The organism is Streptomyces sp. T028 (assembly GCF_048159505.1).
GTDB lineage: Bacteria > Actinomycetota > Actinomycetes > Streptomycetales > Streptomycetaceae > Streptomyces.
The window spans coordinates 1-54,294 of record NZ_JBLRVZ010000062.1 but is presented as its reverse complement, the minus strand read 5'-3'; the positions used below and the strand labels follow the sequence as shown (position 1 = coordinate 54,294).

Here is a 54,294-nt window from a genome sequence, read left to right as displayed (position 1 = left end):
CGAGGTTCTTTCCGGAGAAGGCCACCGGTTTGAGAGGGCTTCGCCCTATGAGCTCATCCGCGGACTCGTTCCTGCTCATCGGGCACTGCACAGACATGCGCCGGCCCGTGTGCCATGGATTGTCAGCCTGGATGATTCCGTGGCGTGAGGCCGAGCCGACCTCGTTCCGTCAGTTGGTCCATCCGTTCAGTGATACCTGGGCCCCTCCGCTCAGGTAGCGGTCCAGTGCGCTGGCGGTGGTGTTGACGAATTCTTCGGGGGCAGCATCGGCCCGAACCCACCTGACCTGGGCATGTTTGCGGGGCTCGCGGTTCTCCGGTTCGCCGGTCCGTTCGTCCGCGACGAAGACGACGGTCAGGAAGCCGTTGGGAGCTTCGACGCCCCAGACGCCGTGGATGATGTGGGCGACCTTCAGGGACTCCGGCTTCACGGTCAGGCCGGTCTCCTCGTGGTGGCCGCTGCCGGGACCACCGTGGGTGACCGACTGCGCGGCGGTCGCCCTCGACGGGCGTTGAGGACGCCTACCGAGGGCTCGGCCCGATGATCCTGCCGTACGCAGGGGTTACATGCGGCCCACGATGCGCGCGGTGCTGGGCGATGACTGGACGGGCTGACGGCAGTCCGGGGCGGCCGGGGGTGCGGGATGGCCGTCGAGGGCGCGGCAGAGGGCGGCGTGGAGGTGTTCGGCCTCGACGAGGGACAGGCTCAGCTCCGCGTCCGTCGCATCCTCACCCTGTCGGGACAACCGCAGTGGTACGGCCACACGATTGTCCTCACTACGCCACACCGGGCGTCCCGGGGTCCGTTCAACCTTCCAGTTCACGTCGTCCTCCCGATCCGTGCGAGGCGGTACGCGCCCCACAGTTCCCGTCCGGCCTCACAGCCGTCCTGTGCGTTGTGGACGCGCCTGCAACCGGCGTCGCACTTGCGGGTGTGCTCGAACCACAGTTGGTAGGCGCGCAACATGGGGATCTCGTGGCGGCGGGCAGCGGCCCCGACCTGTCCGCCGGCCATCAGCTTGCCTCCGTGAACTGTGCGACGAAGAGGGTGCGTTGACGTACCTCGGGAGGGAGGACGTAGGCGCCTACGAGCGTGCTGGCGATGTCGGCGGGGGTGATGACGGGGAGTTCGGTGGACGGCTGCGGGCGCGAGGCTCTACGGCGACGCGCGCCGGTGAGGATGGCGGCCCACATCTCGGGGGACGGGAGGCGGACGGGCAGGCCCGGGGCGTCTTCCGGAGGCGTACCGGTGTCCACGTCACGGACTGCGCGATGGCCGGGTTCGGGTGGTCCGAAGAGCACAAGCCGCACCCACGCAAGCGCCCGTGATACAAGGTGCATTGTCGATCTCCTACTCAGATCGGTCTGCCCCGGGGCCGTGTCAGCGGTCGCCGGGGTTTTGTTCGGCCTTGTTGCGGATGAGCGCCCAGAGGCGGTCGCCTTCTGCGGTGCGTTCATGTCCGTACGCGTCGGTGTCGGCGATGACTGCGAGAACGGCCTTACGTCCCGTCTCGCTGAGGTCCGGTGACAGGCCCGCCTCCAGGCGGATGCCGTCCGGTTCGCCCTTGCGGTGCACCTCGGAGCCTGTGGCGGCGGCTAGTCGTGCCGCGATTCGTTCGGCCTTCGGATTTGGCGGATGCGGGTCTGACTCCGGCGGCGTCTCCCGGATTTCCTGCGTCGGGATGGCGTTAGCCGTGGCGAAGTCGATGATCGCCTGAAGGTCCAAGCCGCGGAAGTGCTCCTGTCCTGCGGCGAGGCGGCCGTTGATTTCGCAGAACCGGATGAGCTCGTGCTCCCGTTGTCGGAGTCTGTCCAGCGGCCCAGAGATCCAGACTGCCTTTACTTGTGAGCCGTGAAGTTCCGCATCGGATTTGTGCGTGGCGACTCGCTGTTCGGGCATCCGCGACCTGCCGACCTTGATGATTCCGGTGAGGAATCCGACGGCGTAGAGATGACCCGTGTCCGCATTGGCGTCGCCCACGCGCGCTCCTCCTGTTCGGCGCGCCGGATCGTCGCCCGGCGTCAGCGCATGACTCGCTCGTGACCTCTCGGCCACGCAGCGTAGTTCTAATCGATTAGCTTGATCTGATCGATTAGATTTGTCAACGCAGGGGAAGAGCCGCACCACACCAGACCGGAGACCCCTACATGGCCCGACGGGCGTCTTACCTGCGCGTTGCTGATGACCTGCGCAGGCGCATCAAGGCTGGAGAGTGGGGCGTCGGCCAACGCCTGCCGTCCCGGGCGCAGGTTGCCGAGAACTATCAGGTCAGCCCCGCCGTTGTGCAACGCGCGATGGAACGCCTGATCATCGAGGGTCTGCTGGAGGGCCGCGCTGGTTCCGGCACCATGGTGCGCGCCCCGCGTGAACGGCTGCGCATGGTTCGCTCTCGCCACCGCGAGCAGCGTGGCGGCTCTCCCTTCCGCGCCGATATGAAGGAACAGGGGCGCCACGGCACCTGGGAATCCCACAGCCGGGCCCGCGTCCCCGCCCCCGACCGCGTTGCCCAGCGCCTCGCCATCGACCCTGGCGACCCGTGCGTGCGCACCACCTACGAGTTCCTCGCCGACGACCACCCGGTCCAGCTGTCCGAGTCGTGGGAGCCGATGGCCATCACCGGCGGCACCCCGATCGTCCTCCCCGAGATGGGACCTCTCGCCGGCATGGGAGTCGTGGAGCGGATGCGCACCATCGGGGTCGTCATCGACACGGCCGTGGAAGTCCCGCGCCCGGGCCGGGCCACTCAGGAAGAGGCCAACCTGCTGGGCATCAGCGTCGGTGACCTGCTGACCCGCATCGAGCGCACCTACTACGACAGCGACGGGCGTCCCGTGGAGACGGCGGACATCGCCGTGCCGGACGTGCGTTGGGAAATCGCCTACGAGATCCCGATCGGGCAACCCAAGGGCTGAGCACCGCGTGACAAGCCTTGAGGTAGCGACAGAAACTGCCTCGGTGACCAAAGTCCTGTATTTGATCTCCTGTGCCGCCCCGCCCGTTTGGTCCATCTCCACCGGCATACGTAAGGCGCAGGTCATGCGGGTGGCTCCCGCGGCGGCGTAGCCGGGCGGGTGCGTGGTGCCGTGTGTGGGCGGAGGCCCGCGAGTCCGGGGGCGGCTAGGGACGGGCGTCCCGGACTCGCGGGCTGCTGAGGGGTTACTACTTCGTGGCGACGACGTAGACACTGCCCCAGCGGCGCTTGGGATTGGTCATGGTGGGGTCGAACGTCCAGGGGGCGACGGTGGTGAAACCGGCCTCGGTGAAGAGCTGGACGAGCTTCTCGTGGTCGTAGGCCCACAGGTGTGGGGTGTAGATGGGGTCGTCGTCTTGGTCGCGGAAGACGAGGTTGACGAGGTCGAGCCGCGTATTGATGTCGCTGCGGCAGTCGCGCTTGGCGTACCAGCGCTCGATCGTCTCGTCGGTGGCGTCCAGGGGGCCGGGGTACTGGCTCAGGGCGAAGGCGGCGTCGGGAACGCCGGTGATGATCCGGCCGCTCGGTACGAGGACGCGGTGGGCCTCGCGGACGTAGTGCTTGGCAGCGCGCGGGTAGTCGATGTGCTCCAGGAAGTGTTCGGAGAAGATCTCGTCGGTGCTGTCGTCCTGGAGGGGGATGCCCTCGCGGATGTCCCAGAGGAGGTCGGCCGGCGGAACGAGGTCGATGTTGAAGAAGCCGGCGATGCGGTGGGCCCCGGCGCCGATCTGGACCTTGGCGGGCGTGTCGTCGATCCGGCTGTTGGGCCAGGCGCGCTGGCTGGCGTGATGGTAGCGGTGCAGTTCGATCTCCTTGGCGGCGGCCCGGAGGGCGCGGGCGAGGCCGTGGGTGGTGCCGGGGGCGGCGAGGACGGAGGCGATCTGCTCGCCGAGGAGGTCGACGGAGGGCATGCCGGAGGGACTCATCACGGATCTCCTGCGTGTGAGGTTGCTCAGGGTGGGGTGGGCCGCGGATGGGCGGCGGCGATGATCAGGCGATGCTGTGCGCGGGGGCGGTCCACTGGTTGTTGCGCATCAGGGTGTATTTGATGTCCACCAGCCGTGGGGCGATGGTCAGCGAGAGCTCTTCGGCCGGGTGGAGGTGGCCGGCACCGTCTTGTTCGGCGCGCCAGACACGGTAGTCGAGGTTGGGGTAGGCCGGGTTGATGCCGATCTCGCCCTTGGGCATCGTGCCGTTGAACGGGGCGACGATGTCCATGTGGTTCCAGTAGTTCCAGGCTTGCAGCGCCTTGTGCTGGTCGAAGTAGAAGTAGAAGTCGGGGTAGCGGCCGAAGGTGCGCAGTTCCCGGTGGATGAGGTGGCCGAGGAGCGGTCCGAGCTGGGTAGCCAGGGATTCGAACTCCCAGCGCGTGTGGCGCCAGGCTTCGGGGGCTTCGCCGGGCGTGAAGAGACGGGCGGCGACGAGGTAGCTGATCCGCTCGACCAGGTATGCGCTCGCGTGGCTGGTGTCGATGGTCGGATCGACTCGGTGGATGAGTGTGGCCAGCTCCTTCGGACGGGGACGGAACCTCGCCAGGTCGAACTTGCCGGCCATAGCGGGGAAGGAGGCGAACAGCATCTCCTTGTACAGCCAGTTGTTCAGCTCGCCGAGCTCGGCCAGGCGCCGGGTGTGGCGGGAGGTCGAGTGGAGCATCAGGTACTCGGCGACCGCTTCGAAGTACAGGTAGCCGAGGATCGGCAGTCGGGGGATCGTCTCGTCGAGCAGCTTCAGGAACGGCTTGGCATCGACACGGGTGCCCTGGTAAGCGACGGCGGCAGCAGTGGCGAGGAACGCGGCCGAGTTCTTGACCCGGCTGACGACGGTCTCGCGCAGTTGGTGCCGTTCGTTCTTGCTCAGCAGGTATTCGAGGTGGCTGTAGATTTGCAGGTGGATGAGACCCAGCCGCAGGTAGTCCACGCCCGCGAGCCCGCGGTACGCCTGCGGCGGGGTGTCGATCTCGAAGAGCAGCGGCGTGGGGACGCGATCGGTGACGCCGAGCTTGGCCAGGAAGGCCGGCGCTTCCTTGGTCAGGACGTAGGCGCCCAGGTTGTGCATGCGGAAGCCCTGGTCGGTTGCGGTGAGCGGCGCGCAGTAGATGCTCCCGACGAGGCAGCCGCCTGACGGGTAGAGCACTCCCTGTCGGCTGATCTCCTCCAGGGCGTGGGTGACATGCAGCAGGTGCAGCTTCCCGTTTCCGCTTAGGGCCTCGAAGAGGGCGTTCTGCCGCAGCAGGTGGCCGTTCGGGGTCTCCTCGGCGAGCCGTCTGTCCCAGTTCGCGGCCTGGGTGGCGAGCGGGGCGGTGTGGTCAGCGGGGCTGGGGATGAGGGCGGAGTCGAAGAAGGCGTGGGCGTCGGCCCACAGGTGGTAGGCGTCAAGGAAGTCCATGGTCAGAGCAGGCCCCTCTCGGCGAGCGCATAACGCACGGCCTCGGTGCCGCTGGCCCCGGCGAGGTAGGCCTGCTCGGAGGTGAGAACCAGGTCGAAGGCGAGGCCTCGCAGCTGGTCGAAGGCGGGCTCGCGGACGTACCGGGCGTTCGGCCACCACTTCAGCTTCGGCAGGCGGTAGCGGTCCAGGGCATCGGCGGCCTTGACCACGTCGGTGATGTGATCGGCCCGGGCGCGGTCGGACTTGTCGTCCGCAGTGAACGCCTCGTACGGGACGTCGTGCAGTCGGACGGCGGTGGCCGCCTGCACGATCCGCCGTGGACTGGCGGTGAGCCCGAAGTGGGCCCAGACCGTGTCGGCGTTCGCGGCGAGCCAGAGGGCCGCGCGAGCGCCATGCCCGCGATCGTCCTGGTCGTGGCGCCGCTGGCAGTCGTGTACGGCGGCGGCGAGGATCACCGTGGCGGTGTCGGAGTCGTCCAGGCCGTTCGCCTCGGCGAGGACGGCGGCGAGCGCCGCCGTCCTCATAGCGTGCCGAACGCCGTGGAGCGACGTGTACAGGCGGGGGTCCGCCCACCACCGGGTGGGCAGTCCGCAGTGCGCGAGCAGCTCCTTCGACTCCGGACGCAAGACCGGTGCCGGCGTCGGCGGAAGGTCGGGCCTGTTGTCGCTGATCCACGCGATGGTGGCGTGGTCCATGTGCTGGTGGAGCGGGAGTTGCCCTCGGGCAGCCAGGTTGATCAGACTTGTCAACGGGGTCGTGCTCACTCGTGCCCACCCCCTTGGTGGTCTCCGTGGTGATGGTCCCTACCGGATTGGCGCGGCTTGCTGTTCGCGCTCCTTGCTCTCCTTCTTGGCGGCCTCGAAGGCGGCCGTGAAGTCAGCCAGTTCCTGCTCCGTCATCAAGGTCACGCCGAGCGCCGTGGCGACATCGGTGATTTTGGCCTCCGCCTCGGCGCGGGTGGCGTCCGAGGCGCCGTCCTCCAGCAGGATCTCGAACTCGGCGTGGTAGCCCCACGCCTCACTCCACTTGACCGCGATCTCAACGCCGTCGAAGCGGAAGTTGTGACGGAAATTGAACGCTTCGTGCATCGTCGTCTCGAACCCGAGGGCGTTGAACACCTTCACCGCAGAGGGAACGTCGGCGGGGGCGATGGCGAACTCGGTCTCCGCGAAGGCCGCGCCCTGCCCGATCTTGCTCCCCTTGAGGGTGATCTTGGCGGTGCCGGCGGCGGTGTTGTCGGTGACCTTCAGGAGCTGGTCGGGGAGTACGTAGAAGTAGATGTGCTTGTCGTCGGGGCCCAGGTCTTCCCCGTCCGCCTTCAGACGGGTGACGAGCTGGTCGTGGATCTCCTTGGTGAAGCGGGCCCGCATCTCGATCTCGACGGCCACGGGGCTGACTCCTTGTTTCAGGCATGGCGAAGCCAGCCGGACCCTGCCGTGCGGGGGCCTGTCCGGTCGGGCGACGCTATGGGATTGGTGGTCGAGCAGGGGGGNGGGGGGGGGGGGGGGGGGTTGGGGGGGCCCCCCCCCCCCCCCCCGGTGGAGCGGTGGATGTCAGCCGAGGGTGCCGAAGCGCTCCTCGACGACGCCCGAGTGCAGGTAGGTCGGCAGCTGGACGCCTCCCACCGACGTGCGGCCGGTGGCGACCTGCTCCTCCGTCTCGCTGGGGAAGCCCTCAAGCAGACGCAGGCACTGCTGGGACCACTCACGCGACGCGGGCCAGTCACCCAGGTCGCGGTGGCGCACAGCCAGGACGTACGCGGTCTCGGTGGCTGCCCACCGGTCTGTCACCAGCTCACGCTGGTAGATCGACTCCAGTTCGTCGGTGGAGGCTAAGCGGGTCGGGTTGGCCATGGTGCCCTCTCGGATCAGACGGTTGTGCCAGTGGTGATCAACGCCCCGGCGTCCCTGCGGTGACGCCGTGACCCGCTGCTAGTACGTGTAGATCTCGGCCAGCGTCTTGTAGTCCTGCAGCTCGTCCTTGCCGAACCACAGCTCCACCTCCTGCTTCGCTTCCTCCGCGTTGCCGGAGGCATGCACGAGATTTGCGACCGCCTTGCCCGAGGCGATGCTGGCGGCGGAGCTGTAGTGCGAGAAGTCGCCCCGCACCGTGCCGGCCGGAGCCTGGTTGGGGTACGTGCTGCCGACGATCTTGCGAACGGTGGCGATAGCGTCGAAGCCCTCCAGCACCAGAGCGATGACCGGCCCCTGCTGCATGAACGTCGCCGTGACGTTGTAGACCTCCGAACCCAGCCGCTCCTCCAGGTCGAAGTAGTGCCGACGGGTGAACTCCTCGTCCATCCACTTCATCTTGGTGCCGACGATCTTCAGCGCGGCGTCCTCAAATCGAGTGATAATCCTTCCTGCCAGGCCACGAGCCAGCGCATCGGGCTTGAGCAGGACGAGCGTGCGCTCGACAGTGTGTGCCTGAACCTCGGCCATTGACTCCCTTTCGCCTTGCTAGCAACGAACATGACGGACGATCAGCCGTCATCTGCTGAGGTTACCGGCGCTGGCAGGGCGGTTCGGGCGTGCGGGCAATGCCCCGGACGGGTGAACGCTTGCTAAGGGGCGGCCGATTAGCCGACCGAGAGGCCCGATCCGGCCAACTTCTCTGTCTCCGCTATCCGCTGGGGGTACGCACCTAGAATCTCCCTGTGGTCGTCTGGCGCTTTCGCGCCTCTCATGCGCATCCCAGGGACTGAGCCTTCGGCGGGTGATCCCTTGGCCCCTGGTGACTCCGATTCTTCCGGGGCTCTTCTCGCGTGACCATGAAGTGACAGTGCAGTGGGAGTGCACTTTCGGCGCGCGGATTCCTGCACCAGGGCGGCGACGAGGGGGCAGTTTTTTGGACGTGATCGAGCGCTGGAGCGGCCGGTACGCCTGCCTGCTGCAGTCCGCCCTACGGCTCAGCAACGAACAGTTCGCCGCCCACCTGGGCATCGCCGTGAGGACGGTGGCCGCCTGGCACTCCGACGCGTCCGTCGTGCCTCGTAGGGAGATGCAGCAGCTCCTCGACACGGCCCATGAGCAGGCTCCTCCGGCTGCGCGACAGCGCCTCGCGCTCCTGCTGGAGAAGGAACGGGCCCCAGCGGACTCGACGCCCCCAGGCGCGCAGGCGCTGCGGGTGGCCATCGCGGTGGTCGTCCGCGACAGCGATGTCCTCCTGGTGTGCCGGCGGGACGACGACGCTGCCGGAATCACGTGGCAGTTCCCGGCTGGGGTCATCAAGCCGGGAGGCAAGGCGGAGACCACCACCGTGCGGGAGACCTTGGACGAGACAGGTGTCCACTGCGCCGTCCGGCAGCACCTCGGGAACCGGCTTCACCCCGTGACCGGCGTGTTGTGCGAGTACTTCCTATGCGAGTACTTGGCAGGTGAGGCCACCAACAGCGACGCGGCCGAGAACATCGACGTCATGTGGGTGCCCAGAAACGCGGTGCCCCGCTTCATTCCCGTCGATACGATCTTCCCACCTATCCTGGCCGTCCTGGAGGAACAGCTGTGACGCAGCAGAACACGGACGAGCGGCCAGCCATCGCCGCTGCCATCGTCGTGAACGAGGGGTGTGTGCTGATGGTGCGCCGCCGGGTCAGCGAGGGACAGCTCTCCTGGCAGTTCCCGGCCGGAGAGGTTGAGCCCGGCGAGGCCCGCGAGGACGCCGCTGTGAGGGAGACTCAGGAGGAGACCGGGCTGACCGTGGCGGCTGTGAAGCTGCTCGGCGAGCGCGTCCACCCGAAGACGGGTCGGCTGATGTCGTACACCGCTTGCGAGGTGCTGGGCGGTACGGCCCACGTCGCGGACACCGAGGAGCTGGCCGAACTGGCTTGGGTCGCCCATGGCGAGATCCCCGAGTATGTGCCGTACGGACTGTTCGAGCCGGTACAGGAGTACCTGGACGCGGCCCTCATCTCCTGACTGCCCCCAGGGGCGAGAGCACGCTGTGTCGTGAGCCGGTGCCGCTGGCGGGGCACGCCGAGGGCGGGGTACGGCCCGACGCGTTGCGTGCCGCTCATCGCGCCGCCCCGCTCTCCGCGCTCTACCTCCAGTCGACCCTGTACAACCCGACCTCCGTGACGATGACTGAGGGGCGGAAGCGGGAACTCGCACGCGTCGCAACAGACTTGGGGATTCCGGTTGTCGAGGATCGCATCTGGTCCTTCCTCCATCCCGACGCCGTTCCCTTCGCCGCCCATGCCCCTGCCCTCACCCATGTCGTCGACGGGCTGTCCAAGCGGGGCGCGCCGGGGCTGATGGTCGGCTTTCTCGTCGTACCGGAGCAGCGGGTGGAGGCCGTGGCGGCCGTGCGGTCCGGTGGGTGGAGGCGGCCGTGCGGTGGGTGGAGGAAGGCGGCAGCCCGTGAGTGCGGCGAGCGTATCCGCGAGACCATCCGAGGGGGCACCAGATGACGCAGAAGGGAACCATCACGTTCGAGCGCCTGGACGGGCCGGCCGCCAAGCAGGCCGAAGACGCGTTCCGGCTGGTCTATGCCGAGGTGTTCGCCGAGCCGCCCTACAACGAGAGCGAGGGGGACGTCGCTGCAACCTTCCGGCGTTTCCGTTCACAGACCCGCAAAGCCGCCTTCCGCGCTGCCCTGGCCCGTACCGAGGGCGGCGAACCGGTCGGCATCGCCTACGGTTACCCGCTCAGCGCGAACACGGGATGGTGGGATCAGCTCTCCGAGCCGGTGCCGGACGACATGCGGCGGGAGGACGGACACCGCACGTTCGGACTCATGGAACTTGCCGTGCGTGAACCGTGGCGGGGGCAGGGCGTCGCACGGCGACTGCACGAGACGCTGCTCGACGGGCTCGAGGTCGAACGGGTGCTGCTCAACGTCCACCCCGAGAGCAAGGCGGCGTCGGCTGCGTACCGCGCGTGGGGGTATCGCAAGGTGGGCGAGGCGCAACCGTGGGAGGGCGCCGACCTGCATGACGTGATGCTGCTCGCCTTGCGCTGATGCCGCTCTCCCGCGACCGGTCGCGCCTGATCTCTGGACCCGCAGGATCGGGTGGAGGCCGTGGGGGCCGCCGTGCGGTCCGGTGGGTGGAGTGCGGGGCGGTCGCGGTGGAGGCGGCCGTGCGGTGGGTGGAGGAGGGGATCGTGGAGCGGCTCGTCGAGGACAAGCGGGCGGATGCGGCGCGGCGGCAGGCGCTGCTCGCCGAGACGCCGCGCACAGCAGTGCCGTCACGCCGGGCACCGCCTTCGCCGTGGGCCCGCGCCGTACCCCGGACGCGGTCAGGCTCGGGCTCGCGTCGGCTCCGGAGGCGGAGTTGCGGCGGGCGCTGCGGACACTCGCCGCAGTCGCAGCAGCCGGGCCTCCCGCAGGTACCCGGTGAGCCAGGCCGCCGCGGCCACCGTGAGGCCGATCACGAGGAGCAGCCAGGCGGCCGTGCGCAGGGTGGTGGTGAGGGCGTCGTAGACCGCGGCGGCGGCCGGGCGGTGGGTCTGGTCGGGCAGGTCGGAGAGGGTCAGTTGGCGGCCGATGGCGACCGCGAGGCCGAGGAAAGCGCCGCCGAGCGCGGTGCCGAGGGCCGTCGCGGTGATCGCGCGGCGCCGGCAGGCGGCGACGGCGATGCCGGCCGCGGCGAGGACGACGGCCGCCAACGGCAGCCAGAAACCTGCGACGTCGAGCACGTGGTAGCCCTTCCTGAGGGTGGCCAGTTCGTCGGGCGGGAGCAGGGCCACCCGGGTGTGTTCGATCGGGATGCGCTCCGCGAACGGCACATGGTCGAGGGTCATCTGGTGCTTCAGCGGGGTCGTGACGGCCGCCAGGTCCACCGTGACCGGGGCGTCGGCGGGGCCGGCGCGGTCGTCGGTCAGCGCCCTCATCACGGCCGTGTGCGCGGCCTCGTTGCCCGCGTCCCACGCGGTGCGGTAGGCGCGGGTCGCGGTGAACGAGCGCACCGCGTCCCGCATGAACAGCGGGCTCATCCCGGACTCGCGGGCCACCCCGTCGCCCACCGTGTCCGCGACGGCGTCCCGCACGGCGGGATCGGAGGCCAGCGGCGCCATCGCGGTGACATAGCTGCGGGTGTCGGTGAGGCCGTACGCCGCCCAGGCCGCGAGCGTGCCGAACGGCACCAGCAGGCAGGACAGGGCGATCAGGACGGCCGACAGGGCGGTCCGCAGGCTTCGGGACACCCTCCCAGGCAACGGGCCGTACACGGGTGTCGCCAGCGGGCCTGAGCCGTACGGGTGCCCCCTGGGCCATCCGGATGACGCCGTACGGGTGCCCCTGGGGCGGCCGGGATGCGTGGGGTCCGTGGGGCCTCCGGTGGAGGGTTCACCCGAACGGGTGTTTCCTGGTTCTGGGGAGAAGGAGGCCGATCATGCGCACCACTCCGGCCCTGCGGACTCTGGCCGCGGCCCTGCTCACCGGTGGCACCCTCGCCGCGACCGCGGCGGGAACCTCGGCGGCGGCAGCCCCGCCGACCAGCGGCGACGGCGGACCCATCGTGGGCACCGTCGTCTCCCGCACCGACCTGAACGTGCGACAGCAGCCCACCACCCACTCCGCCCTCGTCGCCAGGCTCGAACCCGGCACCCACGACCTGGTGCAGTGCAGGGTCAGGGGACAGAGCGTCGACGGCAACCCCTACTGGTACTGGCTCTACGACACCCAGGGCTGGGCCGCCGCCGCCTTCGTGGACGTCCGCGGCGGACGTGTACCGGACTGCGCCGACCCGTGCCCGCAGTGGAAGAACGGGGACTGGACCAACTGGGACGACCCGTTCACCAACAGCTCGTTCAGCTTCTCGGCCTCCGGCTCGTTCAGCTTCTCGGGCTCCTGGACCTCGTCGGGTGGCTGGGAGTGGATCCCGGCCGACCGGTGAGTGGAGGGATGAGGGAAAGCATGGGCCCCGGCGTACAACGCCGGGGCCCATGTGTGTGCCGGTCGTCCGGCGGGCGGTCAGCGGATGCGGTCATCGGATGCGGTGTCCCGCCGCGTCCTCGTGCGTGTAGTAGTGGAAGAACAGCACGGCGAACGTGACCGTGCCGATCACCGATCCCATCCACACGGAGCTCAGGATGCTCGCGTCGGTGTTCGCGTACAGGAAGCCGAACGCACAGCCCCCGAACACTCCCCACAGCACGGCGTGCAGTTCGCGAATCATGTGCGGGGCCAGGGCCGCCACGCCCATCCACAGGGCCGCGAACACGATGGTGCTCACGAAGCCCAGCAGGAGGTTCCAGCCGGTGATGGGGCCGCCGGAGCGGTTGTTGGCCGCCACCCAGTAGCCGTAGACGAGTCCCATGCCGACGGGGACCGCCCACCGTGCGATCCGGTGGGTCCGTTCGCTGAAGATGTCCGGTGTCCTGGCCGGCCGGGCCGGGGTCCGCACCGCGGGTGCCGCATGAGCCATGAGAGCGCTCCTCTCTCTCCTCGCCCCCGCCTTCCAGGGCACACCTGGGCGCGGGCGGTGGCAAGTCGGATGCGCCGGGTACTTCGGACACATCGGGTGCGTCGAGTGCGTCGAGTGCGTCGCGTATGTGCGGGTACCCGCGTTCCGGGGCCCGGATGCGGGGTGTGCCGCCGCGTGTTTCGCTGACCTCATGGAGCGGGACACCCGCCGCCTGCGGGCCCGGCGCCGGGACGTCCTGCAACGCCACCAGCTGCTGCAGGTCCGGGGCCGCAGCGTCACCTGGCTGGTGCCGCTGGTGGTGCTCGTCGCCATCACCTACGCCGACTTCAACTCCACCGGCGAGTTCCGGATCGTGTCGTGGTGCGTGTTCGTCTCCGCGATCGCCTCCGCGCTGTGCGGGGTGTGGACGACGGCCCTCTTCGCGGCCCTCGCCCTCGTCGTCTTCGCCGTCAGCGACGCCGCCTGGCCCAGTGAGTACCGGGAGGGCCCGGCCGACTTCGTGCTCGTCCTCGTCGGCGGGGTGCTGTCGGTGCTCGCCTCCTCGCTCCGGGTGCGCGGGGAGCGGCGGATGCTGCACATGATGGACATCGCGGAGACGACCCGGCGTACGGTGCTGCGCCCGCTGCCGCCGCTCTTCGGCGGCCTCGACCACGCGTCCGAGTATCTCGCCGCCGACGCCGACGCCCGGGTGGGCGGCGACTTCTACGACATCCAGCCCGGCCCGCACGGCACCCGTGTCCTCCTCGGGGACGTCCAGGGCAAGGGGCTGGGGGCGGTGGAGGCGGCGGCCGCGCTGCTGGGCACGTTCCGTGAGGCGGCGTACCACGAGGCGGACCTGGCGGTGGTCGCCGCACGCCTGGAGATCCGCATGCGGAGGCACCGGATGCACACCGTGGCCCTCGGCCGCGACGACGGCGACCGGTTCGCCACGGCCGTCCTCGTCGGGTTCCCCGCACGGGAACGGGGGGTGGTCGAGGTGGTCGGGTTCGGCCACGAGCCGCCACTGGTGGTGGGCGGGGCGGGGGTACGGCCGCTGCCGTGCGGGGAGGGGCTGCCGCTGGGGCTCGGGGATCTCGTGGGGGTGGGGGCGGAGGCGGGCCCGGCCGTGCTGCGGGTGGCGGTTACCGCCGAGGAGACGTTGTTGCTGGTCACGGACGGGGTGACGGAGGCACGGGACGCGGCCGGGGAGTTCTATCCGCTCGCCGAGGAGGTGGCCGGGGCGGTACGGCGGGACCCGCGCACCGCCCGGCCCGACCGGCTGGTGGCCTTCGTCCGGGAGGGCACGCTTCGGCACTGCGGGGGGCGGCTCGCGGACGACACGACGATTTTCGCGGTACGGCGGGCGGCGCGAGGCGACCAGGACGGGCCCTGAGGCCCTGTAGGGGGACGTTTGTCGGCCTGAGGCAGACCTTTGCAGCAGCAGCGGTTACGGTGCTGAGGTACTGATCGACAGGGGGAGGGACCATGCCCGGAACCGTGCTGCTGCTCGCGGCGTCGCCCGTGGGCAAGGGGTGTCTGGTGGACGCGGCGTCCGTCCTCCCCGTACTCGCGGCCGTGCCGCCGGCCGTGCTGGCCGGTACCGACACCGCCAATGTCGTCGAGCTGGCCGATCCGCTGGAGCCGCAGGCCGTGCTGACCCGGCTGCGGGCCGCCGCGGCGGCGGACGGGCCGCTGACCGTGTTCGTCACAGGGCAGCTGCAGCTCGACCGGCGGCAGCGTCTGCCGCATCTCGCGCTCGCGCGTACGACGCCGTCGACCGTGCGGTACACCGGGTTTCCCTGGCACTGGTTCCGGGAGGAGCTGCGGTTGCGGGCGGCCGGGACGACGACCGTGGTGGTCGATCTGCACGCCGACGCGGAGGCGTGGGGGTGGCTGCGGGGGCATGCGCTGGAGTGCGGGCCCGCGGTCGCGGTGTACGGGAGGGTGGCGCCGGCGCCGGGGCGGCGGACTGTGGGGTCGCCCACGTACATGAAGGCGGTCGCGACGATTTTGCGGAGTGGGGGGCGGCCGGGGGCCGAGCAGTTGCATCAGCTGGCGTTGGGGCGGATCGCGGGGGAGGGGGAGGTGGGGGATCTGGTGTTGTCCGGTGGGGGTGCCGCCGGTGGCGGTGTCGGTGTGGGTTTCGCCCCCGCCGCCCCTTCCCGTCCCGTCCCTGGGGGCTATCGCCCCCAGACCCCCGTGTCGGCCCTGAACGGGCCTCGTCCTCAAACTCCCCCAGAGGAGGGACCCCCGGACGGGCTGGGAGTTGATCCCCACGCCGCCATCTCCACCGCCGTTCAGGCCGGGCGGCATGGGGATGCCGATGTGCTGGCCGCGCGGTGGGAGCAGGCGGCGGTCGTTTCGCGGGGGGTGGGGTCCGAGGAGGCGTTGCACTGGGCCGAGGTGCGGGCCGATCTGGCGATGTTCGCGGGGGACGCCGAGCGGAGCTGCCGTACCTGGATGGCGGTCGCCGCCGCCAGGCTGGCCGCCGGGCAGCCGGTCGACGCGCCCGCCGTCGAGGCGGCCGTGGACCGGGCGCACCACCAGTGGGGCCGGATAGCCGACTCGGCCCGCGCCCGCGACCTGGGCCCCGCCCTCGCGGACCTGCGCACCCGTGTCCCGGGCCGCCGCGAGGGCGCCCTGGACCACGTGCAGCGCCAGTTGCGGCAGCTCCAACTGCAGTCCTGAGCCCGGCGCATGGTGCGGCCGCCGACGGATGATGGGGGGAGATTCCGTCGGCGGCCGCGGCTCACAGGGGGATCGGCGATCAACTCCAGGCGTTGAAGGTGATCCCCGACGGCTTCGCCTTGTTCAGCGTGCCCCGGAAGCGGTCGTTCTTGTCCTGGAGGGGGAAGTTGGCCTGGCCCCAGTCGGAGTTCGCCAGGGCGTTGAAGGCCGTGCGGTACTTGCTCCACAGGGTGTCGTAGGGCGCGAGGGCCGGGCGGTCCCAGCCGCCGTCGCCCCAGGCCTCGGCGCGCTCGCCGAACGCACCAGCCGCTGCCCCTGTCGCACTTGGACCGCGAGTAGGTGTTGGCCTTGGACGCAGCTGTCGGAGTCGTAGTCGAACAGCGGCTGGAACATCTCCTGCTGGCCGGGCGGCGAAAGCCGAGCCATCCGGTCACAGTGCGGCGGCAGCTTGAACACGCGCCCGTGGGCCACGGCCCACCGTCGCCGGGAGTGGCTCGGAGACGTAAAACACTGCGTGGAGACCATGTAGGACCTGGCTTGTCCGGGCGATGGTCGTTGAAGCGCGGACCGTAAGCCGCCGAGCTTGTGGGCGGTACGGACCTCCGTCCGGAAACGGGCGGAATGCTGAGAGTGCTTAGGCTCTGAGCAACGGTTCAGGATCGCCGCGTGGGCGCTGCCGGTCAGGCCGACGGCGGCGGCCCTGCCGAGGCGGGACGCGGCGGCCTTGGCGAGGCGGGACGTACGGACGTGGGACTTGTTCGTGAGTGCCTGGGACATGCGGGGTGTTCTCCAGTTGCTCGGCCGGTGGGGCGATGTCGAGCGTGGCCGCCGCGGAGTTGATCGGCAGCTCCTTTCGTCACCGCAATCAATTACGCGGGCGGGATGAGGGGTTGTTCGCCGGGAGTCCACCGGTACGTCACCCCCGTTCCGCGCGCAGGCCTTCCACCGGATCGCGGCGAACCGTAGGTTGGCGACCCTGATCAGGAACAGGGGGCCCCATGGGACGTCCCGAGCGACCGCTGGACCCCGAGGCCGGTCCGGTGCACCGTCTCGCGCACGAACTGCGCGAGCTGCGCAAGGCCGCCGGTGCCCCCTCGTACCGCACGATGGCGAAGACGGCCGGCTTCTCCGCGACGACGCTGTCCCAGGCGGCCGCCGGGGAGCGGCTGCCCTCGCTCGCGGTGCTCCAGGGGTATGTGCGGGCCTGCGGGGGCGATCCCGGGGAGTGGGAGGCGCGCTGGAAGGACGCGGAGGCCGAGCCGGCCGAGGCCCCGGCCGCCGGGGAGGGGGACGCGACCCCGCCGTACCGGGGGCTGGCCCGTTTCGAACCCGACGACCGTGCGCTGTTCTTCGGGCGGGACGGGCTGGCCGAGGAGGTGCGGGAGCTGGTGTGCGAGCACCGGTTCGCGGTGCTGTTCGGCGCCTCCGGCAGCGGCAAGTCCTCCCTGCTGCGGGCCGGGCTGATCCCCCGGCTGCGGGAGGAGATCGCCGGGCGCCGTACCCCGGCGGTGCTGCGGGTGCTGACGCCGGGGCCGAGGCCCGCCGCGACGTACGGGCAGCTGCTGGCGCCGGCGGAGGGGGAGCCGGAGAGCTGGGTGGTCGTCGACCAGTTCGAGGAGGTGTTCACGCTCTGCCGGGACCCGGCCGAGCGGGCCCGTTTCCTGGAGCTGCTGCTCGCCGCCCGTGCCCCCGCCTCGCGGCTGAAGGTGCTGATCGCCGTCCGCGCCGACTTCTACGCGCGCTGCGCCGAACACCGGGAGCTGGCGGACGCGTTGCGCCGCTGCGCGCTGCCGATCGGTCCGATGACCGCGGACGGGCTGCGGGAGGCGGTGGTACGGCCCGCGCAGGCGGCCGGGCTGCTGGTCGAGCGGGAGCTGACCGCGCGGATCGTCGAGGAGGTCCTGGACGAGCCCGGCGGGCTGCCCATGCTCTCGCACGCCCTGCTGGAGACCTGGCGGCGGCGCAGGGGGCGGCTGCTGACGCTGGCCGCGTACGAGGCGGTCGGCGGGGCGATCGCGGCGAGCGCGGAGGAGGTGTACCGGCGGCTCTCCCCGGAGCAGGCCCGCAGCGCCCGCCGGCTGCTGCTGCGGATGGTCGAGCCGGGGCAGGGCACCCCCGACACCCGGCGCCCGCTGTCCCGGGCCGAACTCGCGGCGTACGCCGACCCGGAGGCGCCCCTCGTCCTGGAACGGCTGGCCGGTGCCCGGCTGCTGACCGCCGACGAGGACGGCGTCCATCTCGCCCACGAGGCCCTGATGACCCGCTGGCCCCGGCTGCACGGCTGGATCGAGGAGGACCGGGAACGGCTCCGGCACCACCGGCGGCTGACGGAGGCGGCCCGTGCCTGGCTGGAGCACGACCGCGATCCCGGCGCGCTGTACCGGGGCGTCGGGCTGGCCCGGGCGGAGGAACTGTTCCCGGACCATGCCACCGATCCCGCGCTGACGGCCGCCGAGCGGTCCTTCCTGGGCGCGGCCTGCGCGGCGCGGGACGCCGAGCAGTCGGCCGCGGTCCGTGCCCGGCGGCGGGGGCGGCTGCTGGTGGGCGCGCTGTCGGCGGTCCTCGCGGTGTGTCTGGTGGTGGTTCTGGCGGCGGTCGAGCAGCACCGGGACAACGCCCGGCAGCGCACACAGAACACCGCCCGTCGGATCGCCGCCGTCGCCGACGGGCTCAGGACGACCGACCCGCGGGCCGCGCTGCTGCTGGGCGCCGCCGCCTGGCGGATCGCCGAGCTGCCGGAGACCCGCCGGACCCTGCTCGGCTCGCTCGCGCAGCCGGAGCCGGACGCGTTCACCGACCCCTCCCCCGGATACGCCAAGCAGCGCTTCCTCGTCGACTCGGGGCGCACCCTGCTCGCGGTGGGGGGCCGCGCCTGGCAGACCTGGGACGTGACCACCCGTCGCCGCACCGGACGCGGCACCCTGCCCGGCGGCGACGCGCTCGCGGCGGGACCGGACGGCCGGATCCTCGCGCTCGCGGGGGAGGACGGCGTACGGCTGTGGGACACCACCGCCGGCCGCTGGGCCACCGCCCGCCCGGCCCCGTACGACTTCGACCTCGGGATCGCGCCGGGGGGCCGCAGCTATCTGCTCGGCCGGGTCTACGAGGACGGGGTGCAGCTGCGGTCGGTCACCGGCGACCGGCTGCTGTTCGAGACCCGGGACGCGGACCGGGCGAACGTGCTGCCGAGCGCCGACGACCGGAAGGTGGTCGTCTGCCCCACGCGGGGCGCGCCCCAGGTGTGGGACACGGCCGCCCGCCGCCCCCTGCCCGGCGCATGGCAGAAGGCCGGGTCGATCTGCGGCGACGACTCGTCGATGGTGGTGTACGGCTACGGCGGGGCGGATCGTTTCGCCGTGGTCACCGAGACGGGTGTCCGGGTCTGGGACATCCCCTCGCGGCGCCTGGTCGCCGAGATCGCCGACCGGGGCGTGGGGCGCGCCTCGCTCAGCGCGGACGGCGCGTTCCTGGCCGTGGCCGGCACCGACGAGATCCGTGTCTGGCGGCTGTCGTCCCCCGGCGCCCCCGTCTTCCGCCACCCCTTCAACAACCAACACCTGTACGACTGCCTCGCCTGGGACCCCGGCCGGCCCGTCCTGCGCTATCTCGAAGGCGGCACCGTCCACACCCTCGACCTCAGGACGGCGACGACGACGCGCTGGCGTGAGCACCCGTTGGACGGCGTCCTGCTGAGCCCCGACGGCACGACCCTCGCCACGGCGCAGCGCTCCGGCAGCCACTACACCTTCACCCTCCGGGACCCCCGCGACGGCCGTCTCCTGCGCACCCTCCCGTCCCCTCCCCCGCCCGTGTCGCACGACCCGAGCCTCCCGGTCGTCCCCCGGGACACCGCACCCCTCATGACGTTCAGCCCCGACGGCGGCTCCTTCGCCTACGGCGTCTCGGTGGCCGGGCGGCAGTCGTCCCCGCAGCGCTTCACCGTCTGGGACACCCGTCGGGACCGGCGGCGCACCACCCTGGACCTGTCGACGTCCGCGTCCGCGACCGCGGTGGTCGCCCTCGCCCTGGACTCCGGCGGCCGCACCCTCTACACCACCCGCACCCCGGACATCGGCACCCTGAGCAACGAGGCCTGGGACACCGCGAGCCGGCGCCGCCGGGACGCCGTCACCGACTCGGCCCTCGCCAGCTACCACCTCGCCGTCCGCCCCGACGGCGGCCTCCTGGCCGGCGACAACCGTGTGCTCCGGCTGCCCGCCGGCCCCGTCCTCGCGCAGGACCTGGTCCAGGGCGAGGAGATCAACGCGCTCGCCTTCAGCCCCGACGGACGGGTCCTCGCGGCGGGCGACAAGACCGGCCGGGTCGCCCTGTGGGACGGCACCCTGCGCCATCGCGCGGCCGTCCTGCGCAACGTCTTCCCCGCCCCCCTTGCCGACAACGCCCCCGAAGCGGTCGGCGCCCTCGCCCTCAGCCCCGACGGCCACACCCTCGCCGTCGGCGGCGACGCGGGCACCCTCCAGCTCTGGGACACGGCCACCCAGCAACCTTTGGGCGGCCCCCTCCCCACCCCCGGCGAACCGATCTCCTCCCTCGCCTTCACCCCCGACGGCACCACCCTCTACACCACGGGCACCCACGTCCCCGTCCAGCACTACGACCTCGACCCGGCACAGGTGACCGCGCGCGTCTGCGCGAGAGCGGGCGACGAGGACCTGACGAGGGAGGAGTGGCGGACGTACGTACCGGAGGTGGCGTACCGGAGGACGTGCGGGTAGGGGCCGGGGTTTTTGTCTACGCTGGTGAGCGGCGACCAAGGAGACGACGGTATGACCGAGCAGACCCTTTACCAGCACTTGCGCGAGATGCGGGAACACCTCACGCCACCGCCCGGGTTCACCTATCCGGAGATCAGCGAGGGGACGTTCGTCATGATGATGAGCCCGCGACCTCGCCACCAGGTCACGGCCAAGGACATCACCCGTCAGCTCGACCCACAGTTGCCCGAAGGGCTCTTCACCTTCGAAGCGACGGACACGGACGACGAGGGTCTCGGAAAGCTCCGCATCCCCGACATCATCGTCACCACGCGCGAGGCGATGCTGACCGACGGCCCGCTGGATCCGCGCGAGATCCTGCTCGCCGTCGAGATCATCTCCCCGTCCAACCCCAACAACGACTACAAGGACAAGTCCGCCGACTACCCCGCCATGGGTATTCCCCACTACCTGATTGTCGACCCTCGCGACGGCACATGGACCTACCAGTGGGAGATCGGCAAGTGCAACGGCCGACCCGCCTACGAGAACCGGCTGCACCAGCCGTACGGCAAGACCGTAGTCATCGCCACAGAACTGGGCGAGTGGACGGTGGAGACCGGTGACCTCCCCCGTTACAGCGCGAGGGATATGAGGCGCCCGTACGGGTCTTAGCGGCCCCCGGCCTGTTCCTGATGCTGCTGGGCCGTCGGTGGGGTGGGGGTCGCTCGGGCCGGGATCACGTTGGCCGCGGTGATCAGGGTGGCGGCGGCCAGGACGGCGGCGGCGAGGGCCCTGGCGTAACGGTGTCCGTGGTGGGGGGATGTGGGTCCGGGCACGGCAACCTCACAACTTCGGCGGACTACGGCTCACGACACTCATGTATTAAGCATGCTTAATTCGCCGTTTAACCTAGAGGCTGCGACACTCCAACGGCAAGAGGGCCAGGGGGAGTTGGGGGTAAACAGGACGTGGGAGAACGGGACGAACCGGAGGTCATCGGGCGGCGCGTGCAGCGGTTGCGCGTCGAACGGGGACTGACGCAGCGGCAGTTGGCGGAGCCGACGTACACGCCCGCCTATGTGTCCACGCTGGAGGCGGGGCGGGTGCGCCCCTCCGACGACGCGCTGCGACACATCGCCGAGCGGCTCGGCGTGGACTTCCAGGAACTGGCGACCGGGCGTTCCGCACGCCTCGTCACCGATCTGCGGCTCCGCCTCACCGAGGCCCAGCGGGCGCTCGCCACCGGCGAGGCACAGGAGGCCGCCGCCCTGTACGCCGTGCTGCTCACCGAGGCCGAGGAGCACGGGTTCGCCGAGGAGCAGGCCGGGGCGCTGCTCGGGCTCGGCGAGTGCGAGATCTCCACCGGCGACCTGGAGAAGGCCCGCCAGTACTTCGAGCGCGCCGAGGAGTGCCTCGGCGACGCGCCGCTGCCGGTCCGGGTCCCCGCCCTGCGCGGACGCGCCCTCGCCCACTACCTCGCGGGCGAACTCCGGTACGCCGTCTATCTGCTGGAGTCCACCCTCGACGAGCTCAACCGGGGCGGACTGCACGACCCCGACGCGCTGCTCCTGCTCTACGCCTCCGTCATCGGCCCGTACATGGACATGGGCGCGCACGCCCGCGCCGCCCAGGCCGCCGAGTTCGCGCTCGCCCTCGCGCCGCAGGTCGCCGACCCGGCGCTGGTCGCCCGTATGCACCGCTCCGTCGCCCGTACCCTCCTCGCCGAGGGCCGGCTCGCCGAGGCCGACGTCTCCCTCGCCAAGGCGGCCGAGCTCTACCGCCAGCTCCAGCTGCGCACCGAACTCGCCAACTGCCACTGGATGCGCGGGTACGTCTACGCGCAGAACGGCGAACTGGAGCGTGCGGAGGAGGAGTTGAAGCTGGCGCAGGACATGCTCGCCGCCCAGCGTGCGACCCTCTACGGCAGCCAGGTCGCCGTGGAGCTGGCCGACGTGCTGCACCGCAGGGGCCGCTCGGAGGAGGCCGCCGCCCTCCTCCACGACGTCCTCGGCGACCTCTCCTCCGAACGCGGCGCCGTCCACTCCGCCGCCGCGCACCGCCTGCTCGGCATCATCGCCGAGGACGCCCGCGACACCGAGGCGGCCGAGGAGCACTACGTCCGCGCCCTGAGCCTCCTGGAACGCGCGGGCGCGGCCGGTGACCTCGCCGACCTCTGCCGTCTGCTGGGGGATCTGCTGCGGCGCACGGGACGGGTGGAGGCCGCCCTGGACGCCTATCGCACCGGCCTGGGCCACCGCACGGCCCCGGGCACGACCACCCTGGGCCCGGCCCCGGCCCAACCGCCGCTGTAACCGACCGCGCTCGCGAACCTGACGAGTTCCTCACAGGTGTCGGCCAGGGTCGAAGCATGATCCGACCCATCCGCCGCAACGCGCCGCGACCGGCGGCGCTGTGCGTCCTCGTAGCGGCCCTGGCCGTGTCCCTCATGCTCACCGGCTGCGGGGGCGGCGGCGCGCAGGCCTCGCCCGGACGCACGTCGGCCGTGCCGTCCGCACAGGGCGGGGCGCCGTCGTCCCTGCCCGAGGTCTCTCTGAAGGAGGCCCGGCAGAAGTCGCAGGAAGCGGCGCAGGAACTGGCGCGGGAACTGGCGCAGGAAGTGGCGCAGGAAGTGGCGCAGAAACTGCCGCAGCAGCTTCCGGGGCTCGGGCCCGAGACCCTGGCCGAGGTGCCGGCCGGGACCCGGCAGGTTGTCGTGGTGACCGGCCGCGACAAGGACTCGTCGCTGTCCACCGTGGTGCTGTACGAGCGCACCGAGGCGGGCTGGAAGGCCGGGGCGAGCTGGTCCGCGCACAACGCGCGCGATGGCTGGAGCGACCACCACATGGCCGGTGACCTGCGCTCACCCATCGGCGTCTTCGGCCTCACGGACGCCGGCGGGCTGCTCGCCGACCCCGGGTCCCGGCTGCCCTACGACCGCTCCGGCGCGTTCACCGTGTCCGGCACGGGCTTCGAGGGAGAGTCGCTGGCGGGCTCGTTCGACTACGTGGTCGCCATCAACTACAACCGTACGCCGGGCACTTCGCCCCTGGACTGGACCCGGCCGCTCGGCACGGGCCGCGGCGGCGGCATATGGATCCACGTCGACCACGGCGGGCCCACGCACGGCTGCGTCAGCCTGCGCAAGGACCGTATGAGGGAGCTGCTGCGCGCACTGGACCCCGCCCTGCACCCCGTCGTCGTCATGGGCGACGCCGACTCGCTGAGCCGCTGAGCCCACGGCACGGAGATGTCAGGAAACCGTGAGCATGTGGGAAGCCTCTCAAGCCTCTCCAACCGGCCGCCTTCGAACGCAACCCTCCGCTTAGCATCAGCCGCGTGTGCGCATACGTACTGGTGGCCGAGGACGACGAGAAGCAGGCGGAGCTGATACGCCGTTCCCTCCTGAAGGAGGGGCATACCGCCACCGTCGTCCACGACGGTTCGGCCGCGCTGGAGTCGGCCCGCCGGCACCGGCCCGACCTGGTCGTCCTGGATCTGATGCTGCCGGTCATCGACGGGTACGGGGTGTGCCTCGAACTGCGCCGCGACGACGACATCCCCGTGCTCATGCTCACCGCCCGCTCCACCGAGGACGACGTACTGCTCGGCCTGGAGCTCGGCGCGGACGACTACATGACCAAGCCCTACAGCCCGCGCGAGCTGATGGCCCGTATCCGCACGGTCCTGCGGCGCAGCGAGCGCGCAGCAGGCCGGAGCGAGGACCGTGTCGTACGGGCCGGGGGGATCGCCGTGGACCTCCTACGGCACGAGGTGCGCTGCGACGGCGCGCTCGTCGAGGTGACCCCGGCCGAGTACGAGATCCTCCTCGCCATGGCCTCCGAGCCCGAACGGGTCTTCTCCCGGCGGCAGTTGCTGCAGTGCACCCGGGGCTTCGACCGGGCCTCCACCGAGCGGGCGATCGACGTGCACATCATGAACCTGCGCAAGAAGACCGAGCGGGACCCGCGCAGACCGGTCCGGCTGCTGACCGTCTTCGGTGTGGGCTACAAGCTCAGCGGCGACCGCGCGTGAGCCGCGTGAGCCGCGTGAGCCGCGGCATCCCGCTGCACAAGCGTCTCCTCGTACGGCTGATGATCACCTCGGTCCTCATCGCCCTGTGCTCCGTCGCGGCGACCGCCTGGCTGGCCGTGCAGACCACCACCCGCGCCCTGCGCGAGGAACAGGGACAGGTCCTCGCCGACGACATGGACATCCTGCAGCGGCTCAGCGGGTACGCCGCCGCCCATGCCGACTGGGGCCGGGTCGACGCCACGGTGCGCGCCCTGTCCGCGAAGACGGGCCGGCGTATCGCACTGACCACCGTGGACGGTTCGGTCATCGCCGACTCCGCCGCGCACGGCACCTCGCTGCCACCCCGGGCGGCGGCGACCGTCGACCCCCTGCACACCGACACCTTCACGGACCCCGGTGAGCAGAACAGCGGCGTCGATCCGCGGGCCGTCGGGCCGTTCCGGCTGACGGCCGGCGAGCGCACCGAGTCGCACCGCCTGGCCGAGAAGCAGCAGGAGTGCCTGTCCCGCGGCGGCCTGCGGACCACGCTCGTGGAGACGCCCACCGGGCGTTCGCGGCTCGTCGACGAGGAAGGAGAGACCGTCCTCGGTGTCGACCAGGAGCAGTGCGCCGGCGAAAGCATCTACGCGCCGATGATCACGGAGCAGAAAGCCGTGGACGCGCTGACCCGGGCGGCCCGGTCGTGTCTGACGCGACAGCAGGTGAAGCTCGACTCGCCCCTCTTCGTCAGGACCAACCCCTGGGACCGGACCCTGCGGCCCCGGGCCGTCTACGAGCGGTACAACGACCGGCAGGACACCGCCACCGGCCGTGCGGCGCAGGGCTGTGTGGACAGCGCGTTCCGCGCTCAGCTCGACCCGTACGTCGCCCCCGCGGCCGAGCTGTTCCTCGGCACGGGGGACACCGTCGCACCCCGCTTCGACATGTCACCGGCCAACAAGGCCAAGGTCGTCGGCGCCGCCGGTCTGGTCCTCGCCCTCACCGTGGCGGTGACCGCGGTGGTCGCCACCCGGCTCGTCCGGCCGCTGCGCGCGCTGACCCAGGCGGCCCGGCAGTCGCCCGAGCTGCACCTGCGCGTCCCCGTCACCACGCGGGACGAAACCGGCATCCTGGCCGAGGCGTTCAACGACCTCGCCGACCGCCGGGAACGTCTGGAGACCCAGCGCAAGGCGCTGATCAGCGACATCGCCCACGAACTGCGCACCCCGCTCACCAACATCCGCGGCTGGCTGGAGGTCACCCGGGACGGCACGGTCGACCCGGACCCGGACCTGCTCGACTCCCTGCACGAAGAGGCGCTGCTGCTCCAGCGCGTCATCGACGACCTCCAGGATCTCGCGGCCGCCGACGCGGGCACCCTCCGTCTGCACCCCGAATACGTGCTCGCCGACGAACTGCTCGCCCAGGTCGCCGCCGCCCACCGCGTCGGGGCGGACACGGCCGGCGTCACCCTGCTGACGAAGGCCGACGACGCCCTCTGGCTGCAGGCCGACCCCGTCCGGATGCGGCAGGCGCTCGGCAACCTGGTCTCCAACGCGATCCGCCACACGCCGGCCGGCGGCACGGTCACCCTCACCGCGCGCGGCGAGCCGGCCCAGGACGCCCGGGACGGCCGGGATGCCCGGGACGGTTGGGCCGAGCGAGCCGTCTTCGAGGTGGCCGACACCGGCAGCGGCATCCCTTCCGAGGATCTGCCCCACGTCTTCGACCGGTTCTGGCGCGCGGAGAAGTCCCGCAGCCGCCGCACCGGGGGCAGCGGGCTGGGCCTCGCCATCGTCCGCCAACTCGTCGCCGCCCACGGCGGAACGGCCGAGGCGGCCAGCGAACCCGGCGTGGGCTCGGTGTTCTCGCTGAACCTTCCCACGCGGCACACGGGGACGGACTGAACCGCCCGGCCGGAATCACAGGTTCCACCGGGGTGGGTCCCGGGCCGTGCACAGGGTGCGTCGCTAGCGTCCCGCGGGTGTTGAGTCAACGGGCGGTCGGCGACGGGCTGCGAGTCGTCGTGCGGGCGCTCGTGTACGCCGTGCTCGGTGGGGCCGCGCTCGTCGCCATCGGGACCGTCGTGTCCGTGCTCGGGCCCCTGCTCGCGCTCGATCTGTACACCCCGCCCGTGGCCGCCTGGTGGACCGTGTTCACCGCCGTCGCCGTGCAAGGGGTGCCGTTCCTGCTGCTCGGTACGGTCGTCTCCGCGGCGATCGGCGCCTTCGTGCCCGAGCGGGTCCTGAGACGGCTTCTCCCCGCCAACCCCGCCCTCGCCGTCCCCGTCGCCGGTGTCGCCGGTGCCGTGCTGCCGGGCTGCGAGTGTGCGTCCGTGCCCGTGGCGGGGAGCCTGATGCGGCGCGGGGTCGCCCCGGCCGCCGCCCTCGCCTTCCTGCTCTCCGCCCCCGCGATCAACCCCGTCGTGCTCGTCGCCACCTCCATCGCCTTCCCGGGGCGACCGGAGATGGTCCTCGCCCGGCTCCTCGCCTCCCTCGCCACCGCCGTCGTCATGGGCTGGCTGTGGGCGCGGTTCGGGAGGGAGGAGTGGCTGCGGTTGCCGAAGCGGGAAACCCCCGACGCCACCGGCCCGCGTGCCTTCCTCATCGGACTCCAGCACGACTTCCTGCACGCCGGCGGCTTTCTCGTGCTGGGTGCCGGGGCCGCCGCGACCTTCAACATCGCCGTCCCCCGGTCCGTCCTCGACGTCTTCACCGGGTCCGTCTGGATCGCCGTACCGCTGCTGGCCCTCCTGGCCGTCGTGCTGTGCGTGTGCAGCGAGGCCGACGCATTCGTCGCCGCCTCGCTCAGCGCGTTCCCGGCGACCGCCCGGCTGGCGTTCATGGTGGTCGGGCCGATGGTCGACCTGAAGCTCCTCGCCCTCCAGGCGGGCACCTTCGGCCGCTCCTTCGCCGTCCGGTTCGCCTCCGTCACCTGGCTGGTGGCCGTGGCGGCCAGTGTGCTGGTGGGGTGGTGGCTGCTGTGAGGCGTCACGGACCGACGGTCCTCCTCCTGCTCACGGGAGCGGCCGTCCTGCGCATCACCCTCTTCAGCGACCTCTACCTGCGGTACGTCCAGGCGGGCCTGCGCCCCTACCTGATCGTCTCGGGGGTGGCGCTGGTGCTGCTGGGCGTTGTGACGCACCTGGCTGCGGGCAGTCGTGCCGCTGGGGCGATGGAGGTCCCCCCGCTCGAGCGAAGCCGAGAGTGGGGGAGGGTGGGCGCAGCGGCACCCCGCAACCGCGAGCAGGAGCAGGAGCAGGAGCAGGAGCAGGAGCACGAGCACGGGCACGGGCACAGTCACGGCCCCCGCACCGCCTGGCTCCTCACCCTCCCCGCCCTCGCGCTCCTCCTCTTCCCGCCCCCCGCCCTCGGCTCCTACAGCGCCGGCCGCGAGGCCGCCCAGCGGGCCGCGCAGGGCGTCGGGACCTTCCCGGCGCTCCCCGAGGGCGACCCCCTGACCCTCACCGTCGCCGAGTTCGGTTCCCGCGCGATCTACGACAGCGGCCGCTCCCTGAAGGGCCGTACCGTCCGGCTCACCGGCTTCGTCACCCGAGGCGACGACGGCGCCTGGTACGTCACCCGGCTCGTCGTCTCCTGCTGTGCCGCCGACGCCACCACCGGCAAGGTCGAGATCCGGGGCGCGGACGACGACGCCCCGCCCACCGACACCTGGGTCACCGTCACCGGCACCTGGCGCCCCAAGGGCACACTGGGCTCCGACGCGGCCTGGCCACCGGTGCTCGATGCGGCGGAGGTGACCCGGGTGAAGCAGCCCGCGGACCCGTACGAGAAGCCGTAGAAGCTTCGGGAAGTGCCGGTTCCGCCGGTCGGCGGAGGGTACCCGACGAGCGCGGGGAGCCGGCCGACCGGCCCCACGCGCGGAGGTGGTCGCCGTGTCCGACCGTGAGCGCGAGCGGATCGCGGCGGTGCTCGCCGACGCGGTGCGCGATGCCGAACCGGCCGACGTGCCCGAGCGGCTGTGCGCCGCGGCGGTGCGGCTGCTGCCGGTGAGCGGGGCGAGCGTGGCGCTGTGGGGCGAGGGGCTGCCCGTACCGCTGAGCGCGAGCAGCGCACGGGCCGCGCAGCTGATGGAGATGCAGGCCACCCTGGGCGACGGGCCCTGCCTGCGGGCCGCCGAGACCGGTGCGCCCGTGTACGCCTGCGATCTGACGACCGGCCGGGACGCCGTCCGCTGGCCCGTGTTCGCCCAGCAGGCCGCGGCGGCCGGGGTGCGCGCGGTGTACGCGCTGCCGCTCGGCGACCGTATGGCCTGCGTGGGCACCCTCGACCTGTACCGGGACGTCCCCGGTGAGCTGGCCGGGGACGAGGTGCGTACGGCACGGCTCGTGGCGGACGTGCTGACGGCGGCCCTGATGTCGCTGCCGCTCGGGGAGGACGAGGGGCTGCGCCCGCCCGGTGAGGAGCCCTGGCTGAGCGCCCTCGCCACCGACCACGACGTCGTCCACCAGGCCGTCGGGATGGTCATGGCCCAGCTCGGCGTCGGCGCCGACGAGGCGCTGGCCCGGCTGCGGGCGCACGCCTTCGCACACGACCGCACGGTCCTTGACGAGGGCCGGGACGTGGTCGGCCGACGCACCCGTTTCGACGACCGCGACTGACACGACCGCGACTGAGACGACCGCGACCGAGACGACCGCGACCGAGAGGCCCAGGCGATGCGCTCGGCTGCCGTCAGACCTGCACCTTCCCCTGCTTCCGCACATCCGCCAGCCGCCGCACCCCCAGCTGCACCGCCGCCTGCGTCGCCTCGTTCGGTACGTCGCCCAGGCCGCCGTTGGTCAGGGCGAACCCGTCCTCGCCCGCCCGTACGGCCGCCACGTCCAGCGCGAGGACGGTCGGCTCCCCGCCGGCGTTGTCCTCGGCGGTCCCCCACAGCGTGAACGTCACCCGCAGCCCCTGCCTCGCGTCCCCCACCTCCGGCAGCGGCAGGTCGGTCACCTGCACGTCCTCCACCGTGTCCTCGCCGGCCGTGGCCGTGAACCGGGCGCACTTCTGCGGCAGCGACCTCAGCCAGGCCAGCGTCCGGTCCACGTCCGCCGGGCCCCGACCGGTGAGCTGGTAGCGCAGCTGGGCGGCGGCGTCGGGGTCGTCGAGCCCGACGACCGCGCGGGCGGGGGCGCCGAACAGCTCGTCGGTGTAGAGCGCGTCGAGCAGCTTCTGGCACTCGGCGACGGACGTGCTCGCCTTCAGCAGCCCGTCCCGCCAGGTGGCCGCGCCCCCGGTCGGGAGCCAGGGCGCGCCGAGGTCCTCGGGGGTGATGAGCGCGTCCTGCGCCTGGCTGTCGCTGAGGACGCGCGGGGCGGCCGGCGCGGCGGACTTGCTCGCCGACGTCTGGGCGGTCGGGTCGGCGGGGGCTGCCGTCGGCGGATGCTCCAGGCCGAGGGCGGCGCACCCGGTGACGGTCGTCAGCAGCAGGGCGGAGGCGAGGAGAACGCGACGGGCCATCGGGGGTGCCTCCTGACGTGGGGATACGTGCCTCCTCTCACGGCAACACCGCCCGCGCGGACCGACCAGCGCGGCGGGCCGTACGGGTTACGGGCGTTGCTGCGCCCGGTGGAACGAGGGAACTGTGGGACCGAACGTGCCCGCATGCGGAAGGAGTCGTCGGATGACCGAGCAGTGGCCCATCCCCGTGATCCCCATCCCCGTGATCATGGACTGTGACACGGGGGTCGACGACGCCCTCGCGCTGCTGTTCGCCGTACGGCATCCGGGGCTGGACCTGCGGGCGGTGACCTGTGTCGCCGGGAACACGGACGTCGACGGCGTGGTCCGCAACACCCTCACCGTGCTGGACGTGGCGGGCGCCGGGGAGGTACCGGTCGCGCGGGGCGCGGAGCGGCCGTTGATCGAGCCCGCCCGTCCGGCGACCACGCACGGCAAGGACGGCATGGGCGACATCGCCCGTCTGCCCGCCCCTTCCCGCACCCCCGTCGACGTGGACGCGGTGACGCTGCTGCGCCGCGAGATCCTCGCCTCGCCCCGCCCGGTCACGCTGATCCCCACCGCGCCCCTGACCAACATCGCGCTGCTCCTGCGCACCCACCCCGAGGTGACCCGCAACATCGGTCGGATCGTGTTCATGGGCGGCGCGGTGGCCGCCGGGAACGCAACGCCCGTCGCGGAGTTCAACGTGTGGCACGACCCGGAGGCAGCGGCGATCCTGCTGACGGCCGGGGTGCCGATCACGATGTACGGGCTCGACGTGTTCCAGCGGGTGGTGGTGCCGGGGGAGGACGTACGGCGGCTGCGCGCGAGCACGGAACCGGGCACGCGGCTGGCGGGCGAACTGCTGGCCCACCGGCCGCCCGCGCCCGAGGCCGACGCCGACGAGTCCGCCGGGGGCCTCGGCGACGCGGGCGCGGTCTGCGCGGTCGTCGACCCGGCGGGCCTCACCACCCGCCCGCTCCCCGTGGAGGTCTCCCTGGCCCCCGGCCCGACCCGCGGCCAGACGATCGTCGACCGCCGCCCGCGCCCCGGCGTGTCCGAGGCACACCACGGCATCCACGAACACGCCCTGGTGGACGTGGGGTTGGACGTGGACCCGGAACGGTACGCGCGGCTGTACCTGGGGACGGTGGAGCGGGCCTAGACCCGGGCCAACGCGGTGAGGGCCGGGATCAGGTCGGCCAGTTCCTCCAGCAGGAGGTCCATGTTCCGCACGTCGGGCATCGGGTACACGAAGCACACCCCGGCCGTGTACAGCGAGACCGCCGGTCCATCGAGCTTCACCAGGCGTCCGGGCAGATCGGATGCGTAGAACCGCTCGACCGTCCCCGCCTGGTCCTCGCTCATCGGCAGGTAGGGAAGCCCCTCGCAGCGCAGGTTGAGCTCAGCCGCACTCCAGCCGCGCTCCAGTCGGAGGGAGGGGCCGTCGCAGGGCACGTCGAAGCAGACGACCAGCCAGTGCCGCATGTCCCGGCGCCCGACCGGCTCCCAGAGTCTGGCGACGGTGAGCCGGTGGTCGTCGAACGGGCCGGTCACGGCGAAGCCGGGCAGGGTGCGCAGCAGCCAGGGGAAGTGGCCCGCGTACCCGGCCCATCTCCCTTCGTCCTTGCCGACCTTGACCGGGCTCCAGCCGGGACGTGCGGCGAGGACGCGCATCGCCCGGTCCGCCTTGTTCGCCCGGCGCGCGGTGCGGACCGCGAGGGTTCCTCCGACGACGAACGGCGCCAGGATGACGACCGACCACATGATCCAGGGAAACATCGAGGCGGACGCCCTTTCGCTCCGGCCGGAAGGCAGTACGTGGACACGCATCCTCGCCCGGGCGATGGCGTCGGCACATCGGTGAATCCACGGAGAAACCTACGGAGACGCACGTCCGCCCCGGCGCCTTGAGGGTGCCGGGGCGGACGTACCGGAGAAGCCGGAGAAGCGAGTGTCAGGCGCGGGTCGCCTTGCGGCGGCGGGTGGCCACGACGATCGCGGCGCCGCCGGCCAGGAGCGCGGCGGCTCCGCCCGCGAGGAGCGGGGTGTTGCTGCTGGCGCCGGTCGTGGCGAGGTCGCCGTCACCGCCGGTGCCGCCGCCCGTGACGGGCGTGCTGCTCGACTCGGAGGCGGACGGGGTCGGCGTGGCCGACTCGGTCGACGTGGACTCCGAGGCGGAGGGCGAGGGGGACGCGCTCTCGGACGAGGAGTCCGAGGGGGTGGAGGCGGAGCCCGACGGCGACGGCGAGGAGTCGCCGCCCCCGGCCGGGGCCGACGGGGAGGCCGGGGGCTGCTCGGTGACCGTGCAGTCCTTCGTGCCGCCGTTCCAGGCCGCGATCAGCTTGTCCTTGATGACGGGGCGGTCCGGCCCCTTGGGCAGCTCGCCGTGGACGAAACCGTCGTTCGCGTCGAGCTTGCCGTCGAACTTCACCGCGCCCCGGTAGAGGTCGATCTGCGCGTAGCAGCCCGCGTCGGGGACGGCGATGTCGAGGGTGTCGGTCTGGCCCGGCTTCACCGTGACGGTGTCGAAGTCGACGAAGACCTGCTCACCGGAGGTGGCGAAGGTGGCGCCGTGGGCGAGGTAGGAGGCCAGGGAGGCGGTGCAGGTGCTCGCGTCGCCGGCCGTGCGGACGGAGACGTGGACCTTGCCGTCCTGGGACGGCTTGAGGTTCTGGTCGTCGACCCGCACCGAGTCGAAGAAGTTCTTGCCGTCGAGCGAGAACTGGCAGCGGTCGGTCCCCGTCTCGGTGCCCGCGCCGGTGCCGGGCTGGTAGTGCCCGCCGGACTTCCAGCCGTCGCCGCCGGGCCCGGAGTTGGCGAAGGCGCCGGAGGCGGCCGCGACGGAGGCGGCGCAGAGGGTGAGCGAAGCGGCGCCCGTTCCCAGCAGGCGGCGCACGGTGACACGTCTCGCTATGGACATGTGTATCCATTTCTTGGCGAATGCCAGGGCAAGGCCAGGGCTGATTGGTCAGATCAGAAGAAACACGGGCCCCGCTGGTCACAGGCGCCACAGTGTTCGCCCATCGTCGTTCGCCTGACAGATCGCTGTCAACCTGGGATAAACCCACGAGCGTTCAAGTTTCCATCACGACTTCATCACAAGCGGAACGGTCCTCCGGTGGAGGGGTGCGCCCGGCGGCAGCGTCACCGGGCCGGGCCCGCTGCCGCCGGACACGACAATCCGGCCGGTCTGCCGGTCTAGTTGCCCGTTCCCGTGCCGCCGGCCGTCGCGTTGCCGTTTCCGTTGGCATTGCCGTTGGCGTTGCCGTTTCCGGCCGCCTGGCCCGCGATGCCGTCGATGTCCACCGGCGTGGACGTGGCGTTCGGCGGCGCGGTCAGCACGACCTGCGGCTGACCGGCGACCGGGGCCGGCGGGGTCAGGTCCGACTTGGGCAGCTTGGGCGGGGTGGTCTGCTGGAAGATCGTCGAGTCGAAGTCGACCAGACCGGTCTGCTCCATCACCGTGATGTGGTCGAGAACGGTGTCGTTGGCCTGATCGGCCAGGGCGCGCACCAGGGAGTTCTTCGTCGTCGACCGGATCTTCGCCACGGTGTTGAAGATGGAACCGTGCGTCTGGCGCAGGATGTTGGCGAAGTCGGTGTCGAACTGCGTGCCGGTCTCGCCCTTCAGCTGGGTCACGAAGCCCTCCTGCTGGGGGCTCGCCACGTTGGGCAGCGTGATGTTCAGCATCGGCGCGATCTTGCGGCAGGTGGTGTCGAGGGCGGCGTGGCCGTCGACGAGGTGCTCGCTCGCGGTGAGGACGGCCTTGCTCGTCCCCTTCTGCAGACCGATCTGGCCCAGCGGGTACTCCCACAGACCGGCGGCCCGCACCTTCACCACGAAGTCGCGGTCGCCCTCGGTCAGCGGACCCCACTGGGTGTTCGAGATGACTCTGTCGGTGGACGTCGACACCGTGTCCAACCCCAGCATGGAGGGATAGGCGAGGGCGCCCAGAGTCAGTGTCAGGGCTCCGCCCACGAAGAGAGTTCCCATCGCGTTCCGCGAGAGTCGCACCGTTCCTCCTGCCCGGTCGGGGATCCGCCGACGGTGGGTCTCCGGCGGGGTCGGACGCACAGGAGTACGCAGGAAGTGCCGCCGCGACTCTATGAGGTTCGTAAAATCTTTGCGGACGTATGAGTTCCCATCAGAAACTGATGTCTGAACAGGGCGTCTGCGAGGGGGAGTCCATGCGAGCGAACGTCGTCGGGATCACGTACCACCCCGTGAAGGGGTGCGCGGGGGTCGCTCTCACGGAGGCGACGGTGACCCCGGAGGGGCTCCTCGACGACCGTGCCTGGGCGGTCGTCGACGACCGGGGCGACCTCCGCTGGCAGGGCGCGGACCCCAAGCTCGCCGTGATCGCCCCGGAACTGACGGACGGCGCGCTGACGCTGAGGGCGCCGGAAGCCGAGCCGCTGACGGTCAGGGACCCCGGCCCCGAGGCCGACGCCTGGCTCACGGACGTACTGGGCCGACCGAGCCGCCTCGTCCGCGCCTCCGCAGGGAACGCCTCCCGGCTCCACGTCGTCTCCCGAGCCAGTCTCGACGCGCTGAACCGGCGCATCGCCGCCCGCGGCGCCCGCCCGCTCCCCATGAACCGGTTCCGCCCCAACCTCGTCGTCGACGGCTGGACCGCCCCCCACACCGAGGACGACACCCCCCGCCTCGCCGTCGCCGACACCGAACTGGCCTTCACCGAGCTCACGGTCCGCTGCGCCGTGACGATGGTCGACCAGACCACCGGCCGCCGGGCGGGCCCCGAACCCCTGCGCACCCTCGCCGACTACCGCAGAACGGACGGCGGGGTCGTCTTCGGTGCGTACTTCGCGGTACGGAGACCGGGGCGGGTGGCGGTGGGGGACGAGGTGAGGGCGGGCAGGTGAGTACGGCACTCTCCGCCACCCGTACGGCCCTCCCCACCCCTCCTCCCCGCCGTTCGCCGGTTCGAATGGAGGTATGAGCCCCGACGAGTGCGACGAGTGCGACGAGTGCGAGACGGAGAGCGGCGCGCCCGCGCCCTTCTCCCGGCACGTCCACACCGGGCGTCTGCACCGGGCCGCCGATCAGGCGGCCGCCGCCCGGCTCACCGGGCTGCTCGTCACCCCCGGCCCCGATCTGACCTGGCTGTGCGGCCACTGGCGAGGCGCCGCCCCGGACCGGCTCACCCTGCTCGTCCTCACCCCGGAGGCCGAGCCGCGCCTCCTGGTCCCCGCCCGTGACCTCGCGGACGCCTCGGCGGGCCCCGCCGCCGGTGCCGTACGGCTCACCGCCTGGGCGGACGACCAGGACCCGTACGCCGCGGCGGCCGGCCTCCTCCTCCCGCACGGCCACTACGGCATCACCGACGCCACCTGGTCCGTCCACCTCCTGGGCCTGGAGGAGGCGCTCCCTCTCACCACCTACCGGCCCCTGTCCACCGCCCTCCCCCTGTTCCGGGCGGTCAAGGACGAGGAGGAGACGGCCCGCCTCGCCACCGCGGCTGCCGCCGTGGACGCCGCCTACGAGGCGGCCCTGGCCCTACGGTTCACCGGTCGCCGCGAGTCCGAACTGGCCGCCGACCTCGCGGGCCTCCTGCGCGCCCACGGCCACGACCGGGTCGACCGGGCCCGGGTGGCCTGCGGCACCCATGGCGCGGACCCCCGCCACCGGCCCGGCGAGCACAGGATCGAACCGGGCGACACGGTCGTCCTGGACCTCGGGGGCCGCAGGGACGGCTACGCCTCCGTCCTCACCCGCACGGTCCACGTGGGCCCGCCGCCGGACAAGGTGCGCAGGCTGCACGAGATCGTCCGTACGGCCCAGGAGGCGGCCCTGGCGGTGATGCTCCCCGGGGTGCCGTGCGGGGAGGTGGACCGGGCGGCCCGTGCGGTCCTCACGAACGCCGGACACGGCGCGGACGCCCTCCCCGTCACCGGCCACGGCCTCGGCGTCACCCCGTACGAGCCGCCGTATCTCGCCCCGGGCGCCACCCGGCTCCTCGCGCCCGGTATGTGCGTCCAGGTGGGTGCGGGCGTCCTGCTGCCCGGCCGCCTCGGGGTGCGGCTCGGGGACACGGTGGTGTGCACGACGGACGGCGTTCGCCGACTCGGCGGCACCGACCCCGCCCTCGGGGTGGTCACCTGAAACCTGGACGGTGGGTGGTTCACGCCATCCAGAAGAACACCGCCGTCATCCGCTTCTCCTCCAGCGTCGTACCGCAGTAACCGGTCGCGCTGTGCACGAGGCTGGCGTGGTAGAGCAGCAGCCGGTTGTGGCGGTGCGGGACCCGTACGTCCTCCTCGAAGGCGTCGGGGGCGACGAACCGCGTGCCGAGGGCCTCGACGAGGTTGGTGTGCGGGGCCTGGACGATGTTGCCGCCGAGCCGCCCGCCCGGCAGGGACTGCCGGTAGAAGCTGGTCCCGCAGTCCTTGGGCACGGCGGGGTTCAGGTACAGGACGGCCGCGTACCGGCACAGCGCGCGCGAGTCCGAGTGCGGGCGGGGGCTGCTCTCCCCCTCGCCGACGACCTGGACGCAGTTGTGGTTGAGGGTGCCGCCGCCGGGCGCCTCCTGCACCCACAGGCGTCGGGCCCCGGTGGCCTTGCGTACCAGCCGTTCCACGCGGGCGAGTTCACCGGGCTCCAGGCCGGGCATGGTGCGCAGTCCCGGCCAGCTCTCCGAGGTGTACGGGTGTCCCTTGACCCAGTCGTCCCTGGCCAGGCACCGCTCGCGGATCGCGGCGATCTCCGCCTCCGGGAAGACGTCGTCCAGCACCCAGTAGTCACGGCCCTTGGTGGGCTTGCGGTAGGGCAGGACGGGGAGGGCCGCGGCCGGCCTTGGCTGTGGCATGGACATGCGGCGAATCTAGGCCGGGGGTCCGTCAGCTCTCGCCCGCGATTTCCCCCGGAGTGCGGAGAGAAGTGGTCAACGGGTCGTCAATCCCGGTCAAGAAACCGTCTGTTGGCAAAGCAAGTTGAAAGTGGCGGCTCACTGCCCCTCGGGGATCGTGATGATCTTCCCGTTCTCGTCGAGGGTGTGGGTGTTCCAGTACTTGTCCCACTTGTCGTCGACGTACTCGGGGACCTTGCCCTCCGGGTAGCGGGCGTATCCCTTCGGGGGCTCCTGGCCGTCCTCCACGCACGCGCCGCCGCTGCCGTTGACGGCGAGGACCGGGTACTCGCCCCCGCTGCACTGCGCGTCCTGCATCGAGAACGAGCACGCGGACAGCAGCATGGTGGCGGTGGCGCCGGCCAGTGCCAGGCCCAGCAGGGACTTGGACGGCCTACGGCGGACTCGGCTGCTCTTCTGCACGGCTGATCCCTCTCGACTCGCGCCGACCTCTCGTCGGCGTGTGTCATCAGCCTGCGGGAAGCGGAACGAAGTCTCCTGAGTACGGGTACTCAACAGGCGAGGGGCGCGCTACTCGATGCTCGGCACGGATGACTCAGCACGTACGACTCGGCACGGACACCTCAGAAGCCCTCCCCCAGTACCCGTTCCACCAGCCGGAGTTGGGCATCGGTCAGCCCGGGATCGGTGAACTCCACCGGCGGCTGGTCGTCGACGGTCAGCGTGTACTGGTAGGCGTCGGGCACACCGGGCCCGGACGGGGGCGGCCCGTCCGCCTCGGCGAGGACCTCGTGCGCGAGCTCTTCCAGCGCGGCCCCGTCGGGCCGGACGGAGGTGTCGGCCTCGGCGTGGCGGGGCACGCCGAGCAGTCCCCCACTCCTGATCAGCCGGATACGCATGTCAGTACCGCACCGCCCGCTCCACCTCAGTCTTCACCGTGCCGGACAGGTCACGGTTGCTGCGGGCCGTCGCGGTGCCGGTCCTGCCGGCGGCCACGTCGGAGACGGTGACGACGACCGTGTCGAGGAGGTTGCCGCTGGTGTCGGTGTAGTCGACCTGGACGGCGAAGGACTTCGTGGAGTCGGCGGTGTTGGTGACGGTGACGTCGACCGTGGAGCGGCCGCCGTCCGTGCCCGGGGTGCCGAGCCTGACGTCGGACTTCACGTCGACGCCGTTCTTGATCTCGTCCAGTTGCCGGCCCGCCTCGGCCGTCGCCGACTCGAACGCGGACGCCGCCTGCGAGGCGAGGGAGGACGCGGCCGCCGAGGCCTCGCCGCCCAGCGACTCCGCCGCGGAGGCGGCGATGCTGGCGGCCTTGCTCGCGGCGGACGACACCGACGAGGGGGTGTCGTCGTCCGAGCAGCCGGTCAGGCCGACGGCGCAGCAGACCGCCACCGCCGTCAGCAGCACGCCCTTGGTGCGCGGCATCTCGCCTCCTGGTGTCTCCCGAGGGACTCCTTCCAGTGAAGGGGGCGCCGGGCCACCGCGCATGCCGGGTCACCCGGACGGATGGCGCAGGCTCACCGGGCCCGCCGGCACGGTCACCGTTTCGCCTTCTTGTACCGGCGCATCAGCTCAATGATCCGGGCCTGCTCGGCCCCCGCGTTCAGCGCGGTCAGCAGGTCGTCCGGGCACAGCTCGTAGAAGTCGCCCCAGTAGCCCCGGCGCCGGTTGTCCCAGATGCGATAGCCCCCGGGCACGCCCCGGGCGACATAACGCCGTCTGCTCAATCCCTCCCCCTTCGCCCCATAGGTATGACGTGGCGGGCTGCGAGAGCCGCCAGCGGCTCTCCGGTGAGCCGGCAGATCCGCCACTCGTCGAGGAACTCCACCCCGAGCGACGTGTAGAAGTCGACCGTCGGCTCGTTCCAGGCCAGCACCCACCACTCGAACCGCTCCCAGCCCTCGCGGACGCAGGTCGCCGCGAGGGCGCCGAGCAGGGCGATGCCGTGACCGGCACCCCGCGCGTGCGGCCGGACGTAGAGATCCTCCAGGTGCATGGCCCGGGTGCCGGTCCAGGTCGAGAACCGGGGGAACCACAGGGCGAACCCCACGGTCTCGGCCGTGCCGTCGTCCTGCGCGATCAGCACCTGCGCGGCGGGCCGCTCCCCGAACAGGGCCTCCCGCAACTGCTCCTCGGTGGCGCGGGCCTCGTGCTCGGCCTTCTCGTAGGCGGCGAGTTCGCGGATCAGCGCGCGGATCTCGGGGACGTCGTCGACGGTGGCGGCTCGGATCATGGGCGGAGCATGGGTCAGGGGCGCGGCTCCTGTCCACGCCGTTTCACCTGCCGAGCCGTACGTCCTTGCCGCGAAGCCAGGGCAGCGGCGCTACCGCCGAGCCGATGTACGGCGTCATGCGCACCTCGAAGTGCAGATGGGGGCCGGTGACGTTGCCGGTGGCGCCGGAGAGGCCGAGGCGGGTGCCGGGGAAGACGCGGTCGCCGCGGCGGACGTCGATGCGGGAGAGGTGCGCGTACTGGGTGAAGTGGCCGCCGGGGTGACGGACGACGACCTGGTTGCCGAAGCCGTCACCGCAGGTCGTGGCCTCGACCGTGCCCGGTCCGACGGCGTACACGGGCGTGCCGGTGGGGACGGCGAAGTCCTGCCCGGTGTGGCGGCGGGCCCAGCGCTCGCCCTTGGCCGCGTAACCGGCGGAGAGCCAGTAGCCGCGGGTGGGAGCGGTCCAGGGGCCGCCGGTGCGGTGATGGGGGTCGCGGCCGCGCCGGCCGACGGGGCAGTGGCCGGCACGGCCGGAGGGATCGACCACGACCGGATCGCTGCCGATGCCGATGCCGATGCCGCTGCGGCTTCCGCCGGCGCTGGTGCTGCCGTTGCGGCCGTCGCTGCCGTCGTCGTCGCCGCTTCCGGCGCCCGAGGGGGCGGCGGTGAGCAGGACCAGGAGGACGGACAGCCCGGCGGTCGCCGTAGCGAGGGAGGGTACTCGTCGCATTGTGTGATCATCGGACCGGCAGCGGGGAGGGCCCGGCCACGCCGCCGGACACACGCCGGATTTCAGTCGAACGGCTGCGTCGTCAGCCTCCGGTACACCTGAGAGGACCTCGGATTCTCCGGGCACCGCCACACCCCGTGCGGGCAGTAGTCGCTGATGGTCTGGTACAGCGGCCGCTGCCGGGCGAACCAGGTGAGCATGCCGCGTACGTACGCCGGGTTGTCGCCGTTGCGGAACAGCCCCCACTCCGGGTACGAGAACGGCTTGCGGTGCGCCCGCGCGAACCGTACGTGCTCGGCGAGGCCGTACGGCTCATGGACCTGTTCGTCGAAGGACATACCGCTCGGCTGGTCGTAGGCGTCCATGCCGATCACGTCGACGTACCGGTCGCCCGGATAGCAGGCGGGCCACGGGATCGCGTCCCGCCCCCGGTTCGGCGCGAACTCGAACCGGAACCGCTGCCCCCGCACCGACCGCATGGTCTCCACGATCCGCACCCAGTACGCCTTCCAGGCCTCGGGATCGGGCCCGCACCGGTGCGTGTAGGTGATCCCGTTCATCTCCCAGCCCACCACCAGCACGGTGTCCGGGATGCCGAGCGACACCAGCCGCCGGGCCAGCGTCCGGAAGTGTGCGTCGTACGCGCCGTCCGCCCCGTTGCGCAGCAGCCTGCGCACCGTACGGTCGGACAGATGCGCCTCCGCCCGGTCCAGCATCGGCACGTTCAGCACGAACAGCCGGTCGGCGCGGGCCCGGCGCCACTGCGCCCAGTGGGGGAGATCGCCGGGATCCCCCTCGATATGGCCCCACTTGTCCCCCGCCAGATAGGCGTGCCCGACCCGGGGCGTGGCCGGCCCGAGCCAGCCGTCCAGCTCGGAGATCCGCCGCACCCCCTCCGAGCCGTAGCCGACGTAGGCCCCGAAGGGCGAGGATGGCGGCCCGCCGGCCGTCTTCCCGTCGGGCACCCCCGCCGACCACTCCCCGTCGGGGACGCACGCGGGCCCGGCGACGAGGACGAGGACGACCAGAAGGACCGTCAGGAAGGGGCGAACAGGTCGAACGGATCGAAGGGATCGAAGGGATCGAAGGGATCGAAGGGGGCGGATTGCCGACTGGAGCACCGGTTCATGATGACCGCAAGCCCCCCACCCGCAACCCGGACTCGCCCTCGAACCACCCGTACCGGGGACGCGGCTCCCGCACCAGGAAGACATCCACGGCGTCCTCCTTCTCGAGTTCGAACCCGTGCCGCTCGTACAGCCGCCGGGCCGCGCTGCCCTGCAGCACGTTCAGCCGCACGCGTCGCCCGTCGCGGTCGGCGGCCTCCAGCAGCCCGCCCAGCAGGGCGGTCCCGATGCCCCGCCCCTGCACCCGCGGGTCCAGATAGAAGTGCTCCAGCCAGTCCGCGTCCTCCCCGGTCCCCGCGGGCCGCAGCGCGACACACCCCACCACCACGCCGTCCTCCTCGACGACCAGGGTGTTCCCGGGCATCCACCCGTCCCGCAGCCGCTGCCGCACCCGGTGCTCGTCGTACCGCCCGAGCCGCTCCAGATCCCCCCGCAGCGCCACCGCCCGCACCTCGGCGACGGCCTCGACGTCCGCCTCGGTCGCCTGCCGCGTACTCCACTCAGCCATGCGGCGATGCTACGAGGCCGCGCACGGCCACCGACCGGGCGGTCGGCGGCGACGGACCACTGAACGGCCGGTACGCGCACCCGGTGCCCCCCGTCTGCGTTGAGGGGCGGTACGGGCTCTGAGTGACCCCGGCCGAGCTTTTCCTCGTCAACAGGCAACCCCCGCACGCCTTTTGCCTCTCTCACAGGATGCTCACAGTCCTCGGCAGGACGGGTGCGAGGGGTGTGCCCGCGAGTGCGACGGCCGGGATGTGGGCTGGCCTGTCCGATGCCACTGACCATGGCACTCGCAGACGAGGAACCGATGACCAGACCGCAACACCGCAAGGGTTTCAAGCGCGGAGCGTTCGCCGCGGGGGCCGCGCTCACCGTCGTAGCCGTCGCCGGGGCCGCCCCCGGCGCCGGTGCGGCGCCGCAGAGCACCGCAGGGAAGCCGAAGCTGAAGCTGGTCGCCGCGTCGAACGCGGTGACCCTCGACCGCTACCAGTGGGACGAGGGCTTCCAGCTCGACTTCGACCTCGGCACCTATCTGACCGTCGACAACGCGCCGCTGGAGTTCAAGACCACGCGCAAGTCGTACAAGGACCCGGTCGTCGTGCAGCAGATCCTGCGCAACGGCTCGAAGGTGACGACGAAGAAGCTGCCCGCCGGGCTCGTCAAGGACTTCAAGGGGCTGCCGGGCTTCCTGGAGATCTCCGTGAAGAACAGCGCCGGGGTGGAGGTGAAGAAGATCAAGAGCACCTTCTGCCCGAACAACGCCTCCGGACGGCTGCGCCCCGACGCGCCCGCCACCTCGCACTACCCGGAGAGCTGCCCCACCAACCCGTTCACGCTCGGCTCGGTGTCGGGTGTGGAGAAGGGCTGGGCCGCCAACACGACCACCCAGGACTACGACAACCCGGTGGACCTGGCGCCCGGTGAGTACACGGCCAAGGTGTCGATCGCGAAGAAGTACCGGGACCTGTTCGGCATCCCCAACACCCAGCCGACCATCAAAGTGACCGTCCGGCAGTTCAACGAGGGCGGCGAGGGTGGCGGGGCCGGAGCCGGGCTGACCCGCGGCTCCATGTCCCACGACATGGCCGGCATGGACCACAGCGGCATGGCCGGGATGGACATGGGAGGTGCCGGGCACCACTACGGGCCGCGCGGCGCCGACGCGCCCGTGCCCTCCGCCCTCTCCCACGCCCTCGAGGACCGCGGTCTCGCCCGCCACCTCGGTGACGGCTCCGGCCACACCGACGGCTCGCGCATCGCGTCCGCCCTGAAGGCCAACAGCAAGCGGCCCACCGGCCGTGCGGCCGTCCCGGCCAACGCGCCCAAGCCCGACCTGCGGTCGCTGCCCGCCTGGGACATCGCGATCACCGACGGCGAGGACGGCGACGCCGCAGGCCGCGACTACCTCGCCTTCAGCGCCAACGTCTGGAACGCCGGCCCCGCCCCGCTCGTCGTGGACGGCTTCCGCAAGCCGGGCTCCGACCTGATGGACTCGTACCAGTACTTCTACGACGCCAAGGGCAAGCAGATCGGCTACACCCCCGCCGGCACCATGGAGTGGGACCCGCGGATCGGCCACGAGCACTGGCACTTCACCGACTTCGCCAGCTACCACCTGCTCTCCGCCGACAAGACCGACATCGTCAAGAGCGGCAAGGAGGCGTTCTGCCTGGCCAACACCGACGCGGTCGACTACACGGTGAAGAACGCCAACTGGCACCCGTACAACACCGACCTGTCCACCGCCTGCGGCGAGAAGAGCTCCATCTCCGTGCGCGAGGTCCTCGACGTCGGCTCCGGTGACACCTACACCCAGTACCGTCCGGGCCAGTCCTTCGACGTCACCGACCTGCCCAACGGGACGTACTACATCCAGGTGGTCGCCAACCCGGCCAAGCGCCTGAAGGAGACCAACGTCAACAACAACATCTCGTACCGCAAGGTCGTCCTGGGCGGCACGCCCGGCAACCGTACGGTCAAGGTCCCGCCGTACGACCTGATCAACGTGGGGTAATCCAGGTAATCCATGGGGGACAGCCCTGGATGTGACCCAGGTCACATCCAGGGCTGTCACACTCCTCCGGGCCGTTCCGTCAGAGAGGTGTAACCAGCAGAGAGCAAGCCCACGAGGAGACCACCATGGACGCGCGCCTCAACCTCTTCGCCAACCCGGTCGCCGGCAAGTTCACCCGGTACATCAACTCGGCCGGCAAGGTGATCGCCGACTCCACCCTGCCGGCGGCGACCCAGGAACTGGTGAAGATCCGCGCCAGCCAGATCAACGGCTGCGGCTTCTGCACCGACATGCACACCAAGGACGCCGCCCACGCCGGTGAGACCGCCCAGCGTCTGCATCTCGTCGCGGCCTGGCGGGAGGCCAAGGTCTTCACCGAGGCCGAGCGCGCCGCCCTGGAGCTGACCGAGCAGGGCACCCGTATCGCCGACGCGGCGGGCGGCGTCACGGACGCGGCCTGGGAGAGCGCCGCCAAGCACTACGACGAGGACCAGCTCGCCGCCCTCGTCTCCCTCATCGCCCTCATCAACGCCTACAACCGCCTCAACGTCGTCGTCCAGCAGCCGGCGGGCGACTACCGGCCGGGCATGTTCGGCTGAGAGCGAGGTGGGGCGGGTCGGGTGGGTGGGGTGGGTGGGGCGACCGGGATCGTCACCGGTCGCCCCACCCCGCTTCCCACGGTGGTGATCTGACGATCCGTCTGATCCGCGCCGGGGGGCAACCGTTGTGCGGCTGTGTGAGTCTCCTGAGACGTCTGTGCTCGCCGGACGTATTCCTACCTGCGTGTAGTGTTCCGGCGTTCGGCGGTGACCACGCCGGCGACCCGAGCACGGTGGACGGTGAGGAACGGCCGATGCGGAGGGACGGGTGCCGGTGAGCGGAACGAGAGGGCGTGGACGTGCTCCGATGCAGTCGGCCTGGCGGGGGAGCAGAGGGGGCCGTGGCGGGGGCCGTACGAGGCTGACCCGGCGCGGGCGGGTCGTCGCCTGGGGCGGCGGGGTGACCGCGATGGTCGTCCTCGCGGTCGGCGGCGTCGGCGCCTGGATCTACCAGGACCTCAACAACAACATCAAGCAGGCCGACGTCGACGACAAGCTGGGCGGGAACCGGCCCGAGAACCTCAGCCCGGGCTCGAAGAACATCCTGCTCGTGGGGTCCGACAGCCGTGACGGCGCCAACGCCAAGTACGGCAAGGACCTGACCACCATGCAGTCGGACACGCTGATGGTGCTGCACATCCCCGCGAACCGCGAATGGGCCTCGGTCGTCTCCTTCCCGCGCGACTCATGGGTGGAGATACCTTCCTGCGAGAAGGGCGACGGCGGTACGTCCTCCCCGCACCACTTCAAGATCAACGAAGCGTTCGCGATCGGCGGCAGCGGCGGCGAGGTCGCCGGGGCCGCCGCGTGCAGCATCAAGGCCATCGAGGCCAACACGGGCCTGCGCATCGACCACTTCATGTCGATCGACTTCTCCGGCTTCAAGGGCATGGTCGACGCGCTGGAGGGCATCGAGGTCTGTCCCGAGGCGGCCATCCACGACGAGAAGGCCCACCTGGACCTGGAGGCGGGCTGCCAGACGATCAAGGGCGAGAAGGCCCTCGGCTACGTCCGCACCCGCTACAGCGTGGGCGACGGCTCCGACATCGGACGCATCGGCCGCCAGCAGGAGTTCATGGACGCCATGGCGAAGAAGGCCAAGTCCAAGCTCACGGACGCCGACGCGATGTACGGCTTCCTGCAGTCCGTCACCAAGTCCCTCACCGCCGACCCCGATCTGGCCGGCATCGAGCCGCTGTACGGGCTCGCGAACGAACTCAAGGGCATCGACAGCGACCGCCTGGCCTTCGTCACCGTGCCCAACTACGGGCGGGTGGCCGACCAGCCCACCGACAAGGCCAACGTCGTCTGGCAGTACCCGCAGGCCGCCGACCTGTTCACCTCCCTGGCCAACGACAAGGAGGTCACCAAGGCGCAGGTGGAGGCCGCGAAGAAGGACGTGGTGTACGCGTCCTCGGTGAGGTTCCAGGTCCTCAACGGCACCGGGATCGGCGGCCGGGCGGCGGCCGTCGCCGAGCGGCTCACCGAGGCCGGCTACAGCCTCGCCGGCACCGGCAACGCGCCTTCGTCGGTTACGAAGACCACCGTCACCTACCCGGCGGGACTGGAGCGCCAGGCCGCCGCGCTCGCCTCCCGGATCCCGAACGCCCGTGCGGTGCAGGACGCCTCGGCGACGGCGGGCGTGGTCACGGTCGTCGTAGGACCGGAGCTGAAGGTGGAGGACGTCGCCTGATCGTCGCTTGATCATCGGTGGTCGTCACCGCCTCTGGGATCGGGTAAAGTTGATCTCGAGCCGGTCACCGGGAAACAAGAACGGTGAACGACCTCTGCGTTGGTGGTCCAAGGAAAGACGCCCCGCTTCCTGCGGGGAAATGCAGGTGCAAGGCCTGCCCAGCGCTCCGATGACGAGTCCCATCCCGTGTCAGGCGGGGTGGGACTCGCTCGTTCTCCCGTCCTTCAGGGGCAGTTCGGTGACCACCTCGAAGCCGCCGCCGGGCCTGTACCCCGTCCGTACGCGTCCGCCCGCCGAACGGGCCCGCTCCCGCATCCCGATGAGCCCGTAGCCGTGGACGTAGCCGTGGCCGACCGCGGCCGGCCGTTTCCCTCCGCCGTCGGTGACCGTGACGGCCAGCCGGTCGCCGGCGTAGACAAGCCGTACGTCCGCCGTGCCGACGTCGGCATGCTTGGTGACGTTCGTCAGGGCCTCCTGCACGATCCGGTACGCCGTGAGGTCCGCGCCGGTGGTGAGCGGGCGGGGTTCGCCCTCGGTGCTGACGGTGACTTCCAGGCCCGCGCCACGGAAGGAGGCGGCGAGTTCGGGAAGGTGGGCGATCCCCGGGGTGGGCTCCACGGGCTCGTCCCGGTCGTCCTCGTCCCGGTCGTCCTCGTCCCGGTCGTTTTCGTCCCGGTCGTTTTCGTCGGTCCGCCGCAACAGACCGACCGTCGACTTCAGTTCACGCAGCGCCGCGGCCGTTGTGCCGGCCAACTCGGCGGTGAGCCGGGCGGCGTCGTCCGGCCGGGCGGGCAACTGCCGGGCGACGGCGCCCGCTTGGAGGTTGGCCAGGACGAGATGGTGGGCGACGACGTCGTGCAGGTCGCGGGCGATCCGCATCCGCTCCTCGGCGACCCGTCGCCGAGCCTCCTCCTCCCGCGTCCGCTCGGCGTGCTCGGCACGGGCCTGTACGGCGTCCAGATAGGCGGCGCGCAGCCGGTTCGCCGTGCCGAGCGAGGTCGGCAGCAGCAGCCAGGCAGCGGGCCCGACCAGCTTGAGGACCAGGGGTTCGCCGGGTGGTCCGGCCAGCAGTCCGGTGCCGACCAGCAGCGCGACGGAGACGAGGGTGAAGGTGTTCGCCGTCCGGCGGTCGGTGGCGGCGGCCAGCGAGTACAGGGCGAGCATCAGGGGCGCCAGCAGCAGCACGGTGAGGAGATACCCGAGCGTGGACGCGGCCACCGCGCAGCCGAGGGTGACGAGGACGCTGCGGCGCGGACGCGTACGGCGCGGCACCAGAGCGGCGCAGGCGACGGCGGCGAGGACGACGCCGGGCCACCAGGGGACGGCGGGCTCCTGGCCGGGAAAGGTGATCAGGCTGCCCGGGAAGGAGCAGGCGAAGAGGGCGACGGCGAGCAGGGCGTCGGTGGGGCGGGGGCGGAGTTCGACGGGTCTGGGGGGTGGGGAGCTCATGGAGTGGGGTCCTGTCGGGCGTCCTTGGTTGCTTGAGTTAGGCAAGCATATTAGATCTTGCTTGAGTCAGGCAAGCATCTGTACTGTAGGGAAATGCCGATACCCCCCTCCCCACCCCCGCCCCCATCCCCGGTCTTCCCGGTCTCCCCGGCCTCCCCGGCCTCCACGGACGTCATCGCGATCGAGCAGTCCCTGACCCGCATCACCTACCTGGCGGGCCGCGCCCGCCAGCATGAGCGGTTGATGTCCCTGGCCGGATTCCCCCTCGACCGGGCCGCCGTCGCGATCCTGCGCCACCTCGCCGAGGACGAGATGCTCCGCCCCGGCGTCCTGGCCGTCCGCCTCTCCGTGGAGGCCTCCCACGTCACCCGCCAGCTCAGGCAACTGGAGAAGGCCGGCTACGTCACCCGCGTCCCCGACCCGGAGGACCGCCGCGCCCAGCTGATCCGCCTCACCGACACCGGCCGCACCGCCGTCCACCGCATCCGCGCGGCGGGCCTGCGCGGCATGGAGGCGGCCCTCGCCGACTGGAAACCGGAGGACCTCCACCGCCTGGCCTCGCTCTTCCAACGTCTGGTGAGCGACTTCGTGATCCATGCGGAGGCGGCGGTGGAGGGGGCCTGAGAGGTTCACGTCCGGTCGCCGAGGGGAGCAAGCCGGTACTGGGCCGAATCGGGGGGGTGATGGCCGTGGGACCGCACGAGTGGCCCGAGGGCCGCGTGGCCGACCAGGAGGCCGCGCGAAAGCGCTACGAGCACGATATGCGGGCCACCCGGGGAGCGATCCGCGAGCTGTTCAGAGCCGAGCCGTCCGACGCCCACCTCGGCCTCGGGATCGTCCTCTTCGTGAGCGTGCTGGTGGGCGTGCTCGCCGCCCCGACGACCGGCGCCCTGGTGTCCGGCCCCTTCGCCGCGCTGTTCCTGCTGACCCTGGTGGTGATGTGGCTGCGCGGCATCCGGGGCTGGGAGGCGGCACGCCGGGCGTACCTGTTCACGTTCGGGTGGGCGCAGTGGATCTAGCCGCCGAGGAAGGAGGCCAGGCCGTCCAGGAGTCTGTCCACCTCGGTGGGGGTGTTGTACGGGGCCAGGCCGACGCGTAGGGCGGGGTCCTGGAGTTTCAGGGCGGTGAAGGGCTCGTACGCGTAGAAGGAGCCGGCGGGGGCCAGGACGTCGCGGGTGGCCAGGTGCCGCTGGGCCTCGCGGGCGTCGCGGCCTTCGAGGGTCATCAGGAGGGTCGGGGTGCGGTCGGCCGCGACCGAGTGCACGGTGACGGCGTCCCCCAGGGCCCGCAGACCCTCCTCCAGCCGGGTGCGCAGCACCTGCTCGTGCTCGTGCAGGGCGCCCAGCGAACGGGCCAGCCGCTCCCGGCGCGTGGTTCCCGTCCCCGGGTCGAGCGTGGCGAGGAAGTCCACGGCGGCGGTGGCGCCCGCCAGGATCTCGTAGGGCAGGGTGCCGAACTCGAAGCGCTCCGGCACGGTGTCGGGGGACGGCAGGAGCTTGTCCGGGCGGAGCGACTCGAGGAACTCGGGCGCTCCCGCGAGCACCCCGCAGTGCGGTCCGAGGAACTTGTACGGCGAGCAGACGAACAGGTCGGCGCCGAGGGCGGGTACGTCCACCAGGTGGTGAGCGGCGTAGTGCACGCCGTCGACGTAGACCAGCGCACCGGCCTCGTGCGCGAGATCGGCGATGCGGCGGACGGGCGGCTTGGTGCCCAGTACGTTCGAGGCCGCCGTGACCGCGACCAGCCGGGTTCGGGGCGACAGCGCCCGCTCGTACGAGGCGAGGTCCAGCTCCGCTGTCCCGGCGTCGATCTCGATCCAGCGGACGGTCACTCCGGCGCGCTCGGCGGCCTGTACCCAGGGGCGGACGTTGCAGTCGTGGTCGAGCCGGCTGAGGACGATCTCGTCGCCGGCCCGCCAGTCCTTGGCCAGGTGGCGGGAGAAGTCGTAGGTGAGCTGGGTGGCGCTGCGTCCGTGGACGACGCCGTTCGCGGGTAGGGCGAGCAGATCGGCGTAGGCGGCGCGGAACTCCGCGACGGCGCGCTCGGCGTTGAGCTCGGACGGGCTGACGGTCCCCCGGTTGGAGAGCGGGCCGGTCAGTGTCGCGGCGATGGCGTCGGCGACGGGGCGGGGGGTCTGGGTGCCGCCCGGGCCGTCGAAGAAGGCGAGGCCCCCGTCGAGGGAGGGGAAGTGGGCCCGGAGGGCGGTCAGGTCGATGGCCATGGCCTCGGCTTTCGGGAGACGGCGGGCTTTCGGCGGGCTTTCTGGCACTCTGGCACCCGGTCGCGAGACACGTAAAGCGATGGATCACGAAGGTAGAGTTCACGGTTCATGAAGCGCCAGCCGGATCTGAAGCTCCTGTCCACCTTCCTGGCCGTGGTGGACCGCGGCTCCATGGCGGAGGCGGCGGCAGCCCTCGGTTACGTACCCTCCGCCGTGTCCCAGCACATCGCCGCGCTGGAGCGGGACATGGGCGTCGAGCTGATCGTCCGCCGCCCGGGCAGCAGGCTGATCCTGACGGCGGCGGGGCGTTCCCTCGCGCGGGCGGCGGAGACGCTCTTCGAGGCGACGGCGCGCTTCCAGGACGCCGCCGACGGCATCGCGAACCGGGACATCGCCGAACTGCGCGTCGGCGCCTACCCCAGCGCGATGAGCCATCTGCTTCCCGACGTGCTGGCCGCGCTACGGCCCCGTGTCCGGGGCGCCCGCATCCGTCTCGTCATCGTGGAGACGCACGAGGGGCTGCCGAGGGTCACCTCGGGGGACCTGGATGTCCTCATCGCCTACCGCTATCTGCCCGAGGACCCACCGGCCCCTTCCGACGACTGGACCGTCACGCCCCTGGGGCATGAGCCGCTGCTCCTCGTCGCGGGCCCGCGCCCGGACGGCCGCCGGTGGGAACTGGCGGACTGCCTCGGCATGGAATGGACCTCGGGCCACGCCCGCAGCCCCGACCGGCGGCTGCTGCGGCGCTGGGCCGGAGAGCTGGGGATCTCCCCCGAGGTGACCCTGGAGACCGAGGACCTGCACAGCATGCTGGCGATGATCGGAGCGGGACTGGCGGTGGGCCTGATCCCGGCCACGCTTCTGCGCGGCGCGAGCGACCGCCCCCGGGACGAACGGGTCGAACAGGTCGCACTGCCGCCCGAGGCCGCCCCCCTCCACCGCGAGATCCTCGCCGTGAGCAGACCGGGCGCCCGCCCTCCGGTCGTCGACGAACTGATCACCCGGCTGACCGACGCGCTGGCCACGGCGCGCGTCCCGTCGTAGGGGGTGGGAGCCCGCCGCGAGCAGTTCCGGGTACGGCTCCGTCGAATCCGGCAGCGACGACTTCGCCGAAGAGCCGCGCCCTGCCTCACAGCCTCACCGAAAGATTCCCCACGGTGGCAGTTATGGTCAGCTGGTCAGCTCGCTACCGATCGCGTGCAGGTACGCGGCCATGGTCGAGGTGTCCAGGCGGGCGAGGCCCCTCTCGATCTGGCTGATCCGCCCCTGGGTGACCCCCATGGCCTTGGCGACCTGCACCTGGGTGAAGCCTTGCGCCTTACGGAGAGCAGCCAGTTCATGGCCCCGCTCGGCGTCTACCATCTCCGCCTTGATGGCGTCGATGCGCTCACGCTTCTCGGGGGTGACGTCGGCCGTCAGGTCGGCCATCGTGCCGAGTTTCATCTGCCTCGTCCCTCCTTCAGGGGCGGTGGCCTGTGGCCAGGAGGTGGGAGCTCGACGCGAGCAGTTCCGGGTAGGGCTCTGCCATGCGGGCCGCTGTCAGAACCGAGTCGAACAACCCGGATTCGTGGAACGACATGCCGGTGTTGCGTTCTGCCGCCGCGAGCAGGGCCCAGGCCGGGCCCTCGATGCCGAGAATCTCCGCGTCGTCGAATCCGGCAGTGGCGACTTCCTCGCGGAGTTGCTCGCCGCTGTGGAAGTAGGCGGCGGTGAAGGCCTTCTTCCCGTCGTGGATCTGGGAGGCGAGGATCCCGCCGATGCTCCTCCGTATCGGTTCCTTGTGGAGATGCGCGAACGCGGTGTGCTCGAACAGGCTGGCGTACCGGTTGATGCCCGCTGCCGCGAGGAGACCGTGCGGCCGGAGCACACGACGGGCCTCGGCGAGTGCGCGGTCGCGGTCGGAACGCTCAGTGAGGTGGTACAGGGGCCCCAGCATGAGCACGACATCGTACGAGCCGTCCTCTGCCGTGAGATGACGGGCGTCGCCGAGTTCGGTCGTGGCACCGGTCTGCTCGGCCTGCTCGATGTGCCGGGGTACGGGGTCGACGAGATGCACGGTGTAGCCGTCCTCGACGAGCCAGCGAGCGTGGGTGCCGGGCCCACCGCCCACGTCGAGGATTCTGGCCGGTGCCGGGGGGAGCCGGCGGCGCAGCAGCTCCTGTGTGCGCACCATCTCCAGCCGTCCCTCGGCCGTGCTGCTCAGCCGGTCCGCCTCGTTGATGGTCTCGCTGTAGAACCTCAAGATCTCGGGGGCTACCACGGGGCTCGTCATGCGGGCATTCTGGTGCCTTACCGGTGGACCAGTCCAGTGATCGGAACTAAGCACATGCCACTGCTGAAGTACGAGCAGATTGCCGAGGATCTGCGCATCCGCATCGCCAACGGTGAGTTCGGCCCCGGCGATCTGCTGCCCTCGGGCCGTGACCTGGCCGAGCAGTGGAGTGTGTCGCGGGCCACGGTCGTCAAGGCCTACGACGTGCTCCGCAATGACGGTGTGGTGGTGGCTCGGCAGGGTGCTGGATTCACCGTTGTGGAATTCCCTGTTGCCCGGCCTGCGGGTGGGCGGCGCGCCGGCACGGCCCGTGTTGCGGGAGGTGCGCCCTTCCGGAGACTCGGGACGCCCGACTGGGCTGTGCCGCCGGAGCGTGTGGTCGGCGTACTCGGCTTGGAGCCGGGCGAGACCGCACTGCGCCGGATGCGCATGGTGCTTCTGGAAGATGGTTCGCCGGGAACCCTTGTGACCGCCTGGTTCCCGGCCGAAGTCGCGAATCTGGCCCCGAGGCTCTCGCTGCCGGGCCCCATCCCGGAAGGCACCACGCATCATGTGCGGCGCGAGACGGGCCGGTCGCCGGTCGAGGGCGTCGACATCACGACGGTACGCCTGGCCGACGAGGAGGAGTCGCGACTGCTTGAGGTCGAGCGCCCCGAGGCCGTCGCTGTCGTGCTGCACGTGGCCTACGACGGGGAGCGGCGTTCTTTGGTCTGCGAGGAAGGTGTTACGCCGTCTCGTGTCTTCGAGCAGAGCGACAGTTACCCGATGGGGTAGTAACTCCCCGAGGCACTTGACTGGACCGGTCCACCGGTCCAGTCTCTTTTTGTGCCCGCACCCGGCTGCCGCACAAGCGGCTGCCGCTGCCTGGCTGCTGAAAGAGAAACCCCGGCGACCGCGCGAACGGCCCCGGGGACGGCCAACGCTTCTAGGGAGCGTCGACATGAAGAACGCTACAACCCCCACCCCGGAAAGCCCGCGCGCCGGTGGTGGGATGACGATCCGCGTCTACACCGTGGACCGCTACGGCAGGGTCACTCACGATCGAGGTATGCGTGTCGTGGCCCGTGAGGCGGCGCCGTTGCCTCCGGTGCAGGACATCGCGTTCGCCCGGTGCGGATGTCCGAGGTGCTGTCCGGCGGTGGCACGGTGAGCGACACCCCAACTTCTCAGCTCGAAGCCGCCCTTGGGGCACATCGCTCCACGATGCGTGTCGCGGCCACCTGGTTCCTCGCTCAGACGACATTGCCGCGCCATCAGACCGTGAAGCTCTTCGGTGACGACTTCAGCGCTCACCTGGGTCAACTGATCCCACAGATCGAGCGGTTGGCGGAGCAGCGTGCCAAGGGTGATGCGCAGGCGATGGTCGCTCTGGCTGGCGTTGGTGAGGCCCGGCGGCGGCTCGGTCTCGCCGAGCGGCCGGGGCTCAGCGGTGAGGTCGAGCGTGTGAAGCGGCTCGCGCGGTCCGTCGTCGCCCTCCGCGATCACTATGACGCGCTCACCGGCGTCCGGATGTGCGTCGCCTGCGACCAGGTGATCGACGAGGGCGACGAGACTCTGCCGTACGGGCGGGCCGGGGCGGTCGGTGATGGCGGACGTGTCCATGGCCGCTGCGTCAATACCTCACGGCACCAGCCCTGTTGACGACCGCCTTGCCCCGGCGCGACGGGCCCCACGGCGACCGCAGGGTCAGGGTCGCATCCACCGACGAACCGCAGAGGTTATGGCTGCCCGCTGCTGCGGGACCGCGCCCTGCCGGAAGGACGAAAACTCGGGCAACTATAAACATTGCTTGAGTTACGCAAGGAGATCTCCTGCGGGTTCGCTCCGTCTGTCGCACCTCCTTCTTGCGAGGATGCCTCGGTGTTCACGCCGGGGTGGGGGTACCTCCCGCTTGCGGGGGGAGAACCGCATCCCGGTGCTGCGGCGCGGAGCGCCGCCGCTCCTGGTCCGTGGGCGCGGAGCGCCCGCATGGCTGCCGGCGGAGCGGGGGGAATGCGAACACGTGTGCCGGTGATCGCTGGTTGGGGTGGTGATCGCGGGATCGGGGTACGGGCGTGCGGCTGTCGCACATACGGTCCATCACGAGGCGTCAACGGGCCGCGGACTCTCGGGCCGAGGGCCGCGGAGGGGGTGAAGGCATGGCGGGAGTGGAGGCGGTCACAGAGGAAGCCGGGCATGCCCGGTGGACGTTCCGCCTACGTGTGTCGTCCACCGCACGCGCCGCGCTGGAGGCGGAGTGGGGCCGGTGCCGGTGGGTGTGGAACGAGTCGGTGGCCAAGTCCCGGCAGGTCCACGCCCGCAACCAGACCCGGCCCGAGGGCGCTGACAAGGAAACCTGCGGGCCGGCCCAGCTCGACAGGATGCTGACCGGGGCCCGCGCCCGTACTCCGTGGCTGCGTGAGGGCAGCTCGGTGCCGCAGCAGCAGATCATCCGCGACTTCGGCAAGTCCAGGGCGAAGGCGCACAAGGACATCCGCGAGCGCCTCCCGCAGCGGCAACGGGCCGGGATGCCCGGGTGGAAGAAGAAGCGCGAAGCGCTGCCGAGCCTGAACTACACCAAGCGCGGGTTCCGTCTGAAGGATGGCCGTCTGCACCTGGCCGGGGCATCGTCCTGACCCCGGTGTGGTCACGGGAGCTGCCCGCCGAACCCTCCTCGGTACGCGTGTACCAGGACACGCTGGGGCACTGGTACGCGAGCTTCGTCGTCCCTGCCGAGGTGCAGCCGCTGCCTCGGACCGGCCGGGTGATCGGCATCGACTGGGGCGTGAAGGAGACCGCGACCACCACCTCCGACGCCCACGACCTCCCGCATGCGCAGCACGGGAAGAAGGCCCGGACCAGGCTGTCGCGGTACGACCGCATGATGGCCCGCCGGAAACCGAAGAAGGGGCAGGCCGGATCGAGGGGCTACCGGGAGGCGAGGAAGCGGCGGGCGAAGACCTACGCGAAGATCGCCCGGCAGCGTCAGGACACCGGCCGTAAATGGGCCAAGCGCGTGGTCCGTGACCACGACGCCCTGGCGGTGGAGGACTTCCGCCCGAAGTTCCTCGCGAAGTCGACCATGGCC

The 54,294-nt window shown here is 71.4% G+C and carries 58 protein-coding genes and 4 pseudogenes (1 of these 62 only partly in view); 31 read left to right on the top strand and 31 right to left on the bottom strand.

Annotated elements, in window-relative coordinates:
* Window positions 1-148, top strand: partial view of a hypothetical protein gene (locus ACLZN2_RS44895; RefSeq protein ID WP_416985649.1) — the final stretch only. Its footprint begins 1,523 nt before the window's first position; 148 of the gene's 1,671 nt are visible here — the last part of the coding sequence; the start codon falls outside the window, past its left edge; its stop codon occupies window positions 146-148.
* A gap of 21 nt (window positions 149-169) precedes the next feature.
* Here ACLZN2_RS44895 and ACLZN2_RS44890 read toward each other — a convergent pair.
* The 5 genes and pseudogenes from ACLZN2_RS44890 to ACLZN2_RS44870 form a co-directional block, all read right to left on the bottom strand.
* Window positions 170-451 (bottom strand): annotated as a pseudogene (locus ACLZN2_RS44890) (NUDIX domain-containing protein); the annotation flags it as partial.
* A 111-nt stretch (window positions 452-562) separates the two neighbouring features.
* The gene (locus ACLZN2_RS44885; protein WP_416985648.1) at window positions 563-763 is read right to left on the bottom strand and encodes a hypothetical protein; all 201 of its coding nucleotides are present in this window, start codon (window positions 761-763) and stop codon (window positions 563-565) included.
* 56 nt (window positions 764-819) lie between these two features.
* Window positions 820-1,014, bottom strand: a complete 195-nt coding sequence (locus tag ACLZN2_RS44880; RefSeq protein ID WP_416985646.1) for a hypothetical protein — start codon at window positions 1,012-1,014, stop codon at window positions 820-822.
* Entirely contained in the window at window positions 1,014-1,256 is a 243-nt protein-coding gene (locus ACLZN2_RS44875) for a hypothetical protein (RefSeq protein ID WP_416985645.1), read from the bottom strand. The genes ACLZN2_RS44880 and ACLZN2_RS44875 overlap by 1 nt, the downstream gene beginning before the upstream one ends.
* A gap of 124 nt (window positions 1,257-1,380) precedes the next feature.
* Window positions 1,381-1,980: a hypothetical protein gene (locus ACLZN2_RS44870; RefSeq protein ID WP_416985643.1), complete on the bottom strand. Its 600-nt coding sequence runs from the start codon at window positions 1,978-1,980 to the stop codon at window positions 1,381-1,383.
* A gap of 167 nt (window positions 1,981-2,147) precedes the next feature.
* Here ACLZN2_RS44870 and ACLZN2_RS44865 point away from each other — a divergent pair, with 167 nt between their 5' ends.
* Complete coding sequence (locus ACLZN2_RS44865; protein ID WP_416985642.1) at window positions 2,148-2,912, top strand: GntR family transcriptional regulator; 765 nt, start codon at window positions 2,148-2,150, stop codon at window positions 2,910-2,912.
* 247 nt (window positions 2,913-3,159) lie between these two features.
* Here ACLZN2_RS44865 and ACLZN2_RS44860 read toward each other — a convergent pair whose 3' ends face one another.
* From ACLZN2_RS44860 to ACLZN2_RS44835, 6 genes are all read right to left on the bottom strand, one after another.
* A complete protein-coding gene (locus ACLZN2_RS44860) occupies window positions 3,160-3,897 on the bottom strand; it encodes a class I SAM-dependent methyltransferase (RefSeq protein ID WP_416985641.1) in 738 nt (245 codons plus the stop codon).
* Between the two features lie 64 nt (window positions 3,898-3,961).
* Complete coding sequence (locus tag ACLZN2_RS44855; protein WP_416985640.1) at window positions 3,962-5,356, bottom strand: hypothetical protein; 1,395 nt, start codon at window positions 5,354-5,356, stop codon at window positions 3,962-3,964.
* A 2-nt stretch (window positions 5,357-5,358) separates the two neighbouring features.
* Window positions 5,359-6,120, bottom strand: coding sequence for a hypothetical protein (locus ACLZN2_RS44850; RefSeq protein ID WP_416985639.1), 762 nt, complete (start codon window positions 6,118-6,120; stop codon window positions 5,359-5,361).
* 39 nt (window positions 6,121-6,159) lie between these two features.
* Window positions 6,160-6,744, bottom strand: a complete 585-nt coding sequence (locus ACLZN2_RS44845) for a hypothetical protein (protein WP_416985638.1) — start codon at window positions 6,742-6,744, stop codon at window positions 6,160-6,162.
* Between the two features lie 165 nt (window positions 6,745-6,909).
* On the bottom strand, window positions 6,910-7,209 hold the full coding sequence (locus ACLZN2_RS44840; protein WP_416985636.1) for a hypothetical protein: 300 nt from the start codon (window positions 7,207-7,209) through the stop codon (window positions 6,910-6,912).
* 78 nt (window positions 7,210-7,287) lie between these two features.
* Window positions 7,288-7,797 carry a nucleoside-diphosphate kinase gene (locus ACLZN2_RS44835; protein WP_416985634.1) on the bottom strand — a complete coding sequence of 170 codons (510 nt, stop codon included), beginning with the start codon at window positions 7,795-7,797 and terminating at the stop codon, window positions 7,288-7,290.
* A 406-nt stretch (window positions 7,798-8,203) separates the two neighbouring features.
* Between ACLZN2_RS44835 and ACLZN2_RS44830 the strand changes: the two genes are divergently transcribed.
* The 5 genes and pseudogenes from ACLZN2_RS44830 to ACLZN2_RS44810 all read left to right on the top strand — a co-directional run.
* Window positions 8,204-8,863 carry an NUDIX hydrolase gene (locus tag ACLZN2_RS44830; RefSeq protein WP_416985633.1) on the top strand — a complete coding sequence of 220 codons (660 nt, stop codon included), beginning with the start codon at window positions 8,204-8,206 and terminating at the stop codon, window positions 8,861-8,863.
* Entirely contained in the window at window positions 8,860-9,273 is a 414-nt protein-coding gene (locus tag ACLZN2_RS44825; RefSeq protein WP_416985632.1) for an NUDIX hydrolase, read from the top strand. Before ACLZN2_RS44830 ends, ACLZN2_RS44825 begins: the two co-directional genes overlap by 4 nt.
* Before the next feature lie 38 nt (window positions 9,274-9,311).
* Window positions 9,312-9,677: pseudogene (locus ACLZN2_RS44820) on the top strand (aminotransferase class I/II-fold pyridoxal phosphate-dependent enzyme); the annotation flags it as partial.
* A gap of 83 nt (window positions 9,678-9,760) precedes the next feature.
* Window positions 9,761-10,315: a GNAT family N-acetyltransferase gene (locus ACLZN2_RS44815; protein WP_416985630.1), complete on the top strand. Its 555-nt coding sequence runs from the start codon at window positions 9,761-9,763 to the stop codon at window positions 10,313-10,315.
* A 39-nt stretch (window positions 10,316-10,354) separates the two neighbouring features.
* Window positions 10,355-10,694, top strand: a pseudogene (locus ACLZN2_RS44810) (PLP-dependent aminotransferase family protein); the annotation flags it as partial.
* Here ACLZN2_RS44810 and ACLZN2_RS44805 read toward each other — a convergent pair.
* Entirely contained in the window at window positions 10,594-11,499 is a 906-nt protein-coding gene (locus ACLZN2_RS44805) for a hypothetical protein (RefSeq protein ID WP_416985628.1), read from the bottom strand. The pseudogene ACLZN2_RS44810 and the gene ACLZN2_RS44805 overlap by 101 nt on opposite strands.
* 188 nt (window positions 11,500-11,687) lie before the next feature.
* Between ACLZN2_RS44805 and ACLZN2_RS44800 the strand changes: the two genes are divergently transcribed.
* Window positions 11,688-12,191: an SH3 domain-containing protein gene (locus ACLZN2_RS44800; protein WP_416985626.1), complete on the top strand. Its 504-nt coding sequence runs from the start codon at window positions 11,688-11,690 to the stop codon at window positions 12,189-12,191.
* A gap of 90 nt (window positions 12,192-12,281) precedes the next feature.
* Here the strand turns inward: ACLZN2_RS44800 and ACLZN2_RS44795 are convergent, their stop codons facing one another.
* Window positions 12,282-12,722, bottom strand: coding sequence for a hypothetical protein (locus ACLZN2_RS44795; protein ID WP_416985624.1), 441 nt, complete (start codon window positions 12,720-12,722; stop codon window positions 12,282-12,284).
* A gap of 190 nt (window positions 12,723-12,912) precedes the next feature.
* Between ACLZN2_RS44795 and ACLZN2_RS44790 the strand changes: the two genes are divergently transcribed.
* The 4 genes from ACLZN2_RS44790 (at window position 12,913) to ACLZN2_RS44775 (ending at window position 20,779) form a co-directional block, all read left to right on the top strand.
* Entirely contained in the window at window positions 12,913-14,094 is a 1,182-nt protein-coding gene (locus tag ACLZN2_RS44790; RefSeq protein ID WP_416985622.1) for a PP2C family protein-serine/threonine phosphatase, read from the top strand.
* A 92-nt stretch (window positions 14,095-14,186) separates the two neighbouring features.
* Entirely contained in the window at window positions 14,187-15,389 is a 1,203-nt protein-coding gene (locus ACLZN2_RS44785; RefSeq protein WP_416985620.1) for a hypothetical protein, read from the top strand.
* Window positions 15,390-16,387: 998 nt separating this feature from the next.
* Window positions 16,388-20,125: a hypothetical protein gene (locus ACLZN2_RS44780; protein ID WP_416985619.1), complete on the top strand. Its 3,738-nt coding sequence runs from the start codon at window positions 16,388-16,390 to the stop codon at window positions 20,123-20,125.
* 51 nt (window positions 20,126-20,176) lie between these two features.
* Window positions 20,177-20,779, top strand: coding sequence for a Uma2 family endonuclease (locus tag ACLZN2_RS44775; RefSeq protein ID WP_416985618.1), 603 nt, complete (start codon window positions 20,177-20,179; stop codon window positions 20,777-20,779).
* On the opposite strand, the gene ACLZN2_RS44770 is transcribed toward ACLZN2_RS44775, so the two are convergent.
* Window positions 20,776-20,943 (bottom strand): hypothetical protein, encoded by a 168-nt coding sequence (locus ACLZN2_RS44770; protein ID WP_416985617.1) that lies wholly within the window; start codon window positions 20,941-20,943, stop codon window positions 20,776-20,778. The two genes, ACLZN2_RS44775 and ACLZN2_RS44770, sit on opposite strands and share 4 nt — an antisense overlap.
* A gap of 132 nt (window positions 20,944-21,075) precedes the next feature.
* Between ACLZN2_RS44770 and ACLZN2_RS44765 the strand changes: the two genes are divergently transcribed.
* From ACLZN2_RS44765 to ACLZN2_RS44735, 7 genes are all read left to right on the top strand, one after another.
* Window positions 21,076-22,419 carry a helix-turn-helix domain-containing protein gene (locus tag ACLZN2_RS44765; protein ID WP_416985615.1) on the top strand — a complete coding sequence of 448 codons (1,344 nt, stop codon included), beginning with the start codon at window positions 21,076-21,078 and terminating at the stop codon, window positions 22,417-22,419.
* 56 nt (window positions 22,420-22,475) lie between these two features.
* The gene (locus tag ACLZN2_RS44760) at window positions 22,476-23,339 is read left to right on the top strand and encodes a L,D-transpeptidase family protein (RefSeq protein ID WP_416985614.1); all 864 of its coding nucleotides are present in this window, start codon (window positions 22,476-22,478) and stop codon (window positions 23,337-23,339) included.
* Between the two features lie 104 nt (window positions 23,340-23,443).
* Window positions 23,444-24,139: a response regulator gene (locus ACLZN2_RS44755; RefSeq protein WP_416985612.1), complete on the top strand. Its 696-nt coding sequence runs from the start codon at window positions 23,444-23,446 to the stop codon at window positions 24,137-24,139.
* Between the two features lie 14 nt (window positions 24,140-24,153).
* Window positions 24,154-26,025 carry a sensor histidine kinase gene (locus ACLZN2_RS44750; RefSeq protein WP_416985655.1) on the top strand — a complete coding sequence of 624 codons (1,872 nt, stop codon included), beginning with the start codon at window positions 24,154-24,156 and terminating at the stop codon, window positions 26,023-26,025.
* 77 nt (window positions 26,026-26,102) lie between these two features.
* The gene (locus ACLZN2_RS44745) at window positions 26,103-27,104 is read left to right on the top strand and encodes a permease (protein ID WP_416985611.1); all 1,002 of its coding nucleotides are present in this window, start codon (window positions 26,103-26,105) and stop codon (window positions 27,102-27,104) included.
* Window positions 27,101-27,919, top strand: a complete 819-nt coding sequence (locus ACLZN2_RS44740; protein ID WP_416985610.1) for a TIGR03943 family putative permease subunit — start codon at window positions 27,101-27,103, stop codon at window positions 27,917-27,919. Before ACLZN2_RS44745 ends, ACLZN2_RS44740 begins: the two co-directional genes overlap by 4 nt.
* A 94-nt stretch (window positions 27,920-28,013) precedes the next feature.
* On the top strand, window positions 28,014-28,739 hold the full coding sequence (locus ACLZN2_RS44735; RefSeq protein WP_416985608.1) for a GAF and ANTAR domain-containing protein: 726 nt from the start codon (window positions 28,014-28,016) through the stop codon (window positions 28,737-28,739).
* A gap of 73 nt (window positions 28,740-28,812) precedes the next feature.
* On the opposite strand, the gene ACLZN2_RS44730 is transcribed toward ACLZN2_RS44735, so the two are convergent.
* Window positions 28,813-29,586: a hypothetical protein gene (locus tag ACLZN2_RS44730; RefSeq protein WP_416985607.1), complete on the bottom strand. Its 774-nt coding sequence runs from the start codon at window positions 29,584-29,586 to the stop codon at window positions 28,813-28,815.
* Window positions 29,587-29,749: 163 nt separating this feature from the next.
* Here ACLZN2_RS44730 and ACLZN2_RS44725 point away from each other — a divergent pair, with 163 nt between their 5' ends.
* Window positions 29,750-30,733, top strand: a complete 984-nt coding sequence (locus ACLZN2_RS44725) for a nucleoside hydrolase (RefSeq protein ID WP_416985606.1) — start codon at window positions 29,750-29,752, stop codon at window positions 30,731-30,733.
* Here ACLZN2_RS44725 and ACLZN2_RS44720 read toward each other — a convergent pair.
* The 3 genes from ACLZN2_RS44720 to ACLZN2_RS44710 form a co-directional block, all read right to left on the bottom strand.
* On the bottom strand, window positions 30,730-31,350 hold the full coding sequence (locus tag ACLZN2_RS44720; RefSeq protein ID WP_416985605.1) for a hypothetical protein: 621 nt from the start codon (window positions 31,348-31,350) through the stop codon (window positions 30,730-30,732). The genes ACLZN2_RS44725 and ACLZN2_RS44720 overlap by 4 nt on opposite strands.
* A gap of 175 nt (window positions 31,351-31,525) precedes the next feature.
* On the bottom strand, window positions 31,526-32,491 hold the full coding sequence (locus ACLZN2_RS44715) for an LAETG motif-containing sortase-dependent surface protein (RefSeq protein ID WP_416985604.1): 966 nt from the start codon (window positions 32,489-32,491) through the stop codon (window positions 31,526-31,528).
* 278 nt (window positions 32,492-32,769) lie between these two features.
* The gene (locus ACLZN2_RS44710; RefSeq protein ID WP_416985653.1) at window positions 32,770-33,564 is read right to left on the bottom strand and encodes a DUF4142 domain-containing protein; all 795 of its coding nucleotides are present in this window, start codon (window positions 33,562-33,564) and stop codon (window positions 32,770-32,772) included.
* Window positions 33,565-33,758: 194 nt separating this feature from the next.
* On the opposite strand from ACLZN2_RS44710, the gene ACLZN2_RS44705 reads away from it, so the two are divergent.
* Together ACLZN2_RS44705 and ACLZN2_RS44700 are read left to right on the top strand one after the other, a co-directional pair.
* Window positions 33,759-34,454 carry an MOSC domain-containing protein gene (locus tag ACLZN2_RS44705; RefSeq protein ID WP_416985602.1) on the top strand — a complete coding sequence of 232 codons (696 nt, stop codon included), beginning with the start codon at window positions 33,759-33,761 and terminating at the stop codon, window positions 34,452-34,454.
* A gap of 73 nt (window positions 34,455-34,527) precedes the next feature.
* On the top strand, window positions 34,528-35,694 hold the full coding sequence (locus ACLZN2_RS44700) for a M24 family metallopeptidase (protein ID WP_416985600.1): 1,167 nt from the start codon (window positions 34,528-34,530) through the stop codon (window positions 35,692-35,694).
* Window positions 35,695-35,713: 19 nt separating this feature from the next.
* On the opposite strand, the gene ACLZN2_RS44695 is transcribed toward ACLZN2_RS44700, so the two are convergent.
* The 9 genes from ACLZN2_RS44695 to ACLZN2_RS44655 form a co-directional block, all read right to left on the bottom strand.
* Window positions 35,714-36,403 carry a DUF6445 family protein gene (locus tag ACLZN2_RS44695; RefSeq protein ID WP_416985598.1) on the bottom strand — a complete coding sequence of 230 codons (690 nt, stop codon included), beginning with the start codon at window positions 36,401-36,403 and terminating at the stop codon, window positions 35,714-35,716.
* A gap of 132 nt (window positions 36,404-36,535) precedes the next feature.
* Complete coding sequence (locus ACLZN2_RS44690) at window positions 36,536-36,859, bottom strand: SCO0607 family lipoprotein (RefSeq protein WP_416985597.1); 324 nt, start codon at window positions 36,857-36,859, stop codon at window positions 36,536-36,538.
* A gap of 161 nt (window positions 36,860-37,020) precedes the next feature.
* Complete coding sequence (locus ACLZN2_RS44685; protein ID WP_416985596.1) at window positions 37,021-37,296, bottom strand: protealysin inhibitor emfourin; 276 nt, start codon at window positions 37,294-37,296, stop codon at window positions 37,021-37,023.
* A 1-nt stretch (window position 37,297) separates the two neighbouring features.
* Window positions 37,298-37,825 (bottom strand): hypothetical protein, encoded by a 528-nt coding sequence (locus ACLZN2_RS44680; RefSeq protein ID WP_416985595.1) that lies wholly within the window; start codon window positions 37,823-37,825, stop codon window positions 37,298-37,300.
* Between the two features lie 113 nt (window positions 37,826-37,938).
* On the bottom strand, window positions 37,939-38,127 hold the full coding sequence (locus ACLZN2_RS44675; protein WP_416985593.1) for a hypothetical protein: 189 nt from the start codon (window positions 38,125-38,127) through the stop codon (window positions 37,939-37,941).
* The gene (locus tag ACLZN2_RS44670; RefSeq protein ID WP_416985591.1) at window positions 38,124-38,633 is read right to left on the bottom strand and encodes a GNAT family N-acetyltransferase; all 510 of its coding nucleotides are present in this window, start codon (window positions 38,631-38,633) and stop codon (window positions 38,124-38,126) included. The genes ACLZN2_RS44675 and ACLZN2_RS44670 overlap by 4 nt, the downstream gene beginning before the upstream one ends.
* 43 nt (window positions 38,634-38,676) lie before the next feature.
* The gene (locus ACLZN2_RS44665) at window positions 38,677-39,345 is read right to left on the bottom strand and encodes a M23 family metallopeptidase (protein WP_416985589.1); all 669 of its coding nucleotides are present in this window, start codon (window positions 39,343-39,345) and stop codon (window positions 38,677-38,679) included.
* A 62-nt stretch (window positions 39,346-39,407) separates the two neighbouring features.
* Window positions 39,408-40,385, bottom strand: a complete 978-nt coding sequence (locus tag ACLZN2_RS44660; RefSeq protein ID WP_416985651.1) for a glycoside hydrolase family 26 protein — start codon at window positions 40,383-40,385, stop codon at window positions 39,408-39,410.
* Window positions 40,386-40,470: 85 nt separating this feature from the next.
* Window positions 40,471-40,980 (bottom strand): GNAT family N-acetyltransferase, encoded by a 510-nt coding sequence (locus ACLZN2_RS44655; protein WP_416985588.1) that lies wholly within the window; start codon window positions 40,978-40,980, stop codon window positions 40,471-40,473.
* Between the two features lie 303 nt (window positions 40,981-41,283).
* Between ACLZN2_RS44655 and ACLZN2_RS44650 the strand changes: the two genes are divergently transcribed.
* The 3 genes from ACLZN2_RS44650 to ACLZN2_RS44640 all read left to right on the top strand — a co-directional run bounded on the left by ACLZN2_RS44650 (window position 41,284) and on the right by ACLZN2_RS44640 (window position 45,282).
* Entirely contained in the window at window positions 41,284-42,990 is a 1,707-nt protein-coding gene (locus ACLZN2_RS44650) for a lysyl oxidase family protein (protein WP_416985586.1), read from the top strand.
* A 125-nt stretch (window positions 42,991-43,115) separates the two neighbouring features.
* The gene (locus ACLZN2_RS44645) at window positions 43,116-43,589 is read left to right on the top strand and encodes a carboxymuconolactone decarboxylase family protein (protein ID WP_416985584.1); all 474 of its coding nucleotides are present in this window, start codon (window positions 43,116-43,118) and stop codon (window positions 43,587-43,589) included.
* A 307-nt stretch (window positions 43,590-43,896) separates the two neighbouring features.
* Window positions 43,897-45,282, top strand: coding sequence for an LCP family protein (locus ACLZN2_RS44640; protein ID WP_416985582.1), 1,386 nt, complete (start codon window positions 43,897-43,899; stop codon window positions 45,280-45,282).
* A gap of 189 nt (window positions 45,283-45,471) precedes the next feature.
* Here the strand turns inward: ACLZN2_RS44640 and ACLZN2_RS44635 are convergent, their stop codons facing one another.
* Window positions 45,472-46,731: a sensor histidine kinase gene (locus ACLZN2_RS44635; RefSeq protein WP_416985580.1), complete on the bottom strand. Its 1,260-nt coding sequence runs from the start codon at window positions 46,729-46,731 to the stop codon at window positions 45,472-45,474.
* A gap of 93 nt (window positions 46,732-46,824) precedes the next feature.
* Here ACLZN2_RS44635 and ACLZN2_RS44630 point away from each other — a divergent pair, with 93 nt between their 5' ends.
* Both ACLZN2_RS44630 and ACLZN2_RS44625 read left to right on the top strand, forming a co-directional pair.
* Window positions 46,825-47,355, top strand: a complete 531-nt coding sequence (locus ACLZN2_RS44630) for a MarR family winged helix-turn-helix transcriptional regulator (protein WP_416985579.1) — start codon at window positions 46,825-46,827, stop codon at window positions 47,353-47,355.
* Window positions 47,356-47,420: 65 nt separating this feature from the next.
* Window positions 47,421-47,750: a hypothetical protein gene (locus ACLZN2_RS44625; protein ID WP_416985577.1), complete on the top strand. Its 330-nt coding sequence runs from the start codon at window positions 47,421-47,423 to the stop codon at window positions 47,748-47,750.
* Here the strand turns inward: ACLZN2_RS44625 and ACLZN2_RS44620 are convergent.
* Window positions 47,747-48,952 (bottom strand): cysteine desulfurase-like protein, encoded by a 1,206-nt coding sequence (locus ACLZN2_RS44620; RefSeq protein WP_416985575.1) that lies wholly within the window; start codon window positions 48,950-48,952, stop codon window positions 47,747-47,749. The two genes, ACLZN2_RS44625 and ACLZN2_RS44620, sit on opposite strands and share 4 nt — an antisense overlap.
* A 108-nt stretch (window positions 48,953-49,060) precedes the next feature.
* On the opposite strand from ACLZN2_RS44620, the gene ACLZN2_RS44615 reads away from it, so the two are divergent.
* On the top strand, window positions 49,061-49,999 hold the full coding sequence (locus tag ACLZN2_RS44615; protein ID WP_416985574.1) for a LysR family transcriptional regulator: 939 nt from the start codon (window positions 49,061-49,063) through the stop codon (window positions 49,997-49,999).
* Window positions 50,000-50,125: 126 nt separating this feature from the next.
* On the opposite strand, the gene ACLZN2_RS44610 is transcribed toward ACLZN2_RS44615, so the two are convergent.
* Together ACLZN2_RS44610 and ACLZN2_RS44605 are read right to left on the bottom strand one after the other, a co-directional pair.
* Window positions 50,126-50,398: a helix-turn-helix domain-containing protein gene (locus ACLZN2_RS44610; protein WP_416985572.1), complete on the bottom strand. Its 273-nt coding sequence runs from the start codon at window positions 50,396-50,398 to the stop codon at window positions 50,126-50,128.
* Between the two features lie 16 nt (window positions 50,399-50,414).
* Window positions 50,415-51,227, bottom strand: a complete 813-nt coding sequence (locus ACLZN2_RS44605) for a class I SAM-dependent methyltransferase (RefSeq protein WP_416985570.1) — start codon at window positions 51,225-51,227, stop codon at window positions 50,415-50,417.
* A gap of 54 nt (window positions 51,228-51,281) precedes the next feature.
* Between ACLZN2_RS44605 and ACLZN2_RS44600 the strand changes: the two genes are divergently transcribed.
* From ACLZN2_RS44600 to ACLZN2_RS44590, 3 genes and pseudogenes are all read left to right on the top strand, one after another.
* Window positions 51,282-52,001 carry a GntR family transcriptional regulator gene (locus tag ACLZN2_RS44600; RefSeq protein ID WP_416985569.1) on the top strand — a complete coding sequence of 240 codons (720 nt, stop codon included), beginning with the start codon at window positions 51,282-51,284 and terminating at the stop codon, window positions 51,999-52,001.
* A 342-nt stretch (window positions 52,002-52,343) separates the two neighbouring features.
* The gene (locus ACLZN2_RS44595; protein WP_416985567.1) at window positions 52,344-52,868 is read left to right on the top strand and encodes a DUF6415 family natural product biosynthesis protein; all 525 of its coding nucleotides are present in this window, start codon (window positions 52,344-52,346) and stop codon (window positions 52,866-52,868) included.
* A gap of 497 nt (window positions 52,869-53,365) precedes the next feature.
* Window positions 53,366-54,294 (top strand): annotated as a pseudogene (locus ACLZN2_RS44590) (RNA-guided endonuclease InsQ/TnpB family protein); the annotation flags it as partial.

Bases quoted from the DNA above. Each gene is read 5' to 3' on its own strand.
- ACLZN2_RS44880 (WP_416985646.1), bottom strand. From the start codon at position 1,014: ATGGCCGGCGGACAGGTCGGGGCCGCTGCCCGCCGCCACGAGATCCCC.
- ACLZN2_RS44865 (WP_416985642.1), top strand. From the start codon at position 2,148: ATGGCCCGACGGGCGTCTTACCTGCGCGTTGCTGATGACCTGCGCAGG.
- ACLZN2_RS44860 (WP_416985641.1), bottom strand. From the start codon at position 3,897: ATGAGTCCCTCCGGCATGCCCTCCGTCGACCTCCTCGGCGAGCAGATC.
- ACLZN2_RS44855 (WP_416985640.1), bottom strand. From the start codon at position 5,356: ATGGACTTCCTTGACGCCTACCACCTGTGGGCCGACGCCCACGCCTTC.
- ACLZN2_RS44840 (WP_416985636.1), bottom strand. From the start codon at position 7,209: ATGGCCAACCCGACCCGCTTAGCCTCCACCGACGAACTGGAGTCGATC.
- ACLZN2_RS44835 (WP_416985634.1), bottom strand. From the start codon at position 7,797: ATGGCCGAGGTTCAGGCACACACTGTCGAGCGCACGCTCGTCCTGCTC.
- ACLZN2_RS44815 (WP_416985630.1), top strand. From the start codon at position 9,761: ATGACGCAGAAGGGAACCATCACGTTCGAGCGCCTGGACGGGCCGGCC.
- ACLZN2_RS44800 (WP_416985626.1), top strand. From the start codon at position 11,688: ATGCGCACCACTCCGGCCCTGCGGACTCTGGCCGCGGCCCTGCTCACC.
- ACLZN2_RS44795 (WP_416985624.1), bottom strand. From the start codon at position 12,722: ATGGCTCATGCGGCACCCGCGGTGCGGACCCCGGCCCGGCCGGCCAGG.
- ACLZN2_RS44790 (WP_416985622.1), top strand. From the start codon at position 12,913: ATGGAGCGGGACACCCGCCGCCTGCGGGCCCGGCGCCGGGACGTCCTG.
- ACLZN2_RS44785 (WP_416985620.1), top strand. From the start codon at position 14,187: ATGCCCGGAACCGTGCTGCTGCTCGCGGCGTCGCCCGTGGGCAAGGGG.
- ACLZN2_RS44780 (WP_416985619.1), top strand. From the start codon at position 16,388: ATGGGACGTCCCGAGCGACCGCTGGACCCCGAGGCCGGTCCGGTGCAC.
- ACLZN2_RS44775 (WP_416985618.1), top strand. From the start codon at position 20,177: ATGACCGAGCAGACCCTTTACCAGCACTTGCGCGAGATGCGGGAACAC.
- ACLZN2_RS44760 (WP_416985614.1), top strand. From the start codon at position 22,476: ATGATCCGACCCATCCGCCGCAACGCGCCGCGACCGGCGGCGCTGTGC.
- ACLZN2_RS44730 (WP_416985607.1), bottom strand. From the start codon at position 29,586: ATGGCCCGTCGCGTTCTCCTCGCCTCCGCCCTGCTGCTGACGACCGTC.
- ACLZN2_RS44725 (WP_416985606.1), top strand. From the start codon at position 29,750: ATGACCGAGCAGTGGCCCATCCCCGTGATCCCCATCCCCGTGATCATG.
- ACLZN2_RS44720 (WP_416985605.1), bottom strand. From the start codon at position 31,350: ATGTTTCCCTGGATCATGTGGTCGGTCGTCATCCTGGCGCCGTTCGTC.
- ACLZN2_RS44715 (WP_416985604.1), bottom strand. From the start codon at position 32,491: ATGTCCATAGCGAGACGTGTCACCGTGCGCCGCCTGCTGGGAACGGGC.
- ACLZN2_RS44710 (WP_416985653.1), bottom strand. From the start codon at position 33,564: ATGGGAACTCTCTTCGTGGGCGGAGCCCTGACACTGACTCTGGGCGCC.
- ACLZN2_RS44705 (WP_416985602.1), top strand. From the start codon at position 33,759: ATGCGAGCGAACGTCGTCGGGATCACGTACCACCCCGTGAAGGGGTGC.
- ACLZN2_RS44700 (WP_416985600.1), top strand. From the start codon at position 34,528: ATGAGCCCCGACGAGTGCGACGAGTGCGACGAGTGCGAGACGGAGAGC.
- ACLZN2_RS44695 (WP_416985598.1), bottom strand. From the start codon at position 36,403: ATGTCCATGCCACAGCCAAGGCCGGCCGCGGCCCTCCCCGTCCTGCCC.
- ACLZN2_RS44685 (WP_416985596.1), bottom strand. From the start codon at position 37,296: ATGCGTATCCGGCTGATCAGGAGTGGGGGACTGCTCGGCGTGCCCCGC.
- ACLZN2_RS44680 (WP_416985595.1), bottom strand. From the start codon at position 37,825: ATGCCGCGCACCAAGGGCGTGCTGCTGACGGCGGTGGCGGTCTGCTGC.
- ACLZN2_RS44670 (WP_416985591.1), bottom strand. From the start codon at position 38,633: ATGATCCGAGCCGCCACCGTCGACGACGTCCCCGAGATCCGCGCGCTG.
- ACLZN2_RS44665 (WP_416985589.1), bottom strand. From the start codon at position 39,345: ATGCGACGAGTACCCTCCCTCGCTACGGCGACCGCCGGGCTGTCCGTC.
- ACLZN2_RS44655 (WP_416985588.1), bottom strand. From the start codon at position 40,980: ATGGCTGAGTGGAGTACGCGGCAGGCGACCGAGGCGGACGTCGAGGCC.
- ACLZN2_RS44650 (WP_416985586.1), top strand. From the start codon at position 41,284: ATGACCAGACCGCAACACCGCAAGGGTTTCAAGCGCGGAGCGTTCGCC.
- ACLZN2_RS44645 (WP_416985584.1), top strand. From the start codon at position 43,116: ATGGACGCGCGCCTCAACCTCTTCGCCAACCCGGTCGCCGGCAAGTTC.
- ACLZN2_RS44640 (WP_416985582.1), top strand. From the start codon at position 43,897: ATGCAGTCGGCCTGGCGGGGGAGCAGAGGGGGCCGTGGCGGGGGCCGT.
- ACLZN2_RS44635 (WP_416985580.1), bottom strand. From the start codon at position 46,731: ATGAGCTCCCCACCCCCCAGACCCGTCGAACTCCGCCCCCGCCCCACC.
- ACLZN2_RS44630 (WP_416985579.1), top strand. From the start codon at position 46,825: ATGCCGATACCCCCCTCCCCACCCCCGCCCCCATCCCCGGTCTTCCCG.
- ACLZN2_RS44620 (WP_416985575.1), bottom strand. From the start codon at position 48,952: ATGGCCATCGACCTGACCGCCCTCCGGGCCCACTTCCCCTCCCTCGAC.
- ACLZN2_RS44615 (WP_416985574.1), top strand. From the start codon at position 49,061: ATGAAGCGCCAGCCGGATCTGAAGCTCCTGTCCACCTTCCTGGCCGTG.
- ACLZN2_RS44610 (WP_416985572.1), bottom strand. From the start codon at position 50,398: ATGAAACTCGGCACGATGGCCGACCTGACGGCCGACGTCACCCCCGAG.
- ACLZN2_RS44605 (WP_416985570.1), bottom strand. From the start codon at position 51,227: ATGACGAGCCCCGTGGTAGCCCCCGAGATCTTGAGGTTCTACAGCGAG.
- ACLZN2_RS44600 (WP_416985569.1), top strand. From the start codon at position 51,282: ATGCCACTGCTGAAGTACGAGCAGATTGCCGAGGATCTGCGCATCCGC.
- ACLZN2_RS44595 (WP_416985567.1), top strand. From the start codon at position 52,344: ATGTCCGAGGTGCTGTCCGGCGGTGGCACGGTGAGCGACACCCCAACT.